General features: G+C 61.3%; 46 protein-coding genes (1 of these 46 running past the window's edge). 23 read left to right on the forward strand and 23 right to left on the reverse strand.

Annotated elements, in window-relative coordinates; genetic code table 11:
• The first annotated feature begins 177 nt into the window (after nucleotides 1–177).
• The 5 genes from urtC to Q4577_RS08780 all read left to right on the forward strand — a co-directional run bounded on the left by urtC (nucleotide 178) and on the right by Q4577_RS08780 (nucleotide 7,069).
• The gene (gene urtC / locus Q4577_RS08760) at nucleotides 178–1,356 is read left to right on the forward strand and encodes an urea ABC transporter permease subunit UrtC (RefSeq protein ID WP_244690970.1); all 1,179 of its coding nucleotides are present in this window, start codon (nucleotides 178–180) and stop codon (nucleotides 1,354–1,356) included.
• Nucleotides 1,353–2,093: an urea ABC transporter ATP-binding protein UrtD gene (gene urtD, locus Q4577_RS08765; RefSeq protein ID WP_244690969.1), complete on the forward strand. Its 741-nt coding sequence runs from the start codon at nucleotides 1,353–1,355 to the stop codon at nucleotides 2,091–2,093. The genes urtC and urtD overlap by 4 nt, the downstream gene beginning before the upstream one ends.
• A gap of 1 nt (nucleotide 2,094) precedes the next feature.
• Complete coding sequence (urtE, locus tag Q4577_RS08770; RefSeq protein ID WP_244690968.1) at nucleotides 2,095–2,790, forward strand: urea ABC transporter ATP-binding subunit UrtE; 696 nt, start codon at nucleotides 2,095–2,097, stop codon at nucleotides 2,788–2,790.
• A gap of 42 nt (nucleotides 2,791–2,832) precedes the next feature.
• A complete protein-coding gene (gene kynU, locus Q4577_RS08775) occupies nucleotides 2,833–4,026 on the forward strand; it encodes a kynureninase (protein ID WP_303468167.1) in 1,194 nt (397 codons plus the stop codon).
• Between the two features lie 97 nt (nucleotides 4,027–4,123).
• On the forward strand, nucleotides 4,124–7,069 hold the full coding sequence (locus tag Q4577_RS08780; RefSeq protein WP_303468168.1) for a calcium-binding protein: 2,946 nt from the start codon (nucleotides 4,124–4,126) through the stop codon (nucleotides 7,067–7,069).
• Between the two features lie 46 nt (nucleotides 7,070–7,115).
• Here the strand turns inward: Q4577_RS08780 and epsE are convergent, their stop codons facing one another.
• Nucleotides 7,116–8,321 (reverse strand): exopolysaccharide biosynthesis GT4 family glycosyltransferase EpsE, encoded by a 1,206-nt coding sequence (epsE, locus tag Q4577_RS08785; protein WP_303468169.1) that lies wholly within the window; start codon nucleotides 8,319–8,321, stop codon nucleotides 7,116–7,118.
• Between the two features lie 83 nt (nucleotides 8,322–8,404).
• Between epsE and Q4577_RS08790 the strand changes: the two genes are divergently transcribed.
• From Q4577_RS08790 to Q4577_RS08815, 6 genes are all read left to right on the forward strand, one after another.
• The gene (locus Q4577_RS08790) at nucleotides 8,405–9,256 is read left to right on the forward strand and encodes a glycosyltransferase (protein ID WP_303468170.1); all 852 of its coding nucleotides are present in this window, start codon (nucleotides 8,405–8,407) and stop codon (nucleotides 9,254–9,256) included.
• On the forward strand, nucleotides 9,253–10,620 hold the full coding sequence (locus Q4577_RS08795; RefSeq protein WP_303468171.1) for an oligosaccharide flippase family protein: 1,368 nt from the start codon (nucleotides 9,253–9,255) through the stop codon (nucleotides 10,618–10,620). The genes Q4577_RS08790 and Q4577_RS08795 overlap by 4 nt, the downstream gene beginning before the upstream one ends.
• 114 nt (nucleotides 10,621–10,734) lie before the next feature.
• A complete protein-coding gene (locus Q4577_RS08800) occupies nucleotides 10,735–17,169 on the forward strand; it encodes a type I polyketide synthase (RefSeq protein ID WP_303468172.1) in 6,435 nt (2,144 codons plus the stop codon).
• Complete coding sequence (locus Q4577_RS08805; RefSeq protein ID WP_303468174.1) at nucleotides 17,166–18,182, forward strand: glycosyltransferase family 2 protein; 1,017 nt, start codon at nucleotides 17,166–17,168, stop codon at nucleotides 18,180–18,182. Before Q4577_RS08800 ends, Q4577_RS08805 begins: the two co-directional genes overlap by 4 nt.
• A complete protein-coding gene (locus tag Q4577_RS08810; RefSeq protein ID WP_303468176.1) occupies nucleotides 18,169–22,767 on the forward strand; it encodes a MupA/Atu3671 family FMN-dependent luciferase-like monooxygenase in 4,599 nt (1,532 codons plus the stop codon). Before Q4577_RS08805 ends, Q4577_RS08810 begins: the two co-directional genes overlap by 14 nt.
• A 275-nt stretch (nucleotides 22,768–23,042) precedes the next feature.
• Entirely contained in the window at nucleotides 23,043–24,359 is a 1,317-nt protein-coding gene (locus tag Q4577_RS08815; RefSeq protein ID WP_303468178.1) for a chain-length determining protein, read from the forward strand.
• 305 nt (nucleotides 24,360–24,664) lie between these two features.
• Here Q4577_RS08815 and Q4577_RS08820 read toward each other — a convergent pair whose 3' ends face one another.
• From Q4577_RS08820 to Q4577_RS08845, 6 genes are all read right to left on the reverse strand, one after another.
• The gene (locus Q4577_RS08820) at nucleotides 24,665–25,990 is read right to left on the reverse strand and encodes a CpsD/CapB family tyrosine-protein kinase (RefSeq protein ID WP_303468179.1); all 1,326 of its coding nucleotides are present in this window, start codon (nucleotides 25,988–25,990) and stop codon (nucleotides 24,665–24,667) included.
• Between the two features lie 108 nt (nucleotides 25,991–26,098).
• Nucleotides 26,099–28,186, reverse strand: a complete 2,088-nt coding sequence (locus Q4577_RS08825) for an NAD-dependent epimerase/dehydratase family protein (RefSeq protein WP_303468181.1) — start codon at nucleotides 28,184–28,186, stop codon at nucleotides 26,099–26,101.
• A 12-nt stretch (nucleotides 28,187–28,198) separates the two neighbouring features.
• Complete coding sequence (locus Q4577_RS08830; protein WP_303468182.1) at nucleotides 28,199–29,173, reverse strand: glycosyltransferase family 2 protein; 975 nt, start codon at nucleotides 29,171–29,173, stop codon at nucleotides 28,199–28,201.
• The gene (locus Q4577_RS08835; RefSeq protein ID WP_303468184.1) at nucleotides 29,170–30,435 is read right to left on the reverse strand and encodes a glycosyltransferase family 4 protein; all 1,266 of its coding nucleotides are present in this window, start codon (nucleotides 30,433–30,435) and stop codon (nucleotides 29,170–29,172) included. The genes Q4577_RS08830 and Q4577_RS08835 overlap by 4 nt, the downstream gene beginning before the upstream one ends.
• 2 nt (nucleotides 30,436–30,437) lie before the next feature.
• Nucleotides 30,438–31,391: an NAD(P)-dependent oxidoreductase gene (locus Q4577_RS08840; RefSeq protein WP_303468186.1), complete on the reverse strand. Its 954-nt coding sequence runs from the start codon at nucleotides 31,389–31,391 to the stop codon at nucleotides 30,438–30,440.
• Nucleotide 31,392: 1 nt separating this feature from the next.
• Nucleotides 31,393–32,514, reverse strand: a complete 1,122-nt coding sequence (locus Q4577_RS08845) for a Gfo/Idh/MocA family protein (RefSeq protein ID WP_303468188.1) — start codon at nucleotides 32,512–32,514, stop codon at nucleotides 31,393–31,395.
• Nucleotides 32,515–32,764: 250 nt separating this feature from the next.
• On the opposite strand from Q4577_RS08845, the gene Q4577_RS08850 reads away from it, so the two are divergent.
• Nucleotides 32,765–33,517 carry a WecB/TagA/CpsF family glycosyltransferase gene (locus tag Q4577_RS08850; protein ID WP_244690956.1) on the forward strand — a complete coding sequence of 251 codons (753 nt, stop codon included), beginning with the start codon at nucleotides 32,765–32,767 and terminating at the stop codon, nucleotides 33,515–33,517.
• Between the two features lie 2 nt (nucleotides 33,518–33,519).
• Here Q4577_RS08850 and dxs read toward each other — a convergent pair whose 3' ends face one another.
• The 6 genes from dxs to Q4577_RS08880 form a co-directional block, all read right to left on the reverse strand.
• Nucleotides 33,520–35,448 (reverse strand): 1-deoxy-D-xylulose-5-phosphate synthase, encoded by a 1,929-nt coding sequence (dxs, locus tag Q4577_RS08855; RefSeq protein ID WP_303468190.1) that lies wholly within the window; start codon nucleotides 35,446–35,448, stop codon nucleotides 33,520–33,522.
• A gap of 18 nt (nucleotides 35,449–35,466) precedes the next feature.
• Nucleotides 35,467–36,336 carry a polyprenyl synthetase family protein gene (locus Q4577_RS08860; protein ID WP_303468192.1) on the reverse strand — a complete coding sequence of 290 codons (870 nt, stop codon included), beginning with the start codon at nucleotides 36,334–36,336 and terminating at the stop codon, nucleotides 35,467–35,469.
• Nucleotides 36,337–36,579 carry an exodeoxyribonuclease VII small subunit gene (locus Q4577_RS08865; RefSeq protein ID WP_244690954.1) on the reverse strand — a complete coding sequence of 81 codons (243 nt, stop codon included), beginning with the start codon at nucleotides 36,577–36,579 and terminating at the stop codon, nucleotides 36,337–36,339.
• On the reverse strand, nucleotides 36,576–37,502 hold the full coding sequence (locus Q4577_RS08870; protein ID WP_303468195.1) for a histone deacetylase family protein: 927 nt from the start codon (nucleotides 37,500–37,502) through the stop codon (nucleotides 36,576–36,578). Before Q4577_RS08870 ends, Q4577_RS08865 begins: the two co-directional genes overlap by 4 nt.
• A 96-nt stretch (nucleotides 37,503–37,598) precedes the next feature.
• A complete protein-coding gene (locus Q4577_RS08875) occupies nucleotides 37,599–38,300 on the reverse strand; it encodes a response regulator (RefSeq protein WP_303468196.1) in 702 nt (233 codons plus the stop codon).
• A complete protein-coding gene (locus Q4577_RS08880) occupies nucleotides 38,297–38,791 on the reverse strand; it encodes a MarR family winged helix-turn-helix transcriptional regulator (RefSeq protein WP_244690951.1) in 495 nt (164 codons plus the stop codon). Before Q4577_RS08880 ends, Q4577_RS08875 begins: the two co-directional genes overlap by 4 nt.
• 157 nt (nucleotides 38,792–38,948) lie before the next feature.
• On the opposite strand from Q4577_RS08880, the gene Q4577_RS08885 reads away from it, so the two are divergent.
• The gene (locus Q4577_RS08885) at nucleotides 38,949–39,818 is read left to right on the forward strand and encodes a branched-chain amino acid aminotransferase (protein WP_303468197.1); all 870 of its coding nucleotides are present in this window, start codon (nucleotides 38,949–38,951) and stop codon (nucleotides 39,816–39,818) included.
• Nucleotides 39,819–39,936: 118 nt separating this feature from the next.
• On the opposite strand, the gene Q4577_RS08890 is transcribed toward Q4577_RS08885, so the two are convergent.
• The gene (locus tag Q4577_RS08890; protein ID WP_303468198.1) at nucleotides 39,937–40,434 is read right to left on the reverse strand and encodes a shikimate kinase; all 498 of its coding nucleotides are present in this window, start codon (nucleotides 40,432–40,434) and stop codon (nucleotides 39,937–39,939) included.
• A 260-nt stretch (nucleotides 40,435–40,694) separates the two neighbouring features.
• A complete protein-coding gene (locus Q4577_RS08895) occupies nucleotides 40,695–41,381 on the reverse strand; it encodes a response regulator transcription factor (protein ID WP_244690948.1) in 687 nt (228 codons plus the stop codon).
• Between the two features lie 153 nt (nucleotides 41,382–41,534).
• Between Q4577_RS08895 and ribA the strand changes: the two genes are divergently transcribed.
• Together ribA and Q4577_RS08905 are read left to right on the forward strand one after the other, a co-directional pair.
• The gene (gene ribA, locus Q4577_RS08900) at nucleotides 41,535–42,629 is read left to right on the forward strand and encodes a GTP cyclohydrolase II (RefSeq protein WP_303468199.1); all 1,095 of its coding nucleotides are present in this window, start codon (nucleotides 41,535–41,537) and stop codon (nucleotides 42,627–42,629) included.
• A 2-nt stretch (nucleotides 42,630–42,631) separates the two neighbouring features.
• Nucleotides 42,632–43,111 carry a L,D-transpeptidase gene (locus Q4577_RS08905; protein ID WP_303468423.1) on the forward strand — a complete coding sequence of 160 codons (480 nt, stop codon included), beginning with the start codon at nucleotides 42,632–42,634 and terminating at the stop codon, nucleotides 43,109–43,111.
• A gap of 49 nt (nucleotides 43,112–43,160) precedes the next feature.
• Here the strand turns inward: Q4577_RS08905 and Q4577_RS08910 are convergent, their stop codons facing one another.
• The 8 genes from Q4577_RS08910 to sfsA all read right to left on the reverse strand — a co-directional run bounded on the left by Q4577_RS08910 (nucleotide 43,161) and on the right by sfsA (nucleotide 50,276).
• Entirely contained in the window at nucleotides 43,161–43,652 is a 492-nt protein-coding gene (locus Q4577_RS08910) for a hypothetical protein (RefSeq protein WP_303468200.1), read from the reverse strand.
• Between the two features lie 3 nt (nucleotides 43,653–43,655).
• Nucleotides 43,656–44,147 (reverse strand): RNA pyrophosphohydrolase, encoded by a 492-nt coding sequence (locus Q4577_RS08915; RefSeq protein WP_303468201.1) that lies wholly within the window; start codon nucleotides 44,145–44,147, stop codon nucleotides 43,656–43,658.
• A 101-nt stretch (nucleotides 44,148–44,248) separates the two neighbouring features.
• The gene (locus Q4577_RS08920; protein WP_303468202.1) at nucleotides 44,249–45,586 is read right to left on the reverse strand and encodes a S41 family peptidase; all 1,338 of its coding nucleotides are present in this window, start codon (nucleotides 45,584–45,586) and stop codon (nucleotides 44,249–44,251) included.
• Between the two features lie 7 nt (nucleotides 45,587–45,593).
• Nucleotides 45,594–46,715, reverse strand: coding sequence for a murein hydrolase activator EnvC (locus tag Q4577_RS08925; protein ID WP_303468203.1), 1,122 nt, complete (start codon nucleotides 46,713–46,715; stop codon nucleotides 45,594–45,596).
• A complete protein-coding gene (gpmI, locus tag Q4577_RS08930; protein ID WP_303468204.1) occupies nucleotides 46,712–48,235 on the reverse strand; it encodes a 2,3-bisphosphoglycerate-independent phosphoglycerate mutase in 1,524 nt (507 codons plus the stop codon). The genes Q4577_RS08925 and gpmI overlap by 4 nt, the downstream gene beginning before the upstream one ends.
• A gap of 116 nt (nucleotides 48,236–48,351) precedes the next feature.
• On the reverse strand, nucleotides 48,352–49,164 hold the full coding sequence (map, locus tag Q4577_RS08935) for a type I methionyl aminopeptidase (protein WP_303468205.1): 813 nt from the start codon (nucleotides 49,162–49,164) through the stop codon (nucleotides 48,352–48,354).
• 136 nt (nucleotides 49,165–49,300) lie between these two features.
• Nucleotides 49,301–49,567: a hypothetical protein gene (locus Q4577_RS08940; RefSeq protein ID WP_303468207.1), complete on the reverse strand. Its 267-nt coding sequence runs from the start codon at nucleotides 49,565–49,567 to the stop codon at nucleotides 49,301–49,303.
• A gap of 1 nt (nucleotide 49,568) precedes the next feature.
• Nucleotides 49,569–50,276 carry a DNA/RNA nuclease SfsA gene (sfsA, locus tag Q4577_RS08945; RefSeq protein WP_303468208.1) on the reverse strand — a complete coding sequence of 236 codons (708 nt, stop codon included), beginning with the start codon at nucleotides 50,274–50,276 and terminating at the stop codon, nucleotides 49,569–49,571.
• Between the two features lie 47 nt (nucleotides 50,277–50,323).
• Here sfsA and Q4577_RS08950 point away from each other — a divergent pair, with 47 nt between their 5' ends.
• From Q4577_RS08950 to Q4577_RS08985, 8 genes are all read left to right on the forward strand, one after another.
• Nucleotides 50,324–51,046, forward strand: coding sequence for a molybdopterin-binding protein (locus Q4577_RS08950; protein ID WP_244690940.1), 723 nt, complete (start codon nucleotides 50,324–50,326; stop codon nucleotides 51,044–51,046).
• On the forward strand, nucleotides 51,043–51,774 hold the full coding sequence (locus Q4577_RS08955; protein WP_303468210.1) for an N-acetyltransferase: 732 nt from the start codon (nucleotides 51,043–51,045) through the stop codon (nucleotides 51,772–51,774). Before Q4577_RS08950 ends, Q4577_RS08955 begins: the two co-directional genes overlap by 4 nt.
• 101 nt (nucleotides 51,775–51,875) lie before the next feature.
• On the forward strand, nucleotides 51,876–52,844 hold the full coding sequence (locus Q4577_RS08960) for an OmpA family protein (protein WP_303468211.1): 969 nt from the start codon (nucleotides 51,876–51,878) through the stop codon (nucleotides 52,842–52,844).
• A gap of 156 nt (nucleotides 52,845–53,000) precedes the next feature.
• A complete protein-coding gene (locus Q4577_RS08965; RefSeq protein WP_303468212.1) occupies nucleotides 53,001–54,419 on the forward strand; it encodes an aminotransferase class V-fold PLP-dependent enzyme in 1,419 nt (472 codons plus the stop codon).
• A 154-nt stretch (nucleotides 54,420–54,573) separates the two neighbouring features.
• Nucleotides 54,574–56,058, forward strand: coding sequence for an AMP nucleosidase (locus tag Q4577_RS08970; protein ID WP_303468213.1), 1,485 nt, complete (start codon nucleotides 54,574–54,576; stop codon nucleotides 56,056–56,058).
• A gap of 131 nt (nucleotides 56,059–56,189) precedes the next feature.
• Complete coding sequence (locus tag Q4577_RS08975) at nucleotides 56,190–56,477, forward strand: HU family DNA-binding protein (RefSeq protein ID WP_244690934.1); 288 nt, start codon at nucleotides 56,190–56,192, stop codon at nucleotides 56,475–56,477.
• A gap of 74 nt (nucleotides 56,478–56,551) precedes the next feature.
• Nucleotides 56,552–57,331 carry an alpha/beta hydrolase gene (locus Q4577_RS08980; protein ID WP_303468216.1) on the forward strand — a complete coding sequence of 260 codons (780 nt, stop codon included), beginning with the start codon at nucleotides 56,552–56,554 and terminating at the stop codon, nucleotides 57,329–57,331.
• Nucleotides 57,332–57,454: 123 nt separating this feature from the next.
• Nucleotides 57,455–57,671: the 5' portion of a hypothetical protein gene (locus Q4577_RS08985; protein ID WP_303468218.1), read on the forward strand. It continues 11 nt past the right edge of the window; 217 of the gene's 228 nt are visible here — the first part of the coding sequence; the start codon lies at nucleotides 57,455–57,457; the stop codon falls past the right edge of the window.

The following is a 57,671-nucleotide window of genomic DNA, read 5'->3' on the forward strand; positions in this document are numbered from 1 at the left end:
CCGCCCCCCCACCCCGGGGGGCCCCCCCTTTTTTAAAAAAAAAACCCCAATTCTTTTTTTTTAAAAAAAATCGGCGGGGGGGGGGGGGGGGGGCCCCCCCCCCCGGCGGCGCGCAACGCGCGCCACCCCCCAGCGACGCGCACCAGCGCGGCGCAACCAAATCAAGGGCCACCAGCAATGAACCGCTCTCTCGTCTTCCGCAATCCGTCGATCCTGATCTTCCTCGCGGCGCTTGGGCTTTTCACCCTGTCGGTCACCGCCCTCTCCGAGGCCACAGGCATTGGCTTCATCTCGACCTCTTTCGTGAAAACTCTGGGCAAAACCCTCTGCCTCTGTCTCATCGCCATCGCGATGGATGTGGTCTGGGGCTATTGCGGCATCCTTTCGCTGGGTCACTTCGCCTTCTTTGGCATCGGGGGGTACGCCGTCGGCATGTGGCTGATGTACGCCCGGACAGAGGCGATTGTCGTCGAAAGCCTGCAATCCGGGGCCATTCCGCCCACTTCGGGCGAGATAACAGACGCCATCGGCAGCCAGATCTTCGGCGTTGTCGGTTCTTCGGAATTCCCTACGATCTGGGCCTTTGCCCATTCGCTGCCATTGCAGCTTCTGGCCGTCATCTTGATCCCCGGCCTTCTGGCGCTGGTCTTTGGCTGGCTCGCCTTCCGCTCGCGCGTTACCGGGGTCTATCTGTCGATCCTGACCCAGGCGATGACACTCGCCCTGTCACTCTATCTGTTCCAGAACGACACCGGCCTGCGCGGCAACAACGGTCTTTCCGGGCTACAGAATATTCCGGGGTTTGAGGCGACGCCACAGGCCACGATTTCCATTGCCTTTTTCTGGGCCTCGGCACTGGCGCTGGGGGCGGGCTATCTGCTGTTTGCCTATGTGGTCGACGGCAAGATGGGCAGCGTGATCCGCGCCATTCGCGACAACGAGGCACGGGTGCGTTTCCTTGGCTATCATGTCGAAAGCTACAAACTCTTTGTTTTCACCCTGACGGCCATCGTTTCGGGCATTGCCGGCGCGCTGTATTATCCGCAGGCGGGCATCATCAATCCGGCGGAAATCGCGCCGATTGCCTCGATTTATCTTGCGGTCTGGGTGGCCATCGGCGGGCGTGGGCGGCTTTACGGCGCGGTGATCGGCGCGGCCTTTGTCTCGCTTCTGTCCAGCTGGTTCACCGGCGGTGGCGCGCCCAACATCAATCTTGGGTTTTATGAAATCAAATGGACCGATTGGTGGCTGGTGCTGCTTGGTCTCAGCTTTGTCGCTGTGACCCTGTTCTTCCCCAAGGGGATCGGCGGGTTGTTTGACCTGATCGTGATGAAAAAGGCAGAGGACAAGCCATGAAAACGCTTTTGGAAATGTCCGGCGTCACGGTCAGCTTTGATGGTTTTCGCGCCATTAACAACCTCAGCTTTCAGATCGGCGAGCCGGAAATGCGCGCCATCATCGGCCCCAATGGCGCGGGCAAGACAACCTTTATGGACATCATCACCGGCAAGACCAAACCAGACGAAGGCCGGGTGTTGTTTGGCGAAAAATCCGTGTCGTTGCTGAAAATGAGCGAAAGCGAAATCGCCCGCTCTGGCGTGGGGCGCAAATTTCAGAAACCCACGGTGTTCGAGGCCCAGACCGTGCGCGAAAACCTTGCCATGGCGCTGGCCAACAAACGCGGCCCGTTCGACGTGCTGTTCTATCGCAAAAGCAAACGCGGGGCGGAACGGATCGAAGAAATCGCCGAATTGATTGGCCTGACCGAAGAGTTGAAACGCCAATCGGGTGAGCTGAGCCACGGCCAGAAACAATGGCTGGAAATCGGCATGTTGCTGGCCCAGGATCCCCGGCTGTTGCTGGTCGATGAACCGGCGGCGGGCATGACCCCAGCGGAACGCGAGAAAACCACCACCATGCTGGTCGAAGCGGCCAAGAAACATGCGGTTGTGGTGGTGGAACACGATATGGAATTTGTCCGCCGTCTGAATTGCAAGGTCACGGTGTTGAACGAAGGCTCCGTCTTGGCCGAAGGCAGCCTTGATCATGTGACACAGAACAAAGACGTCATTGACGTCTATTTGGGGCGATAACATGCTTGAAACCCGCGATTTGACGCTGAAATACGGCCATTCCCAAATTCTGCACGGCATTTCGATGCAGGCAGAAGCGGGCAAGGTCACCTGTGTGATGGGCACCAACGGGGTGGGCAAGACCAGCCTCCTGAAGGCGATCTCCGGAACCCATCCCCGCGCAGGCGGGGATCTCTTGATTGATGGCGAATCCATGGGCCGTTTGCCGGCACATGCCCTGGCACAAAAGGGCGTCGGCTATGTGCCGCAGGGGCGGGATGTCTTTCCCTTGATGACGGTGATGGAAAATCTCGAAACCGGTTATGCCTGTCTGCCGAAATCCGAACATTTTGTGCCGGATGAGATTTTCGAATTGTTCCCGGTGCTGAAACAAATGCGAAACCGTCGCGGTGGTGACCTTTCGGGCGGGCAGCAGCAGCAGCTGGCGATTGCCCGTGCGCTGATCACCAAGCCGAAACTTTTGTTGCTGGACGAACCAACCGAAGGCATTCAGCCCAATATCATCCAGCAGATCGGCGAGGTGATCAAATACCTGCGCGGCAAAGGCGGAATGGCGATCATTCTGGTCGAACAGTTCTTTGATTTCGCTTATGATCTTGGGGATCATTTTGTGGTGCTGAAACGCGGCGAAGTGGTGTTGGAACGTGATCGCGAAGACGCCGACCGCGAGACTTTGCTGAAACACGTTTCGGTCTAGAAACCGGCTTTTCATTGCCGCGCGTTGTGGCATGTTGAGCCCATGACAGATTTCACCAAGACCCGCGCCATGTTCCATCTGCCGGATGGGATGATTTACCTTGATGGCAATTCGCTCGGCCCTTTGCCGCGCGCCGCTGCGGCCCGTCTGCAACAGGCGGCAGTGGACGAATGGGGCGACATGCTCATCACCGGTTGGAACCGGGCGGGATGGATGGGTATGCCGACCCGCCTTGGCGATCGGATCGGGGCGCTGATCGGTGCCGCGCCGGGCAATACGGTGCTGGGCGACACCCTGTCGATCAAGGTCTATCAGGCGCTGGCCGCCGCGTTGGAAATGCGCCCGGATCGCCGGGTGGTTCTGTCCGACAGCGGCAATTTTCCCACCGATCTCTATATGGCGCAGGGGCTTTTGGGCAGCCTGAACCGTGGCCATGAATTGCGGGTCGTCGCGCCCGAGGCTGTTGAGGCGGCGATTGGCGAAGACATTGCCGTGCTGATGCTGACCCATGTCGATTATGCCACCGGGCGGATGCATGACATGGCGCGGTTGACCAAACGGGCGCAGGACGCCGGTGCAGTGGTGATCTGGGATCTGGCACATTCCGCCGGGGCGGTGCCGGTGGATTTCGCCGGCTCGCACGCGGAATTTGCCGTTGGCTGCACCTATAAATACCTCAACGGCGGGCCGGGCGCGCCCGCATTCATAAGCTTGCGCCCCGACACCACCGCACAGGTGCGCCCGGCGCTGGCGGGGTGGCTTGGCCATGACGCGCCATTTGCCTTTGAGCCGGATTATCGCCCCGGCTCGGGCGTGGCGCGGATGCGGGTTGGTACGCCGCCGGTCCTGCAAATGGCGGCTTTGGATGCGGCGCTGGATGTCTGGGATGATGTGAAGATGGCCGATATCCGCGCGCAATCTGTGGCGCTTTGTGACCGGTTTATTTCGGGGGTCGAGGCCAGCTGTCCTGATTTGACGCTGGCCAGCCCACGGGATGCCGATCAGCGTGGCTCGCAGGTATCGTTCCGGTTCGACGCTGGCTATGCCGCGATGCAGGCGTTGATTGCGCGTGGGGTGATTGGCGATTTCCGTGCGTCGAACATCATGCGCTTTGGCTTTACCCCGCTGTACATCGGGGTCGATGACGTTGACCGTGCGGTTGAAATCCTGGCCGAGATCATGACAACCGGGGCCTGGGATCAGCCGGAATATCATCAGCGCAATGCCGTGACGTGATCCGGGGCGCGGGGACGCGATATTGTGAAGTGATTTGCCAAAATGTCGTCATAAGCTTCACGGATATGTCGGTGCGGAACAATACAAGGTGAGGCTCATGTTCAATTCTCTTAGCCGGGTGATTTGCTTTGTCTTGGCAGCCACATTGCCCGGGCTTGCCCCGGCGCAAGAGGTCGACAAGCTGCGGGTTTATGTCTGGGGCAATTCGCTGATCGACCATCCGACCGAATCTGATGGCACGGCGGTGCCTTATTGGCTGAACCTTCTGGCGGCGGCGGATGAGCGTGATCTCGCCCTGAGCGGTGAGTATACCTTTGGCATTGAATTTCCTGACAAAATCCCGCCAAGCCCGACATGGACCTTTCCCGGCGTCACCCCGTCCTATACGGCGGAACAGGGGTCTTTTGCCGCTGCGGATATTGATACCGTGTTGATAAACCCGGAAAATTTCATCCAGTATCAGGCCCCGGATGCCGTCTATGAAGGGGATATTCCCGACCAACGCTCTGCGATCAGCGGTACGGTGGAGCTGGCGAAATGGGCGATGCAGGATGGGGCGCGTCCGACCGTGTTTCTTTATGAAGGCTGGGCCGAAATGAAACGGTTCCCGCCATTGTGGTGGCAATATCGGCGGTATCAGGCGTTCACCACCGGCGATTATCACGATTGGTATCTGGATTATCACGCCGGGGTTGCGGCGGCGGTGCCAGAGCTGGATGTGCGTCTGATCCCGGTTGGGTCGATCCTGACCGGGTTGTTGACCGAAGGCCCCTTGCAGGATCTCACGCCGGTGGATCTTTATACCGACGATGCGCCGCACGGCACGCCGACCACCTATCTGATCGCGGCGCTGATCACCTATTCCGCGCTGTATAATGCCCCGCCGCCCGCCGATTTTTCCCGGTTCGAGGATGCGCATCCGCTGCTGGTTGCGAATTATGCCGCCACCGCCGAATTCATCTGGCACCATCTGGCAGATTTCACCGCCCCCCGGCAGCGGGCAGAAAACACCGAGGTTGAGCGGGGCAGTCACACACCGCTCAAACAGGCAGAGGCCCCTGTGCCGATCCCGGCCGCCAATACCTCCGGGCTGGAAAATCCTTCGCTTGGGATGGGGTTGAACGGGATTGCGGATTGGTCAACCCAACAGCCGTTTGTCGATGTGATGAAAACCGCGCGCCGATGGGTGGGCCACACCCAGAGCACATGGGGCGCATGGAGCTATGAGGATCTGTTGGCGGATGGGGTGTTCGATGATCAGGGCTGGGTCACCCGTCTGCCGGATGGGGTTGACCGGATCGAGACCTTTGTTCTGACGGAATTGCCACAAGAGGTGCAATCGCTCCGGGGCAGCTACCGGATGACATGGAAGGGCAGCGGGACTTTGGATGTTGTCGGGCTGGCAAAGGTGCAGGCGCGCAACGATCACGAAATCTGGTTCAACTTCCGGCCCGACGATGACACGGTTGCGGTTCAGATCCGCGAAACCGACCCCGAAGGCACCGGGGATTACATCCGCGACATCGCGATTGTGCATGAAAATCACATTCCGCTGCATGAGGTCGGCATGGTGTTCAATCCCGATTTTGTGGCCCGGATTGCCGATCTGCGCAGTCTGCGGTTCATGGATTGGATGTTCACCAATGGCTCTGACAAGGTGACATGGCAGGATCGCGCAAGGGTCAGTGATTACAGCTATGCCCAACGCGGCGTGCCGGTGGAACATCTGCTGACCTTGGCCAATCTGGTTGGGGCGGATCCCTGGATTCCGATGCCACATATGGCCGATGACGATTTCATCCGCCGCTACGCCGAAACGGTCCGCGACGGGCTTGATCCGCGATTGAAGGTCTATGTGGAATATTCAAACGAGCTCTGGAACCGGATTTTTCCGCAAGCGATCTGGGCCGGTCAACAGGCCGAGGCACGTTGGGGGGATGCGGCGGGCGACAACGGCTGGATGCAATTTGCCGGGATGCGCGCGGCAGAGGTTGCCGATCTATGGACTGATGTGTTTGGCGATGACGCCCCGGCGCGGCTGGTCAATGTGATCGCTGTCCAGACCGGCTGGCCCGGGTTGGAGGAACCGTTGTTGCAAGCGCCGTTGTGGCAGGCTGAGGGCCATGAAGCGCCGGTCACCCGGTTTCAGGCCTATGCGGTGTCGGGCTATTTCGGCCATTCCATTGGCAGCGAAGACGGGGGCGGTCAGCTTCGGTCGTTGTTGGATGAAGCGGCGGAAACCGCCCGCGCGGCCGGCGCGGCGCAGGGATTGCAGCGGGTGGCGCTGCGGGAATATGTGCGGGAACATCGGTTCCAGGGCACAATTGCCCCGACGATTGCCCGGCTGCGCGAAGGATCTTTGGCCGAGCTGACCGAAGAGCTTTGGCCCTATCACGCCGGGGTTGCCGCCAAACATGGTCTGGCGCTGGTGATGTATGAGGGCGGGACACATATTCAGGGCCAGGGGCCATGGCTGGAAGATGCGGATATGACCGCCTATTTCCATCAGCTGAATTACACGCCGGACATGGCCGAGATCTATACCGATCTGTTGCGCGCCTGGCGGGCCGTCGGCGGAACGATGTTCAATGCGTTTGTCGATGTCGGCGCGCCGTCGAAATACGGCAGTTGGGGGCATTTGCGGCATCTTGACGACAGCAACCCGCGTTGGGATGCGTTGATGGCCTTTGACCGCGACACGCCGGCATGGTGGGAGGTTCGCACAGCAGAGACCTTCAGAAACGGTGTGATGTCCCGCGGCACTGATGGTGCGGACAGGATCGAAGGCAGCAGCGAAGAAGATGTCTTGATCGGGTTGGGCGGTGATGATGTGTTGATCGCACATGGGCGCGGCGATTTTCTGCATGGCGGGGCAGGCAATGATGTCGCCGTTCTGCCGGGGGCCTATGGCGATTACGGGTTTGATATGGCGGGGGATGTTCTGCGGATTTGGCGCGGCGCACAGGTAAGCCATCTGCGCGACATTGAAACCGTGCGCTTTGCGGATATCGAAATTGGTGCCGACCTGTTGCAGGCGCAGTAGAGGTTGCAGGCAGGGGGACGGGCGGGGGACGCGAACGGTGTCGCGTTCAGCCCTGCGACCGCCGCATTTCTTCGACAATCACCTCTGCGCCAAGGCTGGCACGATAGTCGCGTTCGATCCGCGCGCGTCCGGTTTCGCTGAGGCGGCTGGCCAATGCCGGATCTTGATGGATGCGTAGAATCGCTGCGGACAGCGCCTCTGGCGACTTTGGCGCCACCAACAGACCCTCGACCCCGTCGTCGATCAATTCCGGCACCCCGCCGGCATTGGTGCCAATGGTCGGCACGCCACAGGCGATCGCCTCCATATAGGCGACGCCCAGTGGTTCATGCCAGCTGGCGAGGGCAAAGATGTCTGCCTCCAGCAGTTTCGCCTTGACCGCGGCGGCGTCAATCGCGCCCAACAGGGTGACATGTTCTGTCAGCCCATGTTGCTTGATCAATTGTTCCAGCACCAGACGGAAGCCGCTGCCACCGTCGTCATCCTGTCCGGCGATTTCCAACGTCACATCATGATCGTCTGCGCGCAATTGGCGCACCGCCTCGATCAGATCCTGATGGCCTTTGACCACATTCAACCGCCCGCAGGAAAAGACCCGGATCGGCCCGCCCGGTTCGGATGGAACATAGGGGGTATCCCGCCGGAGGTAATCCGTATCCACCCCCATCGGGCGCAGAATCAGACGCGGCAGATCGTCCGGCAGATCGGCCTGCATTTCGGCTATCAATTTGCGGGTGATCACGGTGGCGAATTTGGCATTGCGCCACTTATAGCGCTGGGCGCTGCCATAATCGGACAACGGCCCGTGCAAGGTCAGGGAATAGCTTGGCCCGCCAAGATCCTGCGCCAGCGCCGCAATCAGCGCCGCGCGCGCGCAGGAATGGACATGCACATGGGAAATTCCCTGCTCCGCACAGTGATCGCAAAGCGCCTGTGCCGCCGCCGCACAGATTGCAGCATCCTTGACCACCGAGAGGCCATCGCGGCGGATTTCCCGCCAGAGCGCAGACCACGGCAGCCGGGGCAGAACCGACAGGGCAGAGGTCAGAGACACCTCGCCCAGATAGGTTGTGCGGGCCATCGCCGCCGTCGACCATTCATGCGAGATCAGCCCAGCGGGCGGCTTGCGGGTGGAAAACAGCACCGGCGTGATGCCGTTTTTTTCCATCGCCGCAATTTCACGCCAAAAGAAAATATGTGTCTGTCCCGGAAACTGCGGGACGAGATACCCGATTTTTTCCCCTTGTGACATGCAGCCCATCCATCGTTTTCCCTTGCCGCATCATGGTTTGGCCACAGTTGCATGTATAGTCCACAGAGAAGAACAAAATTGTTATGAGTTTTATCGTGTCGTTGAACCAAAACTTTATTTTGGCGGTGGTAATCCCTGCCCACAACGAAGAGCGTTGGATTGGTGCCTGTCTTGATGCGATAATTGGGTCGAAAGGTCCGGATCATGCGCAGGTGATTGTGGTCGCAAATGGCTGTACGGATCGGACCGGTGATGTGGCACGCGGGTATGCGGCGGATTTTGCCGCGCGGGGCTGGCATCTGGATGTGGTTGAGCTGGCCGAGGGCAGCAAGATCGCGGCGTTGAATGCCGGGGATGCAATTGCGCGCGCGCCGGTGCGTGCCTACCTGGATGCTGATGTGGTTGTGGATGGTGATGTGTTGGGGCAATTGGCGCAATTTTTGCAGCAGGACAGCGCGGCCTATGCCAGTGGCACGCTGGAAATTCCTGATCCGGACAGCGCCCTGTCACGCGCCTATGCCCGGATTTACCGCCGGGTGCCGTTTATCCGTCAGGGTGTTCCGGGGTGCGGGTTGTTCGCGGTGAATGCCGCCGGGCGTGCGCGCTGGGGCGATTGGCCCGCGATCATTTCCGATGACACATTTGCCCGTTTGCAGTTTGCCGGCGCAGAACGTCATGCGGTGCCCGGGCGGTATCGCTGGCCCCTGGTCGAAGGTTGGCCCGCGCTGGTGCGGGTGCGTAGACGTCAGAATATCGGTGTCGACGAGATCCGGGAAAAGTTTCCCGCGCTGGTCGCCAATGATGATTCGGTGACGCCCGGTCTGGGCGGCAAGATGGGGCTGGCGCTGCGCGATCCGTTTGGCTTTGCGGTTTACGCCGGGGTGGCGCTGGCGACGAAATTCGGCGGCGACGCAGGATGGAGCCGCGGCAGATGAGGGCAATTGCGCGGAAATTGAGCGGCGGGTCCCTGACGGCGCGTGCTTTGCGGTCCGGTCTTTTCACCGTCGGTGGCTTTGGCATGACCCAGCTGGTGCGCCTGGGCTCGAACCTCATTCTGACCCGCATCCTCTTCCCCGAGGCTTTTGGCCTGATGGCGCTGACCATGGTGTTTCTGCAAGGGTTGCAGATGTTTTCCGATGTCGGTGTCTCGCCCGCAATTCAACAAAGCAAACGGGGCGACGACGCAGATTTCCTTGATACCGCCTGGACCATTCAGGTCGTTCGGGGGTTTGGGCTTTGGCTGGCGGCCTGTGCGATGGCCTGGCCGCTGGCGCAGGTCTATGACGAGCCGCAGCTTGTGATGCTCTTGCCATTGATGAGCCTGACGCTGATCATTCAGGGGTTCAATCCGACCAAAATGGAAACCGCGAACCGCCACCTGATTCTGGGGCGGGTGACGCTTCTGGAAATCGCGACCCAGCTGGTGGGCGTGTTTTTCGCAATTTTGCTGGCCTATTGGCTGCAATCGGTTTTTGCCTTGGTGGTGTCGGGCATCGTGTCGATGGCGGCCCAGCTTTGGCTGAACATGAAATTCCTGCCCGGACGGGGCAACCAGTTTCGTTGGGAAAAACCTGCGGTGCAGGAGCTGATAAATTTCGGCAAGTGGATTTTCCTGTCCACCCTTGTCGGGTTCCTGTTCCATCAGGGCGACAAGATCATTTTGGGCCGCTATCTGCCGATTGATCAGTTTGGCGTCTATAACATCGGTTTCTTTCTGGCGTCCTTCCCGATGTTGTTGGGCATGGTGGTCACCCGCAAGGTGCTGATCCCGATTTACCGCGAAACACCGCCCGGTGCCGCGGCCGAAAACTTTGCCAAGCTGCGGCGGATGCGGGTCATGGTGACCTCTGGCTTGATGGTGCTTCAGGCGATTTTTGCCGCGTCGGGGGTGTGGTTGGTCGGGGTGATGTATGATGATCGCTATGCCATGGCGGGGCCGGTTGCGGTGGTGATTGCGATTGCGCAATTGCCGCTGATCGTCGCGCTGACCTATGATCAGACGGCGGTCGCCGCCGGGGACAGCCGCAGATTCTTTGGCCTGCAATCGGCGCGGGCCGCCTTTATGATCATTGGCTTGTTGGCCGGTGTGCATTTTGGCGGGCTGTTTGGTGCGATTGCTGGTCAGGGCGTGGCGATGATTGCGGTCTATCCGGTGGTTGTTCGCCTTGCCCGCAAGATGAAGGCCTGGGATCCGATGCATGATCTGGTGTTTGCCGTGGTCGGCGGTTTGATTGCGCTTTTGGCCTGGATGATCAATGGCGCGGCGATCATGACACTCTTTCCGGGGGCGGCGACATGATGTGGGTTCGGGCCCTGCCAGACGGGCGAATGCGGCGCTTGCGCCGGGAACTTGCCCTTAAATTACCTCAATTTGAAACTACCTCCGTTTACCGGGGGCATACGGGATTGTCGGATGTCAATTGAACATGACCTCGCTCATTTCAGCGAGACTGATATTGCGATTGTTGGAATGGCGGCCCGTTTGCCCGGTGCGGCCAATATTGCCGCGTTTTGGGATAACCTGCGCAACGGTCGATCCTCAATTCGCCGGCTCAGTGACGAGGATCTGCGCGACGCAGGCGAAAGCCCCGGTCTGATCCATCACCGCAACTATGTGCCTTTTGCTGCGCCGCTGGATCATTTTGCCGATTTCGATGCCGAATTCTTTGGCCTGTCGCCCAAGGATGCCGCGATCATGGACCCCCAGCATCGCCAGTTTCTGGAATGCGCCTGGGAGGCGATGGAAACTGCCGGCCATATGCCCGACACAGCCCCCGGCCCGGTGGGTGTTTTTGCCGGCAGCGGCATGGGCAGCTATTTTTACTTCAACGTCTGTTCCAACCCCGATCTGGTGGATGGCACCGGCATGTTCCTGTTGCGCCATACTGGCAATGACAAGGATTTCATGGCCACGCGTCTCAGCCACATCCTTGACCTCAAAGGGCCGTCGCTGAACCTGCAAACCGCCTGTTCCACCTCGCTTGTCGCGACGCATTACGCCGCGCAATCGCTGATCAACGGCGAATGTGACATGGCGCTGGCGGGGGGCGTGACCATCGAATTGCCGCAGGGGCGGGGATATCTTTTCAAGGAAAACGAGATCCTGTCGCCGGACGGCGCATGCCACGCCTTTGACCACCGGGCCGAGGGCACGGTGTTTGGCTCTGGCGTTGGTGTGGTGGTGCTGCGGCGGCTGGCGGATGCCATTGCCGACGGCGATCACATCTGGGCGGTGATCAAGGGCAGCGCGGTCAACAATGACGGCGCGGCCAAGGCCGGCTATCTCGCGCCCTCGGTCGCGGGTCAGGCCGCTGCCATTGCCGAGGCACAGGCGATGGCGGGCATAAGCGCCGAGACCGTCGATTATATCGAATGCCACGGCACCGGCACCTATCTTGGTGACCCGATCGAGGTCGCGGCCCTGACCGAAGCCTTTGCCGAAACCACCGACGAAACCGGATTCTGCCGCATCGGATCGGTGAAAACCAACATCGGCCACCTGGACACTGCTGCCGGGGTTGCCAGCCTGATCAAGGCGTCTCTGGCGCTGACACATGCGGAAATGCCGCCCAGTTTGGGGTACGAAAAACCAAATCCGGCGATTGATTTCGAAAACTCGCCGTTTTCGGTGAATGACCAGCTGACCCCATGGGGTCGCCGCAACGGTCCGCGTCGCGCCGGGGTGAATTCGCTGGGGGTTGGCGGCACCAACGCCCATGTGGTGCTGGAAGAGGCCCCGGAACGCGCGGCCTCGGAAGACAGCGATTGGCCGTTTCAGATCCTGACCGTGACCGGGCGCAGCAAAGCAGCGGTCGAGGCAAATGCCCGCGCGCTGGCGGTCCATCTGCGCGCACATCCCGAACAAAAGCTCGCAGATGTGGCCTATACGCTGGAAACCGGTCGGCGCAAGTTCGAACACCGCCGTATTCTGGTCGCTGAAAGCCATGAACAGGCGGCGGAACAATTGGAAACGCTCGATCCGCGTCGGGTGTTTGCCCATACCGCGTTGGACGCGGCGCCCGATGTGGTCTTCATGTTCCCCGGCGGTGGCGCGCAATATGCCGGTATGGCGCGGGATCTCTACGAGACAGAGCCGGTCTTTGCCGACTGGATTGATCGTGGCCTCGATATTCTGCAACCGAAGCTGGATTACGACATCCGCGCGCTTTGGTTGCCGCGCGAAGAGGACCGGCAACGGGCCGATGAGCGGTTGAAGCAACCCTCGGTCCAGTTGCCGTTGATCATGATCGTTGAATATGCGCTGGCGCAGCTTTGCCTGTCCTGGGATGTGACGCCAAAGGCGCTGGTCGGCCATTCGATGGGCGAAAACACCGCCGCCTGTCTGGCGGGCGTGATGTCGTTCGAAGACTGCATTGGTCTGGTGCATTTGCGCGGGCAATTGTTTGATACCGTGCCCGCCGGTGGCATGCTGTCGGTCTCACTCTCGGCAGAGGCGCTGCGGCCATACCTTGGCGACGGGCTGGACCTTGCCAGCGTGAACGCACCGGATCTGTCGGTGGCGTCAGGTTCCGACAAGGGCCTGGAAGATTTGCAAAAACGGCTTCAGGCGGACGGGATTGATTGCCAGCGCGTGGCCATCGACATTGCGGCGCATTCCGCCATGCTTGATCCGATCCTGGATGATTTCCGCGCCTATCTGCGCAGCATCGACCTGCATCCGCCGCGCATTCCGATCATTTCCAACCGCAGCGGCGCGCCGCTCAGCGATGCGGATGCCACCGACCCGGATTACTGGGTCGGGCATCTGCGCAATACCGTGTTTTTTGCCGATTGCATCGCCACATTGGCCAAAACCCCGAACCGGGTATTTCTTGAGGTCGGTCCGGGCAAGGCGCTGTCGTCGCTGGCGCGCCTACATCCCGACCTGCCGGGAAATCAGGTGCTGGGCACCCTGCGTCACCCCGAAGATGACATTGCCGATGACAGCTATTTCATGGCCGCGCTTGGCCGGCTTTCGGCGCTGGGCGTTGCCATCGACTGGCCGCAGATCTGGGGCGAGGCACGGCGCAATCGGGTGATCCTGCCGACCTATGCCTTTCAGCACCAGACGTATTTCATCGAACCGGGCAAGGTTCAGGACAGCCGCGCAGAGACCTTTCTCATGCGCGATGATGACATTTCCGGATGGGCCAGCCGCATGGCCTGGGTGCCCCAGCTTGCGGCCTGCGAGGTGGATGTAGAAAGTGAGCTGTCGCTCATATCCCCGGAAACATGGCTTGTCTTTATGGATGATGCCGGACTGGCGCGTCCGGTGGTGGACCGGCTGCGGGCCGCAGATCATTCGGTGATCGAGGTCTGGCCGGGTGACACATTCGCCCGCGCGTCGGATACCAGTTATGTCCTGTCGCCAGAACGGGGGCGCGAAGGGTTTGACCTTTTGATCCGCGATCTGATGGCGCGGGGGATCGTGCCATCGCGTGTGGCGCATTTCTGGTTGGTGACCCGCGACGAAAGCCACCGGCCCGGATCATCGTTTTTTCATCGTGTGGCGGAACATGGCTTTTACACGCTTCTGTTCCTGGCGCAGGCGATGGAAGACGAAAACCTGCCGAAACCGCTGCATATCACGGCCTTTTCCAATGGCGCGGCGCGGGTGCGGAACGAGGCGCTGCCATGGCCCGAGAAATCGACACTTGCCGGTCCGCTGCGGGTGATGCCGCGCGAATTGCCGGGGGTGACCACGGCGCTGGTGGATCTGGTCCTGCCCGAAGGGCGCGGCCGGGGACGCGAGGCGCAATTGGCGGATCTGACCAATCAGGTGCTCGAAGATCTGGTTGCGCCGCCGACGAATGTTCAGGCCGCATTGCGTGGCACAAAGCGCTATGTGCGTGTGCCGCGCCCCATTCCCCTGCCAGAGGTGAAGGCCCCGGCGGTGCGCGCAGGCGGGACATATCTGATCACCGGCGGTTTTGGCGGCATTGGCCAAAGCATCGCGGCCCGCCTGATTGCAGAGGGTGCCGCCAATATCGTGTTGGTGGCCCGCAGCGCCCTGCCGGATCGGGCTGAATGGGATCGCCATCTGCGCGGCCATGGCCCACAAGACGCAATCACCCGCCGCATTCAGGCGGTTCAATCGCTGGAATCGCACGGCGCAGAGGTGATGATCGCCGCCGCAGATGTCAGCAATCTGCAACAGATGCAGGCGGTTGCGACGGATGCCCGCGCCCGGTTTGGCGACATCCATGGGGTGATACACGCTGCGGGTGTGATCGACGATGCGCCGCTGTTGACCAAGAACCAGATCGGCATTGAAAATGTGCTGACGCCCAAAATTCATGGCACCCAGGTGCTGGGCCAGGTCTTTCCCGATGGCGATCTCGACTGGTTGGTGCTGTTTTCGTCCAGTTCGACGGTCACGGCCCCGGCGGGTCAGGTCGATTACGTGGCGGCCAACGAATATCTGAACGCCTTTGCCCGCGCGCGGGATGGCGGCAAGACCCGTGTGCTGGCGTTGAACTGGGGGATCTGGGCCGAGGTTGGCATGGCCGCCGATGCGGTCGCAGAGCGGACCGGTGTCACGCCCGAAACCCCCAGCCTGCCGCTGGACATGCCGTTGCTGGACCAGGCCACATTCGCCACCAATGGCGATCGTCAGTTCGAGGCATCCTGGCAGCCCAAGGACAATTGGGTTTTGGACGAACACCGCACCCGTAGCGGTGTCGCCGTGCTGCCCGGCACCGGCTATCTGGAGCTGGCCGCCGAGGCGCTGAAGGCGCAGGGCGAGACCGGCGCCTTTGAAATTCGCGATCTCACCTTCCTGCGTGCCCTGCAAACCCCGGATGATGTTGCAACCGATGTGCGCCTGCGGCTTCACCGCAGCGATGCGGGATATGTCATGTCCTTGCGCAGCGCGGTGGATCACGCCGGGCGCACCGGCTGGCAGATGCATGCCGAGGCGGAATTGTCGCTGGCCCCGTTGGCCGCGCCGCAACAGGTGGATTTGGCGGCCATCCGCGCCCGATGCGCGGGCACAAATTACAGCGACATTCCGCTGCGTTCGGCGCAAGAGGTGCATCTCAACTTTGGTCCGCGGTGGCGGGTGCTGCACGCCAAATCCCTGGGAGAGGGCGAGGGCATTGCCGATCTGGCCCTGCCGCCAGAGGCGGCCGGGGATGGAACGGCCGGGACATTGTTGCACCCGGCGATGATGGACATTGCCACAGGCTGGGCGATGGAATTGATCGAAGGCTATGACGCCGCCGCCCTTTGGGTGCCGATGTCTTATGGGCGGGTGCGGGTGTTTGGCCCCTTGCCTGATCGGCTGGTCAGCTGGGTGCGCAACGCCGGGACCAACAGCATGTCCGATCCGGTGGCGCGTTTCGACATCACTTTGATGGACGAGGCCGGCACGGTCTGTGTTGCCATCGAAGGGTTTTCCATCAAACGCCTGGATATCGAGGGCGGTTTGACCGCCGCGCCAAAGCCGAACGCAAATGAGCTGGAATTTGACGACGCCGATACGGTGCAACCCCTGTCCGCCGCCGAGGAACGGCTGCAACACAATCTGGGTCAGGGTATTCGCCCCGAAGAAGGCGCCGAAGCCTTTTTGCGCGCCCTGGAAACGGATGTGTCCCAGCTTGTGGTGTCCTCGCTTGATCTGAACGCCCTGATTGCCCAGGCCGGTGAAACACGCGATGACACCTCGGGCGGTGCGGCATTTGAACGGCCTGAACTGGACAGCGATTTCGTCGCGCCAGAGACCGATATCGAACGCACCCTGGCCGGGTTCTGGCAGGATCTTCTGGGGGTAAGCCAGGTCGGGGTCGAAGACAGTTTCTTTGATCTTGGCGGTCATTCCCTGATCGCGGTGCGGCTGTTTTCGATGATCAAAAAGGCCTACCGCACCGAATTTCCGATTTCGGTCCTGTTCGAGGCGCCCACAATCCGCGCCTGTGCCGCATTGATCGAGGCGCGGGTCGGCCCGTCGCAAAGCAGCGCCGCGCCACAGACATCAGAAACCGCCCCCCGCCGCTATACCCATATCGTGCCCATGCATGAGGGCGAGGCGGGTCAGAAAACCCCGTTCTTCTTGGTCGCCGGCATGTTTGGCAATGTGCTGAACCTGCGTCATCTGGCGCATCTGATCGGGGCGGATCGGCCGTTTTACGGGCTTCAGGCGCGCGGGCTTTATGGCGATGACGCGCCACATGACGACATCCGCGAAGCGGCGCGCGACTACATCGTCGAACTTCGCCAGGTCCAGCCCAATGGCCCCTATCTGCTGGGTGGATTTTCCGGCGGCGGGATCACCGCCTATGAAATGGCACATCAGCTGGAGGCCGCGGGCGAAGAGGTTGCCCTCGTGGTGATGCTCGACACGCCATTGCCGGTGCGGCGCGGGTTGGAATGGCGCGACCGGCTTTTGATCCAATGGCAAGAGCTGCGCAAACAGGGCGTGATGTATCCGCTGCGCTGGGCGGCCAACCGCATCCGCTGGGAAATTGCCAAACGCCGGGCTGTGCCTGCGGATGCTTCACCTGAACACCAATTCCACAACGGGGCCATTGAAGCCGCGTTTTATCAGGCGATTGCGCGCTATCCGATGCGCGATTGGTCCGGCAACCTGCATTTGTTCCGCCCGCCGCTGCATGGCAAGTGGCAGGTGTCCGAGGGCCGTTTGGTGGACAGTGACCGGGCCTATGTTTTGCATGACAACGATTGGACCGGGCATGTGCCGGGGGTCCAGGTCGAAGAAGTGCCGGGCGATCATGATTCCATGGTACTGGAGCCTAATGTGCGGGTGCTGGCCGCCCGGATAAAAGCGGCCATCGACGCGACCGAGGTTGCCACCACGTCACAACATCACCCAAGAAAGGCCGCCGAATGAGCGATCCCCGCCTGCTGGCTGTTCTGTTGAATTTCCGCACCCCCGACATGTGCAAACGCGCCGCCGAGACGGCGGTTGCTGCGTTGGACGGATTGAACGGCGAACTGGTGATTGTCGACAATGACAGCGGCGATGGATCTTATGAGATCCTGCGGGACTATGTGCGCACACAGGACTGGCCGCATGTGCGGGTTGTGGCGTCGGGCCACAACGGTGGCTTTGGCGCGGGCAACAACGTCGGCATTCACGCCGGTCTGTCCGACGGCAGCGCGCCGGATTTTGTCTATATCCTTAATTCCGATGCCTTCCCGGAACCGGATGCAATCCGGGTCTTGCGGGATTGGCTGATTGCGCATCCGATGGCGGGCATTGCCGGTAGCCGGATTTACGGCGAGGATGGCGCGCCGCATGTCACGACCTTTCGGTTCCCGTCGGTCGCGGGCGAATTTGAACATGCCATCCGCTTTGGCCCGGTCAGCCGCGCGCTGCGCAACAGCCGCGTGCCAATGGAGATCCCCGACCATGCCATGCCGGTCAATTGGTTGGCCGGGGCGTCGATGATGATGCGGCGCGAGATGCTGGATCGCATTGGCGTCTTTGACGAGACCTTTTTCCTGTATTTCGAGGAAACCGACCTCTGCCTGCGTGCCGCGCGCGATGGTTGGGACACCTGGTATCTGCCGCAAAGCCGGGTGATGCATATCGGATCGGTGTCGACCGGCATGCGCAAATGGGACCGTATCCCGCAATATTGGCTGGATTCGCGGCTGTATTATTTCGTGAAGAACCATGGTCGCCTCTATGCCGCGCTCGCAACCCTGGCCCATGTCGGCGGCGGGGTGCTTTGGCGGTTGCGGCGGGTGATCCAGCGGAAACCCCATGCCGATCCGCCGCATTTCCTCGGTGATCTATTGAAACACGATGTGCGCGCCGCATTTGGGCGTCGCCCGACCAAAGGTGCCACACCGGCCCCCCGTTCTGACCAGCAAGGAGATTGTCATGACCCCCTTTGAGACCGTGATTGTTGGCCATGACACGCTGACCGGTGAATGTGCCCGCCAGGTTCTGGACCGGGGGCATCGCATTGCCGCTTTGGTCACCCGCAACGCCGATCTTCGCCAGTGGGCCACCGATAAAGGTATCCGGGTCGAAGCCCCGGGGCGTGATCTTGGCGCGCGGCTGAATGGGCTGGCCTGTGACTGGCTGTTGTCGATTGCCAATCTGGACATCCTGCAGGCCGATCTGTTGGCTTTGCCGAAACGTGGTGCGGTGAATTTCCACGACGGGCCCCTGCCGCGCTATGCCGGGTTGAATGCGCCGGTCTGGGCACTTTTGCAGGGCGAGGCCCGTCACGGCATCACCTGGCACAAGATCGAGGGCGGGGTAGATGAAGGTGATATTCTTGTGCAGCGCATGTTTGATGTCGCGCCAGAGGACACCGCCCTTAGCCTCAATCTGAAATGTTACGCGGCGGCGGTCGAAAGCTTTGCAGAGCTGTTGACCCAACTGGAATCCCCCGCGCCGCAGTCCCAGACTCAGGATTTGGCGGCCCGCAGTTATTTTGGCCTGAATGATCGCCCCGCTGCGATGGGCATGTTGCGTCTGGATCACCCGGCGATGGATGTGGCGCGTATGGTGCGGGCATTGGATCATGGGGGGTATCTTAACCCGCTGACCACGGCGAAACTGCGGATCGGGGATCGGCTGGTCGTTGTGTCCCGGGCCGAGGTTGCCCCCGGTTCCGGCAGTGCCGGCACTGTTTTGGCGGTGGATCCGGCAAACGTGACGGTGGCCTGTGGTGAGGGCGCGGTGCGCCTGTCCGGGTTGCGTGGACTGGATGGCGCAGACCTTGATGTGGCGGGTGATCTCGCCGTTGGCGATCAATTGCCTGTGGTTTCCGAGGCGGATGCGCAGGCGCTGACGGAACTGGGCGCGACACTGGCCCCCGCAGATCGGTATTGGCGCAAGCGGTTGGGCGATTTTGCCCCGGCGGCGCTGGTCGATACCACCGCCGAGGGCGTTGGCGTGGCGGCAATTTCCTTTGCCTGGCCTGCGGCGCTTTCACCGGATCAAAAGGCCGAGGCGGTTGCGTTTTGGGCCGCACAGAACATGGGCACGGCACAGGCCGATATTGCCCTGACCCACGCCGGTTTGGATCACGGTTCACAGGATTTCGCTTTGAACTGGGTGCCGTTTCGGGCCGGTGATGACCTGACGAAACTATTGGCGCGCGTCGGCGTTGCGGCTGATATTGGGCTGCGCGATCCCGAAATCGGTGCGGTACATGTGCCGGATGTTGCCTTGGTTTTGGCGGGCACAGAGCCGCTGGCCGGGGCCAAGGTCACGGTCACCGCCGATGGCACGTTGCACCATGACCGGGCACGTATCGGCGATGCGATGGCGCAATTGCTGGCCCAACGTCTGACCACAATCGCCGAGGCCATGGCGCAGGGGGACAGCGCGCCGCAGATGCCCGCGACAGAACGCGATCTGCTGTTGCATGGGTGGAACCAAACGAAAACCGCCTTCGACGAAGCCACGACAATTCACCGGTTCTTTGAAATCCAGACCAGCCAAACCCCCGACGCCCCGGCGCTGGTCACCGGCGGTGATGCCCTGACCTATGCCGAGCTGAATGCCCGCGCCAATCGCGCCGCGCATGTGCTGCGTGCCAAGGGAGTCGGACCGGGGTCGCTGGTTGGGCTGTGCACCCATCGCAACGCCCATCTGGTGGTGGGCGCGCTGGCGATCCTCAAGGCCGGGGGGGCATATGTGCCGATGGATCCGGCTTATCCCGCCGATCGGCTTGCGCTCTATCTCGAAGACAGCGGCGCGACAGTTGTGCTTAGCGAAAGCGCGCTGCGCGACACATTGCCGGAAAGCAACGCCGAGGTTTTGCTGCTCGACAGTGACGCGGCACTGAACGGCGCGGCGAATGACAACCCCACGGCAACGGCGATGGCGACCGACCTTGCCTATCTGATCTATACCTCCGGCTCGACCGGGCGGCCAAAGGGCGTGATGGTCGAACACCGCAATGTGTCGAATTTCTTTACCGGCATGGATGCGCGTATTGGCCGCGACACCCCCGGCAGCTGGCTGGCGGTGACATCCCTGTCGTTCGACATCTCGGTGCTGGAAATTTTCTACAGCCTTGCCCGTGGCTACAAGCTGGTGCTGGTGAACGAGGAACAGAAGCTTGAAACCTCGGTCGCGGGCGACGGCATGGAATTCAGCCTGTTTTACTGGGGCAATGACGATGGCGTCGGGCGGGACAAATACCGGTCCTTGCTGGAAGGCGCGAAATTCGCCGATGAAAACGGGTTCTGCGCGGTCTGGACGCCGGAACGGCATTTCCATGCCTTTGGCGGCCCCTATCCCAACCCATCGGTGACCGGTGCTGCGGTGGCCGGCGCGACCAAGAATATCGCCGTGCGGGCCGGCAGCTGCGTTGCGCCGCTGCATCACACCGCGCGCATTGCCGAGGAATGGGCGGTGATCGACAACCTCACCAACGGGCGCGCCGGGCTGGCCATCGCCAGTGGCTGGCAGCCGGATGATTTCGTGCTGCGCCCGGAAAACACCCCGCCCGACAACAAACCGGCAATGCTGCGCCAGATTGACGAGCTGCGCCGTCTTTGGGCCGGGGAACCGGTGGAATATGCCAAAAAGGACGGCACAATGCATGCCGTCGTGACCCAGCCGCGCCCGGTATCCAAAAAGCTGCCGATTTGGGTGACCACAGCGGGCAACCCCGCAACCTGGCAAGAGGCGGGCAAGATCGGGGCAAATGTCCTGACCCATCTGCTTGGCCAGTCGGTGGATGAGGTTGCGGGCAAGATCGAGATCTATCACGCCGCCCTGCGCGAGGCCGGTCATGACCCGGCGGATTTCAAGGTGACGCTGATGCTGCACACCTATGTTGCCGCCACCCGTGACGCGGCGCGGGACGTGGCGCGCGAACCGATGAAGGGCTATTTGCGTTCCGCCGCCGGGCTGATCAAGCAATATGCCTGGGCTTTTCCGGCGTTCAAACGTCCCGAAGGGGCGACAAATGCCTTTGATCTGTCGCTTGATGGGCTCACGGATGAGGAGATGGACGCGATCCTGGATTTCGCGTTCCAGCGTTATTTCGACGATTCCGGTCTGTTTGGCACGGTCGAGGATTGTGTCGCGCGGGTGGACAGCCTGAAAACCATTGGCGTGACCGAAGTTGCCTGTTTGATCGACTATGGCATTGCGGTGGATCAGGTGCTCGATGGGCTGCGCCCGCTGGCCGAGGTTCTGCGCCGTTGCAACATCGGGGCGGACACCGATTATTCCATCGCGGCCCAGATCGCGCGGCATGACGTGACCCATCTGCAATGCACCCCGTCGATGGCGCGGCTTTTGTTGTTGTCGCCAGACACCCGCGCGGCATTGCGCCGGGTGGATCAAATCATGCTGGGCGGAGAGCCGCTGGCAGGCGCGCTGGTTGACGAGCTGCGCTCTATGACCGACGCCAAGATTGAAAACATGTATGGGCCGACGGAAACCACGATCTGGTCGTCGACGGCACCCGCCACCGGCGGAGAGGCGATTTGCGACATCGGCACCCCCATCGCCAACACCCAGATGTATGTGCTGGACGAGGCGGGCGATCCGGCGCCGGTGGGCGTTGTCGGGGAATTGTTCATTGGCGGCGACGGGGTCACGCGGGGGTACTTCCAGCGTGACGATCTGACCGCAGAACGCTTTGTTGCCAATCCATTTGCCCCGGGGCGGATGTATAACACCGGCGATCTGGCCCGTTGGCGCGCGGATGGTCGGATTGATTTCCTTGGCCGGGCAGATACCCAGGTCAAGCTGCGCGGCTATCGCATCGAACTGGGCGAAATCGAAGCCCGGCTGGAGGCGATGGCTGGCGTCAAACAGGCGGTTGTGGTGGTGCAGGGCGGTCAGACGCTGGTGGCCTTCCTGAACGGCAGTGCCTCTGCTGACGATCTTCGGCGGGATCTGGCGGCGGATGTCCCAGATTACATGGTACCGCAACGGTTTGAAAACGTATCCGAATTTCCGTTGACGCCGAACCGCAAGGTCGACCGCAAAGCCCTGTCAGAGCGGAGCCCCGCGCCCGTCACAAAACCTGTTGCGGTGCCTGTTGCACCACAATCGACTGTGGCTGAAGCGCCGGCCGCAACGCCGAAGGGGCAGATTGACCTCGATGATATTCAGGCACGAATTGCCGATATCTGGCGTGCGACATTGGGTGTTGCTGACATTTCGCCAAGTTCGAATTTCTTTGATCTTGGCGGGCATTCGCTTTTGGCGGTGCAGGTGCATCGCGAATTGCGCAAGGAACTGGGCCTGCCCCGGTTGTCGATTGCCGATGTGTTCGGATTTCCGACGCTTGCCGGGCTGACTGCGCGCATTGGCGAAATCGGCGGCGCAGCGCCGGCGCGAAAAGTGCGCAATGTGCCGCCGCCGCCTGCAAATTCTGTTGCGGTGCCGCGCCCGGCCCAGGCCGAGACCACACCAGAAAGCGACAATCCACGCGCCTCGGCGCGACTCGATGCCATGGCCCGTCGGCGTGAAATGCGCGCCCGGCGCGGGGCATAGGCCATGATGTGGTCGGGAACAGGGTGCCGCAGTCGTGAACTGATCAGTAATTTATTGATTTTAATATGAAAAATACCCCGCGGAAACAGATTGTTTCCATAGGATTTATCGAAAAAGGTGGCGAAATTTCGGGTGCCGTCCTATGATCTCTGAGGGGCATTACGCCCGAACTGTGCCCGATGGCCGCTTGCGGACCTCGGCGCATTTCGTGGCCAAACCGACCGATGTTGGTCGGAAAATATGCCCTCGCGGGGGCGCGATGTTGGAGCGTTATGATGAACCAGTTGGGATCGTTTAGTGATCTGAAGTCGATGATCCGGCGTCGGCTGCCCCTGATCATGTTGATTGCATTGCTTGGCAGCGCGCTGTCGGTCTATTTCGCCTTGGGGCAACCCAAGGTCTATGAGGCGATTGCCGTCGTCCAGATCGAGGACGCGAAAATTGTCGATAGCCGCACCGGGCGCACCGATGCCGGCCACCGATTGCAGTTGATTGAACAGCGGATGATGGCCCGCGACAATGTCATCGAGATCATTGAGGATTTCGGCCTGTACCAGGATGTCGACGACTCGATCGGCTTTAAGGTCGCGTTGTTCCGTGAATCAACCCATATCACCCCGGTGATGGATTCGGCCCAGCCCTGGCTGACCGATGGCAGCCCCACGGGCCTGACCATCACGGTATCCATGTCCGATCCGCAACAGGCCGCAGATGTGGCAAATGAGCTTTTGGCGCGGATTGTTGATCAGGGGCGGTCACGCCAAGAGGAACAGACCGAACAGGCCCTGGCGTTTTTCACCGGAGAAGAACGCCGCCTGACGGATGACATCCTGATTCTGGAACGGCAATTGGCCGAATACAAACAGGTTCATTCCGACAGTCTGCCAACCGCCGTCACGTCGCAGCGGACCCGGCTGGAAACACTGCGCCAGACTGAGTTGAATATTGATCGCGACATCATTCAATTGCAAACCAACACCCGGCGTGCCCGCGAAGGTGTGGTCGAAGGCCAGGTTGCCCAGCTGGAGGAACAGCGCCGTCTGGTACAGGAACGCATCGCCGAGGTGGAGGCCGCGCTTAACGCTGCGCCACGGGTTGAGCAGGAATTGAATATTCTGAGCCGCGATCTGGACCAATTGCGCGAACAGCTGCGGCTTGTCACCACCCGCAAGGCCGAGGCCCAAACCGACAGGTCGCTTCAGGAACAAAAACAAACAGAGCGTTTCGAGGTGCTCGAAACTGCGCTTGTGCCGGAACATCCGGTGTCGCGCAGCCGCAAGAAAACTGCGGTCATGGGGGGCTTTGCCAGTGTGATTTTCGCATTGGGGCTGGCCTTCATGCTGGAGATGTCCAATCCCGCGATCCGCAGTTCCGCCCAATTGGAACGTGCTTTGGGAATCGAGGCCGTGGTGTCCATTCCGGCGGTTTCCACCCGGCGCGAACGGCGGTTGCGGAAATTGCTGGTGATTGGCTGGATATTGGGGGCCTTGGCCCTGGTTCCGGCGGTGGTGCGACTGATCAACGAAAGGTGGCCGAACCTCGCGAACCTGTCCCCTTTTAAGGTGGGCGAGCGCCAGGAAGCCCGGCTCTGATCGACAAGCGCCGCCCTATGCGGGCGGGTAGTCCAGCGGCGTTTTGCGTTTCGCTTGGGGCGACGGTCATTATCCAACGCATTTCAGGTGCGTTGGATGAACCGGCACAGATGTAAACCGCTGAACCGGGACGTAAGCCGGCCGCGATGGACACCGCGCAGCTGATCCGCCGGCCCCTGCATGCGCAAAACGGTCGAAAACACAGCGGTTTTAACCGGCCCCATCCTGCAATGTGGTCGGCTTATTATTGTTAAGGGGCTGTCGGGCGGCGCATCGCAAACCTGGGATGCTGCAACGGCTTTGGCTTAATACGCGTAGGCTTGGGTGTGGTCGCCTTCGGATTTGTTCAGCACCACGCCCAGAAGCGGCGTATCGACGCCCAGACGGCGTTCCACATCGCGCACTTGCTGCGGCTTGGTGATCCCGCCGCCGACGATCAGGATGATACCATCATACAGCGACCGAGCGGCCAGAACGTCATCATTGGCCAGGGCCGGCGGCATGTCAAAGAGCATCAAATCCGGCGACAGGCTGGCCTGCAGCCGATCCAGGGTCTCTGCCGTGGTCTGGTCCTGCAACAGCTCTGCTGCATATTCTTCGCGACGGCCCGCAACGCCAAAGGCGATGTTTTCGCCGATATGCAGCGTGTTTTTGCCGGGCCGCATCAGGAAATCTTCCGCCGGGGTTTCCCCGCGCAAGAAGGCTGTGATGTCCGGCGGATTGGGGATGTTCATCACCTTGGCCAGCGCCGGATGACGCATATCAAGGTCCAGAACAATTGTGCGGCAATTGCTTTGCCGTGACAGGGACAATGCCAGATTGGCGGCGGTAAACGTCTTGCCGCAGCCTTCGGTGGGCGAGGTCACGGCCACCCGTGTCCAGCCTTTTTCCCGCATGGCGCGCAGAAGTTTGGTGCGCAGCACGTCAAATGCCGAATGCACCGGGTCTTCACGCGTGGCTGTGATGATCCGGTTGCGTTCCAATTGCCGGGCATTGATCTCAAACCGTTTTAGGGTGTCCCAGCCATTCGGTGCAGTTTGCAGCGCGGGCGTAGGCACCGCAGCAGGTTCAACCGCAGGCGCGGGGTCAGCTACAGGCGCGGGTTTCGCCGCAGGTTCGGACGCGGTTTCGGCGGCCATTTCCGATACGGGCGCGCTCTGACGTGGGCGCGCGGTGGCGGCATCGGCGCGATCCGCAGCGGGTTGTTCCGAAACCCGGGCGGCGGCGGGGCGTGTTGGTTTTATGTCCGGCGTCTGTTCTGGTTCCGGCGACGCGGGATCATCGGGCGTGTTGTTCGGCGCGCTGGTCGCTGTTCTGGCCGCCGTTCTGGTCGGCCGCGCCGAAGTATCCGGCATTGGCCTTTTCGTGTTCTGCGGTTCCGGGGTCTCTGGCAGCTGCATCTCAGGCTCGGCCGGCGCTGCACCCGTCGGGTCCGGCGCCATGTAGCGCTGGGGCCTCCGCCGTGCGCCGGTTTTGGGCTGTGGCGCGAGGTCAATCGCTGGCTGAATCGTCTCTGGTTCCGGGGTTTCGGCAGCGGGCACAATGGGTGCGGCGTCGGACAAAGCCGGTGTTGGCTCTTGTCCGCCGGCTTCTCGCGCGGCGCGCTTTTTTCTGGTCCAGCGTTTTTCCATGTTCATCTGCCTGTGCCGAGGGTAACCCGGTTCTGCTTACGGTTTTTATACCTTTGCGCCCAAGAAGCCCTAAAAATCAGGCAGAATTAAGCCGATTTATGTGCATTCCTAAAACCCAAAGAGATTGGCGCGGGTGATGGCGCGGTCGATAAACGCCTTTTGGTCGACCTCTGGGGTCCAACCGAGGATGTCCTTGGGACGTGAATTGTCAAACGGCGACAGATGCGCGCGGCTTTTCCAATCGCTGAGAGAGGCGCGGATCGCGCCCTTGCGGCCCAGCACCCGGCGTTTCAGCTGGTATTTGATCGCATCCGAGGCCCAGAACAGATGCAGATTGCCCGACGTCACCCGAATGCCCGCGCCGGTGGCGGTGCGAATGGCATCGAAATAGTCCCGCGCATTCATCATCGGTTCGCCCACCAGATTAAAGCTTTCACCAATGGCCGCCGGATCTTCGCCCATCCTGATCAGCCCGTCACAGACATCGTCGATCAGCACAAATGGCAGGATATTGCGCCCAGGACCCCAGATCTTGACCGCGCCCGCCCCGTGCCAGCGTCCGATCCCCCAATGTTGCAGCGGCCCACCGGGGCCAACCACGATACCGGGACGGGCAATGGTCAGCGGCAGGCCGTCGTCGCGGTGCATCTGCATCAACTGGCGTTCGCATTCGGCCTTGGACCGGGCATAAAGATTGCGGTCGGACATATCTCCGCCAAATCCGGTGGCCTCGGTGATGGTCACATCGGGATTGGACATGTCATAGCTGGCGATGGTGCCGGTATAGACCAATCGGCTGACGCCGGCGTCCATCGCCGCGCGCGCCACGCCGACCGCAACCCCGACATCGTTTTCCAACGCGGCCTCCCATGTGGTGTCCATCGACTTGGCCAGGTTATAGACCACATCAATGCCATTCATCGCGGCGCGCAGACCGTCAGCATCCTTGAGCGATACGCCCACGGTTTCCACCTGATCGGGCAGATCGGCAAAGGGCCCGCTGCGCCCGCGCGACAACACCCGCACATCCTGGCCTTTGGCCACCAGGGCCCGCGTCAAATGGCGACCGATGAATCCGGTGCCGCCAATCACCAGCGCCTTTGGCTTGGGGGTGCGGGATGGGGTTGGAATATTCGGTGCGGCCAGTGCGGGCAGACGGTCCAATGTCGCGGCCAGCGCCTTGGACACTTCAAGCCCCGCCTCGGGTGCAAACCGCGCATCCAATGGGCGGCCTGATTTCGCCGCCTCATAAAACGCCGTGACCAGCCCCTGAAACGACAGGGCATAAGGCGATTTCCGGTTCAGCGAGGTCAATTGCCGCGCGCCGTTGACGAAACCTTCGCGCAGATGTTGCCCGGCTTGTCCCATCTGAAACAGAAACGGATTGGCCACCAGATCGGCGGTGTTGTCACGGCTGATCACCAGCCGGTCATGGGCATAGTCCAACCGCGCCATACCGGATGATCCGCGTAGGGTCAGGGACCGGTCATCCATGATCTCGACCAGAGAAATGTTGAAGGTCACTTCGACATGGCCCGCCCGCGCCAGCACCCGCCACACCTGGGGACGTGCGCCCATTCCGGGCAGGTCGACAGGTTTTCCTACCTCCAGGTGCAGCACCTCGACCGGGCCAAACAGATCCACCGCAAAGGCATAGAGATGTGGGCCAAGTTCCAGCAGCATGTTTTCCGGTTCGCGCAGCAGCCAAAGACCATATGGCCCCGACCGCAGCGGTGCCATCGGGAAGTTCCAGTTGATCTCGGCACTGGCGATGCGGCCCAATTGCCCCTCGGCAATCCGGGCCTTCAGGCGCTGATACGCCGGAATGCCCATGAAATTATGACCACTTGCCAACAGCTTGCCCGCGTCGGTCGCCGCCTGCGCCATGGACTGCATTTCCGCCACAGACAGGGCAACGGGTTTTTCCACCAAACAATGCAACCCGGCGTTCAGACATTGTTGCGCCAGCGCGGCATGCAACTGCGGTGGCGTGCAGATATGCACGGCATCCACCGCATTGGCGGCGATCATGTCCTCGACCGAGGTAAAGACCGCCGCGCCATGGGCATCGGCCAGCCCCTGTGCCGCCTCTTGTGACACATCACACACCGCAGCCAGCTGTGCCGCGCCGGTCTGGCGCAGCGCGTCGCCATGCCAATCCGCAATATATCCTGCGCCAATAATGCCTGTCCGCATATGCCTCTTGCCTCACTTGTACTCGATAATGCGCATGTCCCGTTGCATCAGCCGCCGCAGATGAAACCGGATCATGCCCAGAAGATTGGGAAATTTCGAAAGGGTCAGAAAGACCCCGTGATGGAGTGCAGGACCGCGGTCCAATCCGTCGTTGCGCATCAGCCCCTTGGCGCTGCGCAGCCAGCTTGCGACATAGGCCAGCAATATCAAACCGGTCAGCCAGGGCTCAATTATCAGGCCGATAAGCGCCAGCAAGGGCGCGCAGAGGCCCCAGACCCAGACGCGCCGCCGTTCCCGCAAGAAATAGTCCGGGTGCAAATGCCCGACCTGGGCAAAGCCATGCCCCGAGCGGACGGCGCGTTGCCACCATTGGCCAAACCGGGTCATCGCCGCATCGTGTTGCGTCATTTCCACCGGAAGACGGCGCAGCACCCAGCCCGCCTTGCGCAGCCGGCAACAAAATTCGTCATCTTCGGCCGCAATCACCCTGCCATCAAATCCACCCGCCGCGACATAGGCCGTGCGCCGCACCATCATGTCGCCGCCGCAGGCCTGGATCACACCCGCCGGGCGACGCCATTCCACCTGGGTCAGCGCGTTATAGACCGAGGCCTCTGGCGCGATTTCCTGTCGCCAGCCGGTGACCATGCCCAGTTTCGGGTCAGCCTCCAGCGCCGCGACCCCGGCTTCGATCCAGCCCGGCACAATCGCACAATCGCCGTCGATGAACTGCACGATCTCGGCGGAGCCGCCGTTGGACTCCAGCTGTTGGAAACCTTCGTGCCGCGCCCGCGCCGCAGTAAAGGGCAGGGCAGGATCCAGTTCCACCACCTCGGCCCCGGCATCGCGTGCGGCATCGACGCTGCCATCGCGTGACCCGCTGTCGACATAGACCACCCGCCGCGCTGCGCCCTTGGCCGAGGCAAGACAGCGGTGCAGGCGCGCGCCTTCGTTGCGGCCAATCAGCACCAGATCAACCACGCTCATGGGCGTTTCCCCGGTTTTGATGTCCCCAGCGTTGACGTCGTGTCGGCATAGCTGGCAAAGAGCCGCGCCAACCAGTTGGATTCCTTGGTGATGTCAAAGTCTTCGGTCACTTTTGCGCGTCCGGCGGCCCCCATCCGGGCCCGTGCCTGATCATCCGTCAGAACGCCCGTGATCGCCTCGGCCAGCGCCGGGGCGTTGCCCGGTGGAACCAGCCAGCCGCTTTGGCCATTGGTCACCAGTTCCGCGACGCCGCCGACATTGGTGGCGATCACCGGCCGCCCCGCCGCCATCGCCTCCATCAGCACCACCGGCACGCCTTCGGCGAAGCTGGGCAGGATCAGTGCATCTGTGTCTTTCAGGGCCTCGGCCACTTCGGATTGGCTGCGATAGCCGATGAAATCCACCGTGTCGGTCAGTCCCATTTCTGCGGCATCCCGGGTTAATTGCGCCCGTTCCGGCCCGTCCCCGATCAGGGTCACGCGCAAATCGGGCAGGGACGTCTTGAGTGTGGCCAAAGCATCCAGCAGCACACCCACGCCTTTGACCGCCGCCAATCGGCCCACAAACAGCAGATGTGGCGGTCCGGTGCGCGGGGCCGGGTCATAGCGCGCCGGGTCAATGCCGCAATGCACGATATGCAGCTTGCCCCACATCTCGCGCGGTGAATACAGCATCGCCTGTGACCGGCAGAAATCAGAGATACAGGCGACAAAACGGGCGCGCCGGATTTTCTCATCCAAGCGCCAGTGATCTGGCGCAAAAAAGATGTCCGGCCCATGCAGGGTGAAGCTATATGGAATGCCGCTCAGCTCTGAGGCCAGCATGGCGACCGTGCAGCTGGCCTTGGCAATGTGGTTGTGCACATGGGTGATGCCGTTGCGTTCCATCTGGTCGGCCAGCATCATCGCCTCGGCGAAGTAGAACATCTGCCAGAGCCAGCCGCGAAACCCCGCCGGCGCGGTGCGCCACGCCAGGGCAAAGGCGCGAAAAAACCGCCCCGGACGGCGCAGAAGCCGCAGTTTCGCGGTGACCAGACGCAGCGGGTTTTTCGCCGCCTCCAGAACATGAAAGGTGCCGGTCGCCTCGGCGCGTTGTTCGTCACCAACCAGATGTTCGGCCCCGGTGCGCCGGATCGAACAGGTCATGACCTCTTTTCCCTGGGCCCGCAGCGCCGCGACCTCGCGCTGGATAAAGGTATCCGTGGCACGGGGGTATTCGCCGGTCAGATAGGCAATCGGCCCCGGTGGTGTCTGGCTTGCCATGGTCATTCCTGGGCCTCATGCATCAAAGTTTCAAACGCCTTGGCCTGACGCAGGCCAAGCACCCGGCGCATGCGGCTGTTGTCGAAATGTATCGGAAGATACCGCGTCCGCAGCACGCTTGGGCGCAACAATCCCGGAAGACGGGCCTCCGGGATCAGCCGCGCCGCCATCAGGGCCAGCGGCATCATCACCCGCCAGCTGAACGGAAGTGTCAGTTTTGGACCGGCCTTGAGACAGCCAAGGTACCGCCGCCGATCCGGCAGATCTTCGTCCAGCACGTTGATTGCCCCGGTGGCTGGCCGTTCCGCCGCGCTGACCAACGCCGCGGCACAGGTCGAAATATGGCACAACGGGATTTGCCCCTGCGATCCCAATCGGATCAGCACCGGGCCGAGAGAAAACCCCAGATGCGCATTCCACAGACGGCCAGGGCCAAACACCGCCCCGGCGCGCAGGATGGTCAGGGACAAAGCGGCTTTCGATGCAGCATCGGCAACCAGCTTTTCTTGTGCGCCTTTGGCGAGGGCATAGGCGTCGGCAGGGGCGCCGGGTGTCAGAAGCGCCGCGCTTTCATCCAGCATTTCGCCGGGCTCTACCGTCGACATGTCATAAACCGCCATCGAGCTGAGCTGCACCAGCTTGCCGCCGTCGGGCATAGCATCGAGCAGGGCCGTGGTGGCGGCGATTGTGTCGCGCGCATGTGCCGCGGCGTCCCCCGACATCGACGCCGCCAGATGCAGCACCACATCGGCGCGGGCGATGGCGGCGTTCAGACCTTCTGGTTCGCTCAGATCGCAGGCCAGCACCGTAATGCCGTCGTCACCCTGCCATGCCTTTGGCGTGGCAAAGTTGCGCACCACGGCAATCACCGCATGGCCGCGCGCCCGTGCCTCGGCGACGGTATGCCGCCCGACATAGCCGGCCGCGCCTGTGATCAACAGCGTCAGCCTGTCCATATCAGCGCGCCCATGTCATTGGTTCCGGCATCGTACAGGTGGTGGCCATATCCTGTGCGCCGCCAGCGTCGCGGGCGTTCTGGATCGCCAATGTCACCTCGGTCATATGCAGGGCAAAGTCATTGTCCAGACGGTTGCGCCGGTCTTCGCGCAGCGCCTCCAGCATCTCGATCGGGCCAAGGGCAAAATTCATCGCAGCTGCGCCTTTGCGACCCACCTTGGCATGTGTTGCGCCGCCCGGCTTGATCCGCCGCCCGATCGGCAATTCCAGCAATCGCCGCCGCAGGCGCATGCGTTTGTGAAACCGCACCGGGGCGGCATTGTTCCAGGCGGCCTTGATCGCCAGCACGCCACGGTCGCCGATCAGGCGAATGCGATGGTCATGCGGCGCGGCAATCGAACAGGTCAACCGCGCGACCACGCCGGACCGGAAATACAGCACACCAACCGAAAAATCCGGTGTGCCGTCGCTGCCCGGCTTGTCGGGGATCACCTCGGCCGAGGCGGCAACAACCCGGCGCACCGGGCCAAAGGCGGCAATCAACCATGTTAGGTAGTATCCGGCATGTTCCAGCGTGCAGCCGACCTGAAATTCATCCTCAGCGGGCCAGGGCGCGCCGCTTTCGCTCTGCCAATCCTGATAGGGGGCCTGGGGGATAAACCCGTCGTCCAATTCCGCATAGACCAGCCGAATATCCCCCGCCGTGCCGCGCCGCACCTCGCGCAGAAGGATCTGCGCCGCTTCGCCCAACACGCTGCACGGGGCCGAGGACAGCATCAGACCCTTTTCCGCCGCCACGCCATGCAAATGCCGGGCATCTTCCAGCGTCAGCGCCAGCGGCTTTTCGCACCACACATGGCGCCCGGCGTTCAGGCAGGCCAGGTTGATGTCAAAATGCGCCGCTGGGTTGGTCAGGTTCACGATGATCGCGTCTTCGGGCAGGGCGGCCAGAAAGCTTTTGAAATCCGCCTGTGGCGTCACATTCCAATGGCTCGAAAATGCCGCCAGACGTGCCGGGTCGATGTCGTGCACCGCCGCGATGGTCACATCGGGGTAGAGCGCAAAGGACCGCATGTACAGATCCGCGACAAAGCCGCAGCCAATGATACCAAGCGCGGCCATCACAGGCCCCTCAGGCAGGAATGACGATGGGAAAGGCAATCACACATATGAATTTTTTCGTAACATTTTACTGATTTTCGCCCGTTCAAACATGGGATCATGGCAATTTTTCGGCCTTTTCGCCGGAAATGGCACCATTGCGTATTCTACATCGCATCATTTCCGCATCGGGCACAGGTGATTTCGCAAATTGCCCTTATCTTTGCCACTTTGACCGGCAATAGAAGGCGCAAACAATTGGGGCAGTGGCGTGCATTTCAAAGACAGCGACTATCAGGTCACAATCAACATCCCGAACCGCGACAGCCTGATGGCGGAAATCGCGCGGCGATTCCTGCGGGACAACGGATTTGCATTGGCGACGCTCAACCTGGATCATCTGGTGAAATTGCGGGCCTCGTCGGCGTTCCGCGTGGCCTATGCCGCACAGGATATGGTGGTCGCTGATGGCAATCCGCTGGTCTGGCTGTCGCGTCTGGCGCGCGACCCGGTAGAGCTTATTCCCGGGGCCGATCTGGTCATTCCGCTGGCGGAACTTGCCGCGTCGGCCAAGGTTTCGGTGGCTTTGGTTGGCAGCACCGATGCGGCGCTGGCCGCGGCTGCGGCGGATCTGAAATCCCGCGTGCCGGGGCTGGAGATCGCGGTTTGCATTTCGCCGCCGATGGGGTTCGATCCCACAGGCCCCGGCGGCGCGTCGGTTCTGGCCGAGGTCGAGGCCAGCGGCGCGCGTCTGGCCTTTTTGGCGCTGGGCGCGCCGAAACAGGAATTACTTGCGGCGCGCGGTCGTGTGGCCACGCCAAAGATCGGCTTTGCCTCTATCGGGGCGGGGCTGGATTTTCTGGCCGGCACCCAGGTGCGCGCGCCACGGATTGTTCGCAAGCTGGCGTTGGAATGGCTCTGGCGGATGCTCGCCAATCCCCGCCGGTTGGTGTCACGCTATGCCAAATGCATTGCGATCCTGCCGGGGCATGTCCGCAATGCCTGGCAGATGCGCCGGGGCTGACCCTAGGCTTGCCCGGCGTGAATATCGGTCACGCCCAGCACATCCAGCACCTTGGCTTCGATGTCTTCGGCGTTCAGCCCGGCCGAGGCATACATGTCACGCGGGCTGCTTTGGTCAATGAACGTGTCGGGCAGCACCATCGACCGATATTTCAACCCGCTGTCAAAAACGCCTTCTTCGGCCAGAAGCTGGGCCACGTGACTGCCGAAACCGCCGATTGAGCCTTCTTCGACCGTGATCAAAACCTCATGCTCTGCTGCCAGTTGCAGGATCATGTCGCGGTCCAGCGGTTTGGCAAAACGCGCATCCGCCACGGTGGGGGTAATCCCCTTGGCGGCAAGCCCGTCACAGGCGTCCAGCACCTCTTTCAGCCGCGCACCAAAGGACAGGATCGCCACGCCCTTGCCCTTGCGCACCATCCGGCCCTTGCCCAGCGTCAGGATCTCGCCTTGTTCGGGCATATCGACGCCAACACCCTCGCCACGGGGATAGCGAAAGGCAATCGGCCCCTCGTCATGCGCCGCTGCGGTGGCGACCATATGCACCAATTCGGCCTCGTCCGCCGCCGCCATCACCACCATGCCCGGCAGGTTGGCCATGAACGCAATGTCAAACGCCCCGGCATGGGTCGCGCCATCGGCCCCGACCAATCCGGCACGGTCAATCGCAAAGCGCACCGGCAGGCGTTGGATCGCCACATCATGCACCACCTGATCATAGCCGCGTTGCAGAAACGTCGAATAGATCGCACAGAACGGCCGCATCCCCCCCGCCGCCAGACCAGCGGCAAAGGTCACGCCATGCTGTTCGGCAATGCCGACATCGAAACAGCGGCTGGGGTAGCGTTCAGCAAACAGGTTCAGCCCGGTGCCATCCGGCATCGCCGCGGTGACCGCGCAGACCCGGCTGTCCTTTTCGGCGGCCTTGGTCAGCTCCTGGCCGAAGACCTTGGTATAAGACGGCGCATTGGAGGGCGCTTTTTTCTGTTTTCCCGTCACCACGTCGAATTTCGCGGTGGCATGACCCTTGTCCTCGGCGCTCTCTGCCGGGTGATAACCTTTGCCCTTTTTGGTCAGCACATGGATCAGGATCGGGCCCGTCGCACGCGTCCGCACCGTGCGCAACACCGGCAGAAGCTGGTTCAGATCATGGCCATCAATCGGGCCAAGATAGGAAAATCCCAACTCTTCGAACAATGTGCCGCCGACGGCCATGCCCTTGATCATTTCCTTGGCGCGCTTCGCACCCTCGCGGAAGGGTTCGGGCAGCATCGACACCGCGCCCTTGGCCGCCGCTTTCAGATCCTGAAACGGCGCTTCGGCATACAGCCGCGAAAGGTAATTCGACATCGCCCCGACCGGCGGAGCAATCGACATTTCATTGTCGTTCAGAATGACAATCAGCCGCTTTTTCAAATGCCCGGCGTTGTTCAGCGCCTCATAGGCCATTCCGGCACTCATCGCGCCGTCACCGATCACCGCAATCGCATCGCCATGCCCGGTATCACAGGCCCCGCCCAGATCGCGCGCCACGGCAAATCCAAGCGCCGCGCTGATCGAGGTCGAGCTATGCGCCGCGCCAAAGGGATCAAACGCGCTTTCGCTGCGCTTGGTAAACCCGGACAGCCCGTCCTTTTGCCGCAGGGTGCGGATACGATCCCGCCGCCCGGTCAGGATCTTGTGCGGGTAACATTGGTGGCTGACGTCCCAGATGATCTTGTCACGCGGGGCATCGAACACGGAATGCAGCGCGACGGTCAATTCGACCACACCCAGCCCCGCACCCAAATGGCCGCCGGTTTCGCTCACCGCGCTGATGGTTTCCTCGCGCAGTTCATGCGCCAGCCGCACCAATTCCGGATCGGAAAATTGTTTCAGATCGGCGGGACCAAGGACGCGGTCCAACAGCGGGGTTTCTGGGCGGTCAGACATCTACGTCCCTTCAGGCGACTAGCTTCGGCGCGAGATAACGAAATGGGCCGCTTCGCGCAAGGTTTCGGCCTTTTCACCGTACACAGATAGGGCATCACAGGCCTCTGTCACGAGGGATTTCGCGCGGCTTTTTGCCCCTTCCACACCCAACAGCGAAACAAAGGTGGCTTTGCCCGCCGCTTCGTCTTTTTGCAGGCGTTTCCCCGCTTCGGCTGCGTCGCCTTCGACATCCAGCAGATCGTCGGCAATTTGAAACGCCAGCCCCAGCGCTTTGGCGTAGCGGGTCAACAGCACAGGGTCTTCGCCCACAAGCCGCGCGCCAGCTTCGGCAGACCATTGGATCAATGCGCCGGTTTTGCCTGCTTGAAGAGCGGTGATTTCTTCGAGGTTGAGCGGCCTATCTGCGGTTTCGGCCGCTATATCAAGCGCTTGCCCCAAAACCATGCCGCGCGCACCTGCGGCCCGTGCCAGTGACAGCGCAAGATCAGCCCGGATCGCCGGGTCTTCATGGCAGCGCGGATCACAGACCAATTCAAAGCCCAGCGTATGCAGTGCATCGCCTGCCAACACGGCGGTCGCCTGGTCCCATTTGACATGCACGGTGGGTTGACCCCGGCGCAGATCGTCGTCGTCCATACACGGCAGATCGTCGTGGATCAGCGAATAGGAATGGATCGCTTCAATCGCGGCAGCCGCCCAAATCGCATTTTCACGGTTCACATTATAAATAAATGCGGTTTCCATCACCAGAAAACCGCGCAACCCTTTGCCACCGCTGGCTGCATACCGCATCGCGTGGGTGACGGGCACGTCGTCCAAGGTTGCGATCTGCGCATCCAGATGCGCCGCGACCTGTAGCGCGTCGTTCAATAACCACTCTTGAAACACTCAGAGCCCTTCAACCGGCTTCAGCCCAACGGCATTCCCATCCGCATCAGCGGTGATCGCTGCGACCTTTTCCTCGGCTTCGTTCAGCTTCGTCTCACAGCGTTTCTTCAATGCGGCGCCGCGTTCATAAAGCTTGATGGAATCGTCCAGCGCCACGTCGCCGCGTTCCAGCTGGCCAACGACCCGTTCCAACTCGGCCATCGCCTCTTCAAATGTCAGGTCTTCTACCTTTTTCTCGCTCATGCCGATGCCTCCTGGAGTGTTTTTACATGGGCAGTGACAGACTCTGCCAATGCGGCCAGATCATACCCGCCTTCCAAAGCAGAGACCACCCGACCAGAGCAGACTTCATCCGCCAGAGTGCAGATTTCGCGCGTCAGCCAGATGAAATCTTCGGTTGACCAATTGAGCCCGGCCAATGGGTCGTCGCGGTGGGCATCGAAGCCGGCGGAAATCAGGATCAACTCGGGCGCAAAGGCACGCAGGCGCGGCAGGATGTCGTGGGTATAGGCGTCGCGCATTTCATATCCATCGCTGCCGGGCGGCAACGGCACATTCAGGATATTGTCATGCGCGCCGCGTTCGGATGGATCGCCGGAACCGGGCCAAAGCGGCATTTGCTGGCTGGTGGCAAGCAGGGCGCGCGGCTCGTCCCAGAGCAGGGCCTGAGTGCCATTGCCATGATGCACGTCGAAATCCACCACCGCGACACGCGCCAGCCCATGGCGTTCCAACGCATGTTTCGCGCCAATCGCCACCGTACCAAACAGACAAAACCCCATCGGGGTTTCGGTCTCGGCGTGGTGTCCCGGGGGGCGCATGGCGCAAAAGGCATTGCCGACGTCACCCTCCACCACCCTGTCCACCGCTTCGCGGATCGCGCCCACCGCATGTAGCGCGGCGCGCAACGAACCCGGCGAAAGCCAGGTATCGGCATCCAGCGCAACAGCCTCGGAGACGGGCAGGGCCTCTTGCAACCGGGTCAGATAGCTTTCCGGATGGCACAGCAGCACATCTTCGCGGCTTCCTTCCGGCGCGGTTTCAACCGCAATATCGGCGGCGCGCAGCGCGTGCAGGATGTGGTCCAGTCGGGCCACCTGTTCCGGATGGCCGTCGGGGGTGACATGCCCCAATCCGGCCTCGTGGCTCAAAACCAAAGTTGCCATCGCATTCCCCTGCTTCTTCTCTTTTTTAAATACGCAAATCCCGCGCGTTCCGCCAACGCGGACCTCGCCAAATGGGCGTCACCCCGGCAAGTTCCTTTAATCCGGCGCCAGCATATATCCCGCCCCGCGCACAGTCTGAAGATAGCGCGGCTGTTTCGGATCGCCCTCCAGCTTGCGGCGCAGCCGGGTGATTTGCACATCCACCGCACGTTCCTGGCTCTGTCCCTTGTCGCGACCCAGATCTTCGACCAATTGCGCACGGCTGACGGCGGTTCCGGGTTTGGCGGCAAAGATCCGCATCAACTGGTTTTCGGTCGCGGTCAGGCGGACCTGTTCTTCGCCCTGCCATAATTCGCCGCGTTCGATGTCATAGCGCAACGGCCCCAGCATCAGCACCTTGGGCAGGGCGGATTCTTCGGCCACTTCGGGCATCCGGCGCAGGATGGCGTTGATCCGCAGCAGCAATTCCTTGGGTTCGAACGGCTTGACCAGATAATCATCCGCCCCGGCCTCCAGCCCGGCAATCCGGTCCTCGGTTTCGCCCTTGGCGGTCAACAGCAGGATCGGCGTGGTGGATGTCTGGCGCAGATCGCGGGTCAGGCTGATGCCATCCTCGCCCGGCATCATCACATCCAGCACGATCAGATCGAAGTCCAACCCGGTCAGCACCCGCCGTGCATGGGCCGCATCCCGCGCAGCAGACACCAGAAACCCGTTACGGATCAGGAATTTCTGCAACAGCACCCGAATGCGTTCATCATCGTCGACAATCAGCAGATGTACGTCGGGCATCATCATGATTTTGTCTCCCGCAGGGTTTGGTAATTGCGCCGCATGTCGGAATCCATCATCGCCTCCAGCACCTGACGAAAGCCGGCCACCGCTTCGGGGCCGACCTTGCGATAGGCGGATCGCATCCGTGCCCTCTGGGCGTCCGACAATTGTGCTTCCAATGCTTTTCCTTCCTCGGTCAGGTACAGGTGGCGTTCGCGTTTGTCGGATCGCCCAACCCTGCTTTCCACAAGACCGTCCGCAATCAAGGTCCGCAACACACGGTTCAGCGATTGTTTCGTGACCCCAAGGATATTCAGCAGGTTATTGACCGTGGTGCCGGGGGCGCAATTGATGAAATGCACCGCCCGGTGGTGGGCGCGGCCATAGGATTGGTCCTGCAATATCCGGTCGGGATCGGCGGTGAATCCACGATAGGCAAAGAACATCGCCTCGATGCCCTGACGCAGTTGTTCATCTGTCAGATAGAGAAGCTGTTCTCCGCTTGGCTCGGCCATCTTGCCCCTCCCATTTCAAATCTTCTGGTCACACTATGTCAGCCTTGTTGACATTCCAAGACCGAACTGGTAGCGATTCACAGTTTCTACGCAATATTATGTCCGAACCGGACCGATGCGGCGCAATAAATGGAAATAAACAAGCAGGAGACACGACATGGCTGGCGCTTATGATGACCGCGACGGCAAGATCTGGTTGGACGGCAAGCTGGTGGATTGGCGGGATGCAAATGTGCATATCCTGACCCACGGGTTGCATTACGCCAGTTCGGTATTCGAAGGTGAGCGGTGCTATAACGGCAAGATCTTTGAATCCCGCCGCCATTCCGAACGGTTGCACAAATCCGGCGAATTGCTGGATATGCCGATCCCCTATTCAGTGGATGAATTGGAGGCCGCAAAATACGAGGTGCTGGAGGCCAATGGCTGGACCGATGCCTATGTGCGTGCCGTGGCATGGCGCGGGTCAGGCGAAGACATGGGTGTCGCTGCCGCGCGCAACCCGGTGCGGGTTGCGGTCGCAGCCTGGGAATGGGGCGCCTATTATGGCGACGCCAAGATGCAGGGTGCCAAGCTGGACATTTCCAAATGGAAACGCCCCAGCCCGGAAACCATCCCGACATCGGCCAAGGCTGCTGGTCTTTACATGATCTGCACCATGTCGAAACATGCGGCAGAGGCCAAAGGATGCTCTGACGCGTTGTTCATGGATTACCGTGGCTACGTGGCCGAGGCGACCGGCGCCAACATCTTCTTCGTCAAGGATGGCGAAGTGCACACGCCGCTGCCCGATTGCATCCTGAACGGCATCACCCGCCAGACCGTGATCGGCATGTTGAAAGATCGCCAGATCGCCGTGCATGAGCGTCATATCATGCCGGAAGAGATGGAAGGTTTTGAACAATGCTGGCTGACCGGCACGGCGGCAGAGGTGACGCCGGTGTCACAAATCGGCGAACATACGTTCGAGGTTGGCGCGCTGACGCGTGAGATGGCCGAAGCCTATGAGAAGCTGGTACGGGAATAACCCCCGCAGACAGCAACGCATTTCAGAGGCCGCAAATTTGCGGCCTCTTTTTTGTTTTGGAACCTTGTTTTGGGGCCGACATATATTCTGACGCGGCGTACCGATCGGCATAAGTAGATCAGCCGGGCCGCCCGCCTGGCAAACCCGCGACCGCATCCACCAGACGATCACAGGTCAGATCAAAGCTGCCGGCGTCGGTACGGATCAAAACATCGCTGAACGCGCGTTGACCATATCCCTCGGAAATCATCTGCGCGGCCCTTGCCAATTCATGCGGGGCAAGGCTGCGTTCCCGCGTGGCGATGCTGGCAATATCGGCGGTCAGGCCAATACAATGGAAATCTATGCCGCGTCGTCGGAAAGTTTCCCGGTAAAACAGCCAATTCGTGCAACGCAACGGGTAGGCCATGATCACCGCAGGTCGGTTTTCCAGCTGCTCTTCGCAGGCGGTTGCGATCCTGCGGCTGGTCCGCAGAACCGAATGAAGCCAGGGGCCGGGCGCGCAATGGGCATCGCCGTCAATGAAACCAATATCCAGCCGCTCTGCAACCGCCCGACCCAGGGTTGTTTTGCCCACGCCGATCGGACCTTCAAAGGCGATGACAGTTGGCGACATTGTGCATCCTTTCGCGGTGCGCGCGTCCGGTGCGCGCATCTGGCCGGATTTTAGCAGCCAGGGCCGGATTTGTCCCCCACCACAGCTGGATCAAGCATCACCTTGATCACTTGGCAATGGCCAAAAAAAAGACCCGAGCCGAAGCCCGGGTCAGTCCAACAGGGAGGTGCATGTGATGACCCGCACATGCAACGGGAACTTATTCGTCTTCGCGGTCACCCCAAAGTAGCACTTTGTTGCGCGGCAATCCATGCGACCTTTCAGGCATTCAGCCGATATCCGCCGGATTCTGTCACGAGAAGACGTGCATTCGAGGGTTCGGGCTCAATTTTTTGGCGCAATCGGTAGATATGTGTCTCTAGCGTATGCGTTGTGACCCCGGCGTTATATCCCCATACCTCGTGGAGCAGCACATCGCGTGGCACAACACCTTCGGGTGCGCGGTAGAGGTATTTCAGGATATTGGTCTCTTTTTCCGTCAGGCGGATCTTCTTGTCGTCTTCGGTGACAAGCGTCTTCATCGCCGGTTTGAAGGTATAGGGACCAAGCGCAAACACCGCGTCTTCGCTTTGTTCGTGCTGGCGCAATTGCGCGCGGATGCGGGCCAGCAGCACCGGAAATTTGAACGGTTTGGTGACGTAATCATTGGCGCCGGCATCCAGCCCCAGAATGGTATCAGCGTCGCTGTCGTGGCCGGTCAGCATCAAAACCGGGGCCTTCACCCCCTGTTTGCGCATCAGGCGGCACAATTCGCGGCCATCGGTGTCGGGCAGGCCCACGTCCAGGATGATCAGGTCGAAATGGGATTCCTTGACCTTTTCCATTGCTTGCGCACCGGTGCCGGCCTCGAAGACCTCAAAGTCTTCGGTGATGATCAGTTGTTCTGCCAGCGCCTCGCGCAGGTCATCATCGTCATCGACAAGGAGCAGATTTTTGAGTTGTGCCATTTCAGGGCCTCCAATTCGCTTGCCAATGACATTGGGGCGATCACGGCCAGTAACAAGAAATGCTGCAAGCTGTTCACGCGCTCGTGTGTTCATCGCCATTTTTGACAAGAAATGTTTCAATTTCCATCTGTTGTCGGCTAGAGGATTGGCGTGATGACAGGATTTTTTACGCCCGACACCAATGAGCTGATCAACCGCGCCCGTGCCGATCTTCGCATGGGGGTGCCGGTTGTGCTCTGTGGGCACGGATCTGCGGCGCTGGTATTGGCGGCAGAGACCATGGGGCCAAAGCGGCTGGCGGCGCTGCGCGATCTGGGCGGTGCACCGGTGCTGGCGCTGACCGGGCGGCGAGCCGAGACGCTGAAGGCCCGGGCCTATGACGGTGATGTCGCGCGGTTGCCATTGCCCGAGGATGCAGATTGCCGTTGGATTCGGGCGATGGCCGATCCGGCGGATGATCTGCGTGTGCCGATGAAAGGCCCGTTGTTTTCCCTGCGCGATGGCGATGCGGCGCTGCACCGGTTGGCCATTTCGCTGGTCAAATCGGCACAGCTTTTGCCGGCGGCACTGGTGCTGGAGGGCGATTTCCTGCCAAAGGCGGATTTGGCGTTGCTGACGCGGCTGGATGCGGAAACCGCCGGGCCGTTGCTGACGCGGGCGCATCATCCACATCCGGTGGTGGCGGCGCGCCTGCCGACGCGTCTGGCCAGCGGGGGGCGGTTGCAGATCTTTCGCCCCGACGATGGCGGCGTCGAACATTATGCCTTTGAAATCGGCAACCCGGACCGGGCGAAACCGGTTTTGGCCCGTCTGCATTCGGCCTGTTTTACCGGCGATGTGCTGGGGTCGCTGAAATGCGATTGTGGCCCACAATTGCATGCCGCCATGGCCCAGATGGGGGACGCGGGGGCAGGGGTGCTGCTGTATCTGAACCAGGAGGGGCGCGGCATTGGTCTTGCCAACAAGATGCGGGCCTATTCGCTTCAGGATCAGGGGTTTGATACGGTCGAGGCCAATCACCGGCTGGGGTTTGAGGATGACGAACGCGATTTCCGCATCGGGGCCGACATCCTGCAACGCATGGGGTTTGGGTCCGTGCGTCTGCTGACCAACAACCCGCGAAAGATCGCGATGATGGAAAAGGCCGGGGTCACCGTGTCGGAGCGCGTGCCGTTGAAGGTGGGCGAAACCGATCAGAACGCGGCCTATCTGGCGACCAAGGCGGCGAAATCCGGGCATCTGTTGTGACCATGGTTCTGACGCCGCGCGGGCTGCGGTTTGCCGGGCGGATCTGGCCCTGTACCATCGGGCGCGGCGGGGTGACCACCAACAAGCGCGAGGGCGACGGCGCCACACCACGCGGCGGTCACCGGATTACCGGCCTGCTATACCGTCCTGATCGTATGGCACGCCCCACCGCTTGGGCGCGGCCGATACGGGTCGGCGATCTTTGGTCCGACGATGCCACGCAACCCGATTACAATCAGCCGGTGCGCGCGCCTTACCCACATAGTCACGAGGGCCTGCGCCGGGCCGATCCGCTGTATGATCTGGTGCTGTTGACCAACTGGAACTGGCCAGAGGCCCAGCCCGGTCGGGGCTCTGCGATCTTTTTGCATCGCTGGCGCAGACCGGGGTTTCCGACCGAGGGCTGCATTGCGTTTCGCCCCGATCATCTGCGTCAGATCGCGATGCTGGCCGCGCCCGGCACACCGTTGCTGGTGCCGTGACAGGTTTTATTGCCGGGGGTGTCGTTGGGAATGGAGCCGGGACCGGGGCCTAGCGATGTTGGCGCGGCTCACATGTGCCGCCGTTCAGACATTGCACCACCTGATCGGCCATCGCCTTGGTCGGTTCGGCAAAGGCAAAGCCGCCACAGGGGTTGATTGTCACCTCCGGCACATCACGGTCCAGATTGACGAAGGCCAGATATTGCGTGTCGCTGACCGCCCCGGCGCACCATGGCCCCAGACATTGAGCGTTCAAATTGATGGCGGCGTCATAGTCATAGGTGAAACCGGCGGCTGTCAGCGCCTTGCCACGGATCTGTGCGGGAATCCTTGTATCGGGTGGCGTGGACAACTGGTTGGCCAAATCGGTCTTGGGCAGCAGCGTGGCATCAAAGCTCATATGGCCCAGCACGACGACAAAGCGATCTTCGCCGGTATTTGCCTGATGAAACACCGCCGCGACGTCATGTGGCAAACAGCTAAGGGCCTGCGCCCCGCTTGCCGTCAAAGCACAAAGGACAACCGCAATTTTTCCAAACATGACCTAGGGTAACAGATGGGGGGCGAACTCTGCAACCACGCGGGCATAGACCTCACGTTTGAAGGGCACGATATTGGCCACCAGATCCCCGGTCGGCAGCCAGCGCCATTCTGAAAACTCCTGGAAATCGTCCGCGGCAATGTCGATCTGATCATCGGTTCCGTGAAACCGCATCAGGAACCATTTCTGTTCCTGACCGCGAAACCGGCCTTTCCAGATCTTTGGCACAAGGTCATGCGGCAGGTCATAGCCGATCCAACCGGTGCTTTCGGCCTCGATTGTCACCAGATCGGGCAGGACGCCGGTTTCTTCCTGCAATTCCCGCAGCGCCGCGGCGCGGGGGTCTTCGCCCTTGTCGATGCCGCCCTGTGGCATTTGCCAGGCGGGCATGTCGCTGTCGGTGCGTTGCCCGACAAAGGCATGGCCGTCCTTGTTGACCAGCATGACACCGACGTTGCGGCGATAGGGCAGTTTGGCGATGTCTTCGGGGGTCATCGGGGTCTCTTGTCCTGGTCAGTGCGTGGCGGATTGTTCGGCACGCCGGAAAGGCTGCGCCGGGATCATCGACCCCGGCGCAGGGAAGTCATGTAGGGGACTTATTCAGCGTTGGGGCCCAGCGCCGACAGACCTTTGAGGATGTCGATGGCATAGGCCAGCTGATAATCCTCTTCCCGCAGCGCGGCGGCGGCTTCGGCCTTGGCGCGGTCGGCTTCGATCTGTTTGATCTCGTCCTCGGTCAGGCTGTCATTGTCCAGCGATCCGCGCAGATCGGCCTCAGAGCGCAGGCGATTTGTGGTCTCTTCCTCTTCCTCGGTGGCGGGGTCGCGGCGGGGTTGTTGCACCACGATGTCGGGGGACACACCCAGCGCCTGAATCGAGCGACCCGATGGGGTGTAATAGCGCGCTGTGGTCAGGCGCATCGCCCCGTCGCCGCGCAGCGGCATTACCGTCTGAACCGAGCCTTTGCCAAAGGATTTGGTGCCAACCACAATCGCGCGGCGGTGATCCTGCAGGGCGCCGGCAACAATTTCCGAAGCCGAGGCCGAGCCGCCATTGATCAACACCACCAGCGGCTTGCCCATTGCCAGATCGCCGGGGGTGGCGTTGTAACGCTCGCCGTCTTCTGCCTTGCGGCCACGGGTCGACACGATTTCACCTTTTTCAAGAAAGGCATCGGACACCCGGATCGCCTGGGTCAGCAGGCCGCCGGGGTTGTTGCGCAGATCCAGCACGATGCCGTTGACATTGTCGATGCCACCAGCGGCCTCGATCTGTTCGGCGAGACCGGATTCAAGATTGGGTGTTGTCTGGTCGTTGAAGGTGGTGATCCGCATCACAACGGTCTCGCCCTCGGTGCGGGCGCGCACGGCAGTCAGTTTGATCGTGTCCCGGATGATCGACACATCAAATGGCTCCGGCTCGCCTTCGCGTACCAGGGTAATGATGATTTCCGACCCCACCGGTCCGCGCATCAGTTCGACCGCTTCGTCCAGGTTCAGGCCCAGTACCGACTCACCATCGACATGGGTGATGAAATCGCCCGCTTCGACACCGGCCTCGTCCGCCGGTGTGCCGTCGATGGGCGACACCACTTTGACAAAGCCCTCTTCCTGGGTGACTTCGATCCCCAGACCGCCAAATTCCCCGCGTGTCTGCACCCGCATGTCGGCCGCATCGTCGGGCGACAGATAGCTGGAATGCGGATCAAGCGAGGTCAGCATGCCGTTGATCGCGGCTTCGATCAGCTCGCTTTCATCAACTTCTTCAACGTATTGCGCGCGAATGCGTTCGAAAATGTCGCCGAACAGATCCAGCTGTTCATAGACATTCGTCTGTTTGCCATTGTCCTGCGCCAGCAACGGCCCCGCCAATTGGGTTGTTGCAATAATGCCTGCCAGCGTCCCGCCAACGGCGGCCATGACGAATTTCTTCATGAAGTTCTTATCCCTTGTCGGTGCGGAACCAGTCCAGCGGGTCCACAGGCTGATTATGCTCTCTGATTTCTATATAGAGCGTTTCCGGCTGGGTGTTTCCAGCCCCCTCACCCGATAGTGAGACATCTGTTTGCAATTCCCCGCCCATAAGGCCGATCGGATCGCCCGTGGGCACGACCTGGCCAATCTCGCCATAGACCGCATCCAGACCGGCAAAGACAAACAACGTGTCGGCCTGGGGTTCCAGAATGGTTACCAGACCATAATTCAAAAGCGGCCCGCGATAGCGGATGGTGGCGGCGGTCGGTGTGGTGACAATCGCCTGGGCGCCGGTGGCGACCAGAATCCCGGGGCGGCGCACGCCGGCGGCGTCGGCCTCGCCCGCGCGGCGCAGAAGCTGACCCTGAACCGGCAGGGACAGTTTGCCCTTGCGATGGCTGATGTCGGGCAGGCTGCCGGCGGCCTCTCCTTCGGCAAAGCTGGCAAGGCCGCTGGCAAATTCTTCGAGTGTTTCGGTCGCCGCCAGCAGCACGGCGGTCTGGATCGGGTTTTCAACAAACCGTTGCGGCAGGTCGGTGCGGTCGGCCACGGCCTTGGACAGGGCGGTGCGGGCGTTTTGCACGTTTTCCAGCCCGTCCTGCAATTTGAGGGTCGCATCTTCCTGCAATTGGCGCAGCGATTGCACCTCTTCCAGATCATGGCGCAATTTGTCGGCCTTGGCCTGTAGCCCCGGCGTGACATCCGCCAGCAGCATCCCGGCACGCGCCGTGCCGGTCGGCCCCGCCGGATGCAACAGTGTCGCGGGCGTGGGCGCGCGCGACATGGATTGCAGCACACCCAGAAGCTGGGCAATTTCGACTTCGCGGATGCGCAGATCTTCGGCCAATTGCGCCTCGCGCAGGGCGGCGGCGCGCAGACCATCGCGCAGGGCGGCCAATCCGGTTTCATAGCCCTGCACGGTTTCGGTCAATGCCTTGACCCGCTCGCGCCCGCCTTCGGCGGCCTCCAGCGCCTGGGATGATTCTTCCAGAATGCGCAAGGCGTCCAGCGCCAGAGCCGCCGGGTCGGTGGTTTGCGCCAGCGCCCCTCCCGCCAGGACCGCCAGAAAACAGGACGCGCGCAGGATCATGCGATCAGGCTCTCTCCGGTCATTTCTTCCGGCAATTCCAGCCCCATCAGGCCCAGCAGGGTCGGGGCAAGATCGGCCAGACGCCCGCCGCTGCGCAATGTGGCGCCCGCTGGACCGCCGACAAGGATCACCGGCACCGGGTTCAGCGTATGGGCGGTATGCGCCCCGCCGCTTTCGGGGTCGATCATCATTTCACAATTGCCGTGGTCGGCAGTGACAATCATCGCCCCGCCCGCCTTTTTCAGCGCATCCAGGGCCCGGCCCAGCCCGCTGTCCACGGCATGACAGGCGGCTTTGGCGGCCTCAAGATCACCAGTATGGCCAACCATGTCGGGATTGGCGAAATTCACCACGATCAGATCATAGCCGGTTTCAATGGCCTTCACGAGGTTGTCGGAAACCTCGCCTGCGCTCATTTCCGGTTGCAGATCATAGGTCGCCACCTTGGGCGAGGGCGCCATATAGCGGTCTTCGCCAACCTCCGGCGCTTCCTTGCCACCGTTCAGAAAGAAGGTGACATGCGGATATTTCTCGGTCTCGGCCAGGCGGAATTGTGTCAGGCCCTTGGCCGCAACCCAGGCGCCAAGAGTGTTCTGCACCACTTTCTTTGGATAGGCGGCGGTCATGAAGGTGTCATGCGTCTTGGAATAATCCACCATGCCCAGAAGTCCGGCCCAGTCCGGGCGGGGGCCGGTGTCAAAGCCGTCAAATTCGGGCGCGCCCACCGCCATCAGGATTTCGCGCGCCCGGTCGGCACGGAAATTCAGACAGAAAAACCCGTCGCCATCGCGCGCACCGGCATATTCACCGATCCGGGTTGCGGCGATGAATTCATCGGTCTCGCCACGCTCATATGCGGCGGTGACCGCGGCACTTGCGCTGTCGGCGGTCTGTTCTGCTGTGCCATTCACCATGACACGAAATGCCTTTTCCACCCGTTCCCAACGGTTGTCGCGGTCCATCGCAAAATACCGCCCGACAACAGATCCCACGCGCGCCCCGGCAGGCAGGCGGTCGACCAGTGTTTTTATATAGGTATCTGCCGATTTCGGCGCGACATCGCGGCCATCGGTGACCGCATGCAACACCACTGGTACACCAGCGCCGGCGATCATCTCGACTGCGGACAGAACATGTTCGATATGGCCATGCACCCCACCGTCAGAAATCACCCCCAGCAAATGCGCGCTGCCCTTGGTGGCCTTCAGCTTGTCGATAAACGCCAGGATTGCCGCATTGTCGAAAAAGGATTTGTCTTCGATTGCCAGATCAATCTGCCCCAGATCCATCGCCACAACCCGACCTGCGCCGATATTGGTGTGGCCGACCTCTGAATTGCCCATCTGGCCGGTCGGCAGACCAACGTCACGTCCATGTGTGGTCAGCGTCGCATTGGGGCAATCCGCCATCAAGCGGTCAAAATTTGGCGTATCCCCGAGGGCGACGGCATTGCCGGCGGTTGTATCGCTCAGGCCCCAGCCATCAAGAATGCAAAGAACCACGGGTTTGGGCGCTGACATGTCAAATTCCTCGTTCAGATTTGGTCCGGGTCACGCGGCGGCGCAATGATCCGACCGGATTCAGGGCTTCTTCTCTTTTTAAATACGCATGCACGGCGGGGCCAAGGGTGCAACGTTTATGGGGTGTAGGTTGGGTGAAACTTTCCCTGTGGTGACAGGGTGAAGATTTCGACGCCATCTGCCGTCACACCAACCGAATGTTCGAATTGTGCAGACAGGGACCGGTCTCGCGTGACCGCGGTCCATTCATCCGGCAGCACCTTGGTTTCCGGGCGGCCCAGATTGACCATTGGCTCGATCGTGAAAAACATGCCTTCCTCCAGCACGGGGCCTGTGCCCGCGCGGCCATAGTGCAGCACATTGGGCGGCGCATGAAAGACGGTGCCAAGACCGTGACCGCAAAAGTCACGCACCACGGACATGCGCTGGCCTTCGACATAGCTTTGGATCGCATGGCCAATGTCGCCAAAGGTATTGCCGGGTTTCACGGTCTCGATCCCGCGCATCAGCGCGTCATGGGTCACCTGTATCAGGCGCTCGGCCTTGCGTGGCAGCTTGCCTGCGACATACATCCGGCTGGTGTCGCCGAACCAGCCATCCTTGATCACCGTGACATCAATATTCAGGATATCACCGTCCTTAAGCGTCTTGTCGCCGGGGATGCCGTGACAGACCACATGATTGACGCTGATACAGCTTGCGTGCTGATAGCCCTTGTAGCCAATGGTGGCCGACGTCGTGCCCAGCTCTGTCACCCGCCGCTCGATAAAGGCATCAAGCGCGCCGGTGGTTTGGCCAACTTTTACAAGTTCGGCAACCTCATCCAGAATCTGCGCGGCAATCGCGCCAGCCGCGTGCATGCCGGTAAAGTCTGCCTGTTCATGAATCCTGATCCCGTCGCGGGTCATCCGGCCTTTGTGGCGGTTCATGCAAATGCTCCGATCAAATACGTCTTGTGTCCTACTTATGCGCTTGCAGCGAAAAGCGCCAGACCATGCGATATTTCCGCGATCCACAAGGCAAGGTGAGCCCCTGTGGGCGGGATGCCCGCGCGTCAGATCCCGCTTACAGCAAGTTCAGCACAAAAATCGCCCAGATGACGATCCCGTATGCAATGGCAATCAGCCCGATAACCCGCAGCGCATAACGGGCCGATTTCCAGATGGCCCCCGCGACCACTGGCCAGCGTTTCGCGACAAAACCGGCAACGGGATCATATCCGGGGCGTTGCGCCACAAGGCGGTCCCAGACTTTTGGGCGTGTGACAAATCGAAACGCAATGCCGAGGAAAAGCAGGATCGTCGCATGTGCCAGCAGAAAGAAAGGCGTCATGTCATGCGCCTGTGAACGGGACCGGATCGCCGGGACAGATCCCTTCGGGGCTTAATCGACAGCCCAGCGCCATGACCTCGACCCCGGCTGCGCGGGCGACATCAAATGCGGCGGCATAGGCCGGGTCGATGTCATCTGCCAACCGCATCTCTGTGCAATCGTTGCGCTGCACAAGATAAAGCATCACCGCCCGGTGCCCCGCCTCGGCCATGGCCGTCAGTTCGCCCAGATGTTTGGTGCCGCGCGCGGTCACGCTGTCGGGAAATTCCGCCAGTCCGGGCTGGCGGCTGAGCGTCACGGATTTCACCTCGACATAGGCATCGCGCCGCCCCGACCCCTGCAACAGGAAATCAATCCGGCTGTTCTGGCCATATTTCACCTCTGGCCGCAGGGTATCATACCCGTCCAGACCGACAATTTCACCGGCATTCAATGCGGCGCGCAAGGCCCGGTTCGGCACCGATGTATCCACCCCGACCAGCACGCCGGATGCCGGCGACACCAGCCGCAGGCCATAATCCAGCTTCTTTTTCGGATCGTCGTTCGGCTCCAGCCAGACGGCAAACCCCGGTTCGGCCAATCCCAGCATAGAGCCGGGGTTGGCGCAATGGGCCACCACCTCGCGCCCGTCCGCAAGCCGACAATCGGCAAGGAACCGTTTGTAACGCCGGATCAGCGTTGCCGGGACAAGAGGGGTTTGAAACCGCATGAACCCGGCCTATACCTCTGGAAACCAAGGTTCAAGGAGCCGGAAGAATGGCCAATCCAACCGCCGCAATGCTGGTGATCGGGGATGAAATCCTGTCGGGGCGCACGCGTGATGCCAATATGTATTTTCTGGCGGGCGCTTTGACGAAACAGGGCATCGACCTGAAAGAGGTCCGTGTCGTCAGCGACGATGCCCCGGCGATTGTGGCCGCGGTGCGGGCGCTGTCGGCCGGGTTCGACCATGTCTTTACCTCTGGCGGGATTGGCCCGACCCATGATGACATCACCGCGGATTGCATCGCCGCCGCGTTCAATGATCATATTGATGTCCGCGATGATGCCCGCGCATTGCTGGCCGATCACTATGCCAGCACCGGGCGCGAATTGAACGACGCCCGCCTGCGCATGGCGCGCATTCCCGACAGCGCGACACTGATTGATAATCCGGTGTCCATTGCGCCGGGTTTCACGGTCCAGAACGTGCATGTGATGGCCGGGGTGCCAAATGTGTTTCAGGCGATGGTGGCGACGGTGCTGCCGACATTGGCGGGCGGGGCGCCGCTGCTTAGCCAGACCCTGCGCTTGCAACGCGGAGAAGGCGACATTGCCGGGCCGCTGGCAGAGCTGGCCACAGAATTTTCCGATCTTTCGATTGGCTCTTACCCCTTTCAGCAGGATGGGGCCTATGGTGCCAATATCGTCATTCGGGGCCAGGACGGCGCGCGGATTGATGCCGCCATGATCCGGTTGCGTGGGTTGTTTCCTGAATGAGCGCCACCACCGCTGATCACTTGATGCAGGTCTGCGAGGCCACCTGGCCCCCCGCACGGCAGTTTGCCGGGGGGCCTTTCACGTTTCGCGACGGGGCGGGCGGCGGCAAAAGGGTTTCTGCCGCAACATTGAACCCGGGCGCGACCGCCACCGATGAGGACCTGCGCAGGGCCGAAGAGGTGATGCGCGAGATGCATCAAACCCCGCTGTTTCAGATCCGCCCCGAGGATGCGGATTTTGATGCCGCGTTGGCGGCGGACGGGTACAGGATCATTGATCCGGTGACCCTCTATGCCATTGACGCAGTTGCCCTGACCGATCAGCCGCTGCCAAAGATCATGACCTTTGCCATATGGGAACCCTTGGCGGTGATGCTTGACCTCTGGGCCAGATCCGGGATCGGACCGGAGCGGATTGCCGTGATGACACGGGCGGCATGTCGAAAAACCGCCCTGATGGGCCGGATCGAGGATAGCCCCGCCGCCGTCGCCTATGTTGGTCTTCACGAAGGCACCGCAATGCTGCACGCGCTTGAGGTCCTTCCGCCCAAGCGCCGCAAGGGGTTGGCGCAATGGATGATGCGGGCGGCGGCCTTCTGGACGGTGCAACAGGGGGGAACACGGCTGGCGGTGTTATGTGTTTCGGACAATACCGGCGCAAATGCGCTGTATCGCGCCTTGGGCTTTGCAGAGGTCGGCAGCTATCACTATCGTATCAAGGCCGACTGACAGCACGAAAGGCTTTGGCGCAGGATGATGACCCAATCCGGTGTTTCCCTTCTTTCTGATCCCGCACGCCCCGCGCCGGTCCTTCTGGACGCGGTTTGGTGATGCGGTGGCGGGCGTCATTTCCGGGATGTCTGGTGGTGGCCTTTGGCGTGTTCATGGGTTTTGCCAGTGCGAGCCTGGCACAGGGGGGCGTGACGGCGCTGATCATGCCGATCGGCGCCGAATTGACCTATGAAGACCACCGCGAGCTTGGCTCTTATGCCGTGCCCACCGCAGGATTCAAGGCAGGCATCGTGCCGGCCGAGGTTCTGGAAGGCGCGGTCCTGCGCCAATCCTGGCGGGTGCCCGGGGATATTGGATCGACCTTGGCGCTTCTGTCCCCTTTGCGTCAGCAAATTGTCGATGCGGGCTATGACACCCTGTTGGATTGCAAGACACAGGCCTGCGGCGGGTTTGATTTTCGCTTCGCGACAGAGGTCCTGCCCGGCCCGGGCATGTATGTCGACCTGACCGATTTTCGGTTTCTTTCGGCGCGGGGGCCAGAAAACACCGCCATTTCGGTACTGGTGTCGCGCAGCGCGGCGGCCGGCTTTGTGCAAGTGATCCGCGTTGGCACGGTCGGCGCGGTTGGGGCAGGGCGCATTGAAACCGACAAGAAAGGTCCGTCCGCATCGGTTCCACCTCCCGCCACCGGGTCATTTGCACGGCAATTGGACACGTCGGGCCGGGTGGTTCTGGCGGATTTGACCTTTGACTCCGGGGCGGCGACGTTGGGCGCTGGCGATTTTGCCAGCCTGCAAGACATCGCAGCCTATCTGCGCGCCCATCCGAATCGGCGAATTGCCCTGGTGGGGCATACTGACAGCATCGGCGGGCTTGACGGGAACATTGCGCTTTCGCGTCGGCGGGCCCAATCGGTGCTGTCGCGGCTGACCGGGGATTATGACGTCTCTGCCAGCCAGTTAGAGGCCGGGGGCATGGGGTATCTTGCACCGCTGACCAGCAATCTGACCCAGCAAGGCCGCGAAGCCAATCGCCGCGTCGAAGCGGTTTTGGTGTCAACCGAATAGGCCCGTCTGACGTCCAGCCTGACACCCAGCCAAAATTCGGCAAAAAGCGGCGGCACATGTGTCGGATGTCATTCTTCGCCGTAAGCGGCCGGATTATGGTACACTGAAGGCAGATGTTTTCTGTGTCTGTATGCTTTGTGTTTGGTTGGGTGCAAAATGACAACTGCGGAAACAGGCCTGACGCCGGAAGAGCGCGCAGCGCTGGAGGCCGGCTATCGCGCGGCCGTGGCATATCGTGCCGGATTGCCGGATGGCTTGGCGCGGCCGACCGCGAGCATGGATGAAATGGCAGCCCGGTTCGAAGCCCCGCTGCCGGATGGGGCAACCGCCGGGGATCAGGTGATTTCCGCGATTGTGGAATCGTCGCGCGGCGGCATTCACGCCATGAGTGCGTCAACATTTTTCGCTTATGTCTGTGGCGCGTCCCATCCTGTGGGCGTGGCGGCGGATGCGCTGGTGTCCGCCTGGGGCCAGAATGCCGCGTCGACCCTTGAATCTCCGGCTGTGGCGGCGATGGAGCGTGCGTTGTGCAACTGGCTGATTGATCTGTTTGGCCTGCCATCTGCAACCGGGGTCGGGCTTGTGACCGGGGCGAGTGTGGCGAATTTCTGTGCCGTGATGGCGGCACGCAATGCGATGTTGGCTGATCGTGGTTGGAACGTGGATCGGAATGGGCTTTTCGGGGCGCCCGAACTGCCGGTGCTGATCAGCCAGGATGCGCATTCCGCCGTGACCGCCGCATTGCGTTATGCCGGCATGGGGGCCGGGCGGGCCATTCCGGTGGCCACCGATGATCAGGGGCGGATGCGCCCCGATGCGCTGACCGAGGCGCTGGGCGCCTGTGATGCGCCGCCGTTGGTGATTTTGCAGGCCGGCCAGATCAATACCGGGGCTTTTGACCCCTTTGCCGAGCTGATTCCGCAGGTCAAGGCGCGGGGGGGCTGGGTCCATGTTGACGGGGCCTTTGGTCTTTGGGCGGCGGCGGTGCCGGAACTTGCCCCGCGCTGTGCCGGGGTGGAACTGGCCGACAGCTGGGCCGTCGATCTGCACAAAAGCCTGAATGCACCGTTTGATGCCGGTGTGGTGCTGGTGCGGGATCGTTCGACGCTGGTGCAGGCGATGGCGGCGCGCGGGGCCTATCTGCCGGCGCAATCGGGACATTGGGAACCTTCGGACAGCACACCAGAGCTGTCTCGCCGGGCGCGTGGCGTGCCAAGTTATGCGATTCTGCGGCATCTTGGTCGTTCAGGCCTGCGCGAAATGATCCTGCGGCACCATGATCTTGCCCGCCATATTGCGGCGGGATTGCGCGCCGAACCTGGATTGCATGTGTTGAACGAAGTCGCCTTCAATCAGGTGGCAATGACCTGTGCAACCGGGGCCGAAGGCGATGCGCTGACCCGGCGGGTTCTGGCGCGGGTGCAGGGCCGGGGCCGGGTCTATCCGTCACATGGGGCCTGGCGCGGGCGCGACATCATTCGGATTTCCGTGTCCGGTTATGGCATGCAGATGCCAGATGCCGATCTGTTGGTCGCGGAAATCATTGCGGCCTGGCGCGCAGAACGCGATCTCTGATCCGGCGGTCGTCCCGACCGGCGGGCTGATGCGAAATTCCACATGCCACGACGAAACCCATTGCGTCCGCCCGTCGCGTCGCGGCATGGTCCGCAAAGACCCATGTGGCCGGCGATGGCCACCCGGGGCGCACCGGATTTGAATGAGGCGAGCCATGCAGTACAGAGATCCGCGCAGCGCGGTACAAACCCCGGAATTGCCGGGAGATCAGTTTTTCACCGATGCCGAGGCGGCGGTTGATCACCTGTGTTTCTTGTATGACAGCGCCACGGCGTTTCTGTCCGAGGCGTTTCGCAATGCCATGACCGAAGGCCAGCCCGCCACTCGGTTTCGCGCGTTTTACCCCGAACTGCGCATTACGACGGTGTCTTATGCCCAGGTCGACAGCCGGTTGAGCTTTGGCCATGTCGCCCAGCCCGGCACCCATGCAACGACAATCACGCATCCCAAGTTGTTCCGGCAATATCTGACGCAGCAAATCCGTCTGTTGATGGAAAACCACGGCGTGCCGGTCTGTGTCACGGTGTCAGAGACCCCGATCCCGGTGCATTTTGCGGTGGCCGCGCGGACCGATGTCACCGTTCCCCAGGAAGGGGCGGCCGATTTTGTTCTGCGCGACGTGTTTGATGTGCCGGATCTGTCGACGACCAATGATGATATCGTCAATGGCACCCATGTGTCCGGTCCCGACGGGGTAGAGCCGCTTGCGCCGTTTACAGCGCAGCGGGTGGATTATTCGCTGGCGCGGTTGGCGCATTATACCGCCACCGACCCGGCGCATTTCCAAAACCACGTGTTGTTCACCAACTATCAGTTCTATGTCAGTGAGTTCGAGGCCTATGCCCGCCAGATGCTGGCCGATCCTGACAGCGGCTATACCAGCTTTGTCAGCACCGGAAATGTCGAGATCACCGAAGCAGATCAGGACATTCCCGCCACGTTGAAACAGCCGCAGATGCCGACCTATCACCTGAAGCGGCCGGGGGGCGCGGGAATCACCCTGGTCAATATCGGTGTCGGCCCGTCGAACGCCAAGACCGCGACCGATCATATCGCTGTGCTGCGCCCGCATGCCTGGTTGATGGTGGGCCATTGTGCCGGGCTGCGAAATACCCAGGCGCTGGGCGATTTTGTGCTGGCACACGCCTATCTGCGCGAGGATCGCGTGCTGGACGATGACCTGCCGGTCTGGGTGCCGATTCCGGCGTTGGCCGAGATTCAGATCGCCCTGGAAGAGGCGGTGGCACAGGAAACCCAGCTGTCCGGTTTTGACCTCAAGCGGATCATGCGGACCGGCACCGTGGCCAGCGTCGATAACCGCAATTGGGAATTGCGGGACCAAGAGGGCCCCGTGCAACGTCTGTCACAGTCCCGCGCGGTGGCGCTGGATATGGAAAGCGCGACAATTGCCGCGAATGGATTTCGTTTCCGGGTGCCTTATGGCACGCTGCTCTGTGTCTCTGACAAGCCGTTGCATGGTGAGTTGAAACTGCCGGGCATGGCCAGCGATTTCTATCAAACCCAGGTGGCGCGCCATCTGCGCATAGGGATCCGCGCGATGGAGCACTTGCGCGAAATGCCGTTGGAACGTATCCACAGCCGGAAATTGCGCGCATTTGACGAAACCGCATTTCTTTGACGTTGGGTCAGCGGCGGAAAACCCATATTTTTATGGGGTCAAGCGACACATATTCTTGTGTTTACCCCCTACATACCGTTAAATGCGCCAAATGAGGCCCAATAGCTGGGCAGATGTAAGGAGACCAGAAAATGGCAAAACCTATGACCAAGACCCAGCTCGTCGCAGCACTGGCCGAAGAAATGGGCGCGGACAAGAAAGCCGCAGGCGCGGCGCTGGACGCGGTATGCAACGTGATCACCAACGAAGTGTCGGGCGGCGGCGCCGTGACCCTGCCGGGCGTGGGCAAATTCTATTTGCGCGAACGCCCCGAGCGGATGGTGCGCAACCCTGCCACGGGTGATCAGTTCAAGAAAGAGGCCGACAAAGTGGTCAAAGTGACCATCGCAAAGGCGCTGAAAGACAGTGTCAACGATTGATCGTGACCTCGACAATACAGGAAAAGGGTCGCCCAATGGGCGGCCCTTTTTCGTTGCAATAAGTGGCGGATGGTATGGAAGATCTGACAGAAGCCTATGAAAATGGCGCCTATATTCCCGGTGCGGACAAGTATCGCAGCCGATGGCCCGAAGATGCAGCGGCGTTCCGTGCCTGTCACGATGTGCAGGAATTGCCGGGGTTCTGTGCGGGGTCACGGCGCGCCGTGGATATGGTGCGGCCTGATGGGGCGGCGCAAGGAACGGTAATCTTTGTGCATGGTGGCTATTGGCGGGCGATGTCGCGCGGCGACTGGACACATCTTGCCGCCGGGGCCTTGGCGCAGGGCTGGGCGATGGCGTTGCCGGGGTATGATTTATGTCCCAACGTGCGGATCAGCGACATCACCCATCAGGTGGCAGAGGCAGTCCAGGCAATCGCCGCCGCCACCAGCGAGCCCATCGTGCTGGTCGGACATTCGGCGGGTGGCCATCTGGTGGCGCGCATGTTGGCTCCGGGTATGCTGCCGACGTCGCTACATCAACGCCTGCAACGGGTGGTGCCGATCTCGATGTTGAGCGACCTGCGCCCGCTGATGCAGACCGCAATGAATGCCGATCTGGCGCTCGACCCGATCGAAGCGGCCGCAGAAAGCCCGGTCCTTCAGCCGAAACCCGATTGCGCCTTGCGGCTCTGGGTTGGCGGTGATGAACGCCCGGCGTTTCTGGACCAGACGCGGTGGTTGGCCGAGGCGTGGAAGGCTCCGATGCGGATCGCCGAAGGGCGGCATCATTTCGACGTCATTGATGCGTTGCAAGACCCCAAAAGCGACATGATCAAGGATCTGCTTGGCTGATTGGCGCGCTTAAGAGTCTGGCACGAGGTAGCCGGAAGGCCGATTCCCCCTCTCTGGCTTGAAGCAGACATGTCTGTGGATCCGTGCCGTATTCTGCCCGTGACATCACGAGAGGAACGTCACATGTTGAAGTCCGATATTGTGCACGGCAGCTGGGCTGCCGTATTCTCTGACCCTTTGATCGCGTCCCTGACCATTGTTGCAATCGTAAGTTTGGCGGCGCTGACCGCCGTGATCGCCCTTGTGTTGATTTTGTCTCGCGGCAGGTTGACGGCGAAATACAATGCAACCGCGGGGACCGCCGAGCTTGACCTGAAACCACATGACAGTGCCAATTGGG

Source organism: Marinovum sp. 2_MG-2023 (assembly GCF_030548265.1).
Lineage (GTDB): Bacteria > Pseudomonadota > Alphaproteobacteria > Rhodobacterales > Rhodobacteraceae > Marinovum.

Excerpts from the sequence above, each read along its gene's own strand:
- urtE (WP_244690968.1), top strand. The coding sequence starts at position 2,095 with ATGCTTGAAACCCGCGATTTGACGCTGAAATACGGCCATTCCCAAATT.
- sfsA (WP_303468208.1), bottom strand. The coding sequence starts at position 50,276 with ATGCGGTTTCAAACCCCTCTTGTCCCGGCAACGCTGATCCGGCGTTAC.
- Q4577_RS08960 (WP_303468211.1), top strand. The coding sequence starts at position 51,876 with ATGCGGTGGCGGGCGTCATTTCCGGGATGTCTGGTGGTGGCCTTTGGC.
- urtD (WP_244690969.1), top strand. The coding sequence starts at position 1,353 with ATGAAAACGCTTTTGGAAATGTCCGGCGTCACGGTCAGCTTTGATGGT.
- Q4577_RS08880 (WP_244690951.1), bottom strand. The coding sequence starts at position 38,791 with ATGGCCGAGCCAAGCGGAGAACAGCTTCTCTATCTGACAGATGAACAA.
- urtC (WP_244690970.1), top strand. The coding sequence starts at position 178 with ATGAACCGCTCTCTCGTCTTCCGCAATCCGTCGATCCTGATCTTCCTC.
- Q4577_RS08810 (WP_303468176.1), top strand. The coding sequence starts at position 18,169 with ATGACCCCCTTTGAGACCGTGATTGTTGGCCATGACACGCTGACCGGT.
- Q4577_RS08910 (WP_303468200.1), bottom strand. The coding sequence starts at position 43,652 with ATGTTTGGAAAAATTGCGGTTGTCCTTTGTGCTTTGACGGCAAGCGGG.
- Q4577_RS08950 (WP_244690940.1), top strand. The coding sequence starts at position 50,324 with ATGGCCAATCCAACCGCCGCAATGCTGGTGATCGGGGATGAAATCCTG.
- Q4577_RS08815 (WP_303468178.1), top strand. The coding sequence starts at position 23,043 with ATGAACCAGTTGGGATCGTTTAGTGATCTGAAGTCGATGATCCGGCGT.
- Q4577_RS08890 (WP_303468198.1), bottom strand. The coding sequence starts at position 40,434 with ATGTCGCCAACTGTCATCGCCTTTGAAGGTCCGATCGGCGTGGGCAAA.
- Q4577_RS08965 (WP_303468212.1), top strand. The coding sequence starts at position 53,001 with ATGACAACTGCGGAAACAGGCCTGACGCCGGAAGAGCGCGCAGCGCTG.
- Q4577_RS08940 (WP_303468207.1), bottom strand. The coding sequence starts at position 49,567 with ATGACGCCTTTCTTTCTGCTGGCACATGCGACGATCCTGCTTTTCCTC.
- kynU (WP_303468167.1), top strand. The coding sequence starts at position 2,833 with ATGACAGATTTCACCAAGACCCGCGCCATGTTCCATCTGCCGGATGGG.
- Q4577_RS08800 (WP_303468172.1), top strand. The coding sequence starts at position 10,735 with ATGTCAATTGAACATGACCTCGCTCATTTCAGCGAGACTGATATTGCG.
- Q4577_RS08875 (WP_303468196.1), bottom strand. The coding sequence starts at position 38,300 with ATGATGATGCCCGACGTACATCTGCTGATTGTCGACGATGATGAACGC.
- Q4577_RS08820 (WP_303468179.1), bottom strand. The coding sequence starts at position 25,990 with ATGGAAAAACGCTGGACCAGAAAAAAGCGCGCCGCGCGAGAAGCCGGC.
- Q4577_RS08865 (WP_244690954.1), bottom strand. The coding sequence starts at position 36,579 with ATGAGCGAGAAAAAGGTAGAAGACCTGACATTTGAAGAGGCGATGGCC.
- Q4577_RS08830 (WP_303468182.1), bottom strand. The coding sequence starts at position 29,173 with ATGAGCGTGGTTGATCTGGTGCTGATTGGCCGCAACGAAGGCGCGCGC.
- Q4577_RS08840 (WP_303468186.1), bottom strand. The coding sequence starts at position 31,391 with ATGGACAGGCTGACGCTGTTGATCACAGGCGCGGCCGGCTATGTCGGG.
- Q4577_RS08905 (WP_303468423.1), top strand. The coding sequence starts at position 42,632 with ATGGTTCTGACGCCGCGCGGGCTGCGGTTTGCCGGGCGGATCTGGCCC.
- dxs (WP_303468190.1), bottom strand. The coding sequence starts at position 35,448 with ATGTCTGACCGCCCAGAAACCCCGCTGTTGGACCGCGTCCTTGGTCCC.
- map (WP_303468205.1), bottom strand. The coding sequence starts at position 49,164 with ATGAACCGCCACAAAGGCCGGATGACCCGCGACGGGATCAGGATTCAT.
- Q4577_RS08835 (WP_303468184.1), bottom strand. The coding sequence starts at position 30,435 with ATGGCAAGCCAGACACCACCGGGGCCGATTGCCTATCTGACCGGCGAA.
- ribA (WP_303468199.1), top strand. The coding sequence starts at position 41,535 with ATGACAGGATTTTTTACGCCCGACACCAATGAGCTGATCAACCGCGCC.
- Q4577_RS08980 (WP_303468216.1), top strand. The coding sequence starts at position 56,552 with ATGGAAGATCTGACAGAAGCCTATGAAAATGGCGCCTATATTCCCGGT.
- Q4577_RS08975 (WP_244690934.1), top strand. The coding sequence starts at position 56,190 with ATGGCAAAACCTATGACCAAGACCCAGCTCGTCGCAGCACTGGCCGAA.
- epsE (WP_303468169.1), bottom strand. The coding sequence starts at position 8,321 with ATGTCACAAGGGGAAAAAATCGGGTATCTCGTCCCGCAGTTTCCGGGA.
- Q4577_RS08795 (WP_303468171.1), top strand. The coding sequence starts at position 9,253 with ATGAGGGCAATTGCGCGGAAATTGAGCGGCGGGTCCCTGACGGCGCGT.
- Q4577_RS08845 (WP_303468188.1), bottom strand. The coding sequence starts at position 32,514 with ATGGCCGCGCTTGGTATCATTGGCTGCGGCTTTGTCGCGGATCTGTAC.
- Q4577_RS08955 (WP_303468210.1), top strand. The coding sequence starts at position 51,043 with ATGAGCGCCACCACCGCTGATCACTTGATGCAGGTCTGCGAGGCCACC.
- Q4577_RS08925 (WP_303468203.1), bottom strand. The coding sequence starts at position 46,715 with ATGATCCTGCGCGCGTCCTGTTTTCTGGCGGTCCTGGCGGGAGGGGCG.
- Q4577_RS08790 (WP_303468170.1), top strand. The coding sequence starts at position 8,405 with ATGAGTTTTATCGTGTCGTTGAACCAAAACTTTATTTTGGCGGTGGTA.
- gpmI (WP_303468204.1), bottom strand. The coding sequence starts at position 48,235 with ATGTCAGCGCCCAAACCCGTGGTTCTTTGCATTCTTGATGGCTGGGGC.
- Q4577_RS08895 (WP_244690948.1), bottom strand. The coding sequence starts at position 41,381 with ATGGCACAACTCAAAAATCTGCTCCTTGTCGATGACGATGATGACCTG.
- Q4577_RS08825 (WP_303468181.1), bottom strand. The coding sequence starts at position 28,186 with ATGCGGACAGGCATTATTGGCGCAGGATATATTGCGGATTGGCATGGC.
- Q4577_RS08915 (WP_303468201.1), bottom strand. The coding sequence starts at position 44,147 with ATGACCCCCGAAGACATCGCCAAACTGCCCTATCGCCGCAACGTCGGT.
- Q4577_RS08780 (WP_303468168.1), top strand. The coding sequence starts at position 4,124 with ATGTTCAATTCTCTTAGCCGGGTGATTTGCTTTGTCTTGGCAGCCACA.
- Q4577_RS08805 (WP_303468174.1), top strand. The coding sequence starts at position 17,166 with ATGAGCGATCCCCGCCTGCTGGCTGTTCTGTTGAATTTCCGCACCCCC.
- Q4577_RS08920 (WP_303468202.1), bottom strand. The coding sequence starts at position 45,586 with ATGAAGAAATTCGTCATGGCCGCCGTTGGCGGGACGCTGGCAGGCATT.
- Q4577_RS08970 (WP_303468213.1), top strand. The coding sequence starts at position 54,574 with ATGCAGTACAGAGATCCGCGCAGCGCGGTACAAACCCCGGAATTGCCG.
- Q4577_RS08870 (WP_303468195.1), bottom strand. The coding sequence starts at position 37,502 with ATGGCAACTTTGGTTTTGAGCCACGAGGCCGGATTGGGGCATGTCACC.
- Q4577_RS08885 (WP_303468197.1), top strand. The coding sequence starts at position 38,949 with ATGGCTGGCGCTTATGATGACCGCGACGGCAAGATCTGGTTGGACGGC.